Source organism: Sphingobacterium sp. 18053 (assembly GCF_902706145.1).
Taxonomy (GTDB): domain Bacteria; phylum Bacteroidota; class Bacteroidia; order Sphingobacteriales; family Sphingobacteriaceae; genus Sphingobacterium; species Sphingobacterium paramultivorum.
In genome coordinates this window covers 403,701-461,371 of sequence record NZ_CACSJW010000001.1, presented here as the reverse complement: position 1 = coordinate 461,371, position 57,671 = coordinate 403,701, and the positions used below count along the sequence as shown (strand labels likewise).

49 protein-coding genes and 1 tRNA gene (2 of these 50 cut by a window edge) are annotated in these 57,671 nt (G+C 39.8%); 28 read left to right on the top strand and 22 right to left on the bottom strand.

Features of this window, described 5'->3' with window-relative positions:
* The 6 genes from GVK91_RS02085 to GVK91_RS02060 form a co-directional block, all read right to left on the bottom strand.
* Positions 1 to 1,887, bottom strand: partial view of an efflux RND transporter permease subunit gene (locus GVK91_RS02085; RefSeq protein ID WP_153847330.1) — the 5' portion only. 1,278 nt of this gene lie to the left of the window's left edge; the window shows 1,887 of its 3,165 coding nt (coding positions 1–1,887); its start codon is at positions 1,885 to 1,887; the stop codon falls past the left edge of the window.
* Positions 1,888 to 1,908: 21 nt separating this feature from the next.
* Positions 1,909 to 2,991, bottom strand: coding sequence for an efflux RND transporter periplasmic adaptor subunit (locus GVK91_RS02080; RefSeq protein WP_145326753.1), 1,083 nt, complete (start codon positions 2,989 to 2,991; stop codon positions 1,909 to 1,911).
* 178 nt (positions 2,992 to 3,169) lie between these two features.
* Positions 3,170 to 3,571, bottom strand: coding sequence for a hypothetical protein (locus GVK91_RS02075; protein ID WP_153847331.1), 402 nt, complete (start codon positions 3,569 to 3,571; stop codon positions 3,170 to 3,172).
* A gap of 84 nt (positions 3,572 to 3,655) precedes the next feature.
* Positions 3,656 to 4,870 (bottom strand): DUF763 domain-containing protein, encoded by a 1,215-nt coding sequence (locus GVK91_RS02070; RefSeq protein ID WP_159726667.1) that lies wholly within the window; start codon positions 4,868 to 4,870, stop codon positions 3,656 to 3,658.
* A 139-nt stretch (positions 4,871 to 5,009) separates the two neighbouring features.
* Positions 5,010 to 5,660 (bottom strand): hypothetical protein, encoded by a 651-nt coding sequence (locus tag GVK91_RS02065; protein ID WP_153847333.1) that lies wholly within the window; start codon positions 5,658 to 5,660, stop codon positions 5,010 to 5,012.
* A gap of 93 nt (positions 5,661 to 5,753) precedes the next feature.
* Positions 5,754 to 8,675, bottom strand: a complete 2,922-nt coding sequence (locus GVK91_RS02060) for an FAD-binding and (Fe-S)-binding domain-containing protein (protein WP_228280242.1) — start codon at positions 8,673 to 8,675, stop codon at positions 5,754 to 5,756.
* Positions 8,676 to 8,890: 215 nt separating this feature from the next.
* Here GVK91_RS02060 and GVK91_RS02055 point away from each other — a divergent pair, with 215 nt between their 5' ends.
* The 6 genes from GVK91_RS02055 (at position 8,891) to GVK91_RS02030 (ending at position 14,319) form a co-directional block, all read left to right on the top strand.
* Positions 8,891 to 9,394: an FUSC family protein gene (locus GVK91_RS02055; protein WP_075992664.1), complete on the top strand. Its 504-nt coding sequence runs from the start codon at positions 8,891 to 8,893 to the stop codon at positions 9,392 to 9,394.
* Positions 9,395 to 9,578: 184 nt separating this feature from the next.
* The gene (locus GVK91_RS02050) at positions 9,579 to 10,052 is read left to right on the top strand and encodes an Lrp/AsnC family transcriptional regulator (RefSeq protein WP_046673335.1); all 474 of its coding nucleotides are present in this window, start codon (positions 9,579 to 9,581) and stop codon (positions 10,050 to 10,052) included.
* Between the two features lie 18 nt (positions 10,053 to 10,070).
* Positions 10,071 to 11,138 (top strand): EamA family transporter, encoded by a 1,068-nt coding sequence (locus tag GVK91_RS02045; RefSeq protein ID WP_159726665.1) that lies wholly within the window; start codon positions 10,071 to 10,073, stop codon positions 11,136 to 11,138.
* Positions 11,139 to 11,283: 145 nt separating this feature from the next.
* Positions 11,284 to 12,045, top strand: a complete 762-nt coding sequence (locus tag GVK91_RS02040) for a 5'-nucleotidase C-terminal domain-containing protein (RefSeq protein WP_232475530.1) — start codon at positions 11,284 to 11,286, stop codon at positions 12,043 to 12,045.
* Positions 12,023 to 12,982, top strand: a complete 960-nt coding sequence (locus GVK91_RS02035; protein WP_159726663.1) for a bifunctional UDP-sugar hydrolase/5'-nucleotidase — start codon at positions 12,023 to 12,025, stop codon at positions 12,980 to 12,982. The genes GVK91_RS02040 and GVK91_RS02035 overlap by 23 nt, the downstream gene beginning before the upstream one ends.
* A 122-nt stretch (positions 12,983 to 13,104) precedes the next feature.
* Positions 13,105 to 14,319 (top strand): MFS transporter, encoded by a 1,215-nt coding sequence (locus GVK91_RS02030; RefSeq protein ID WP_153847336.1) that lies wholly within the window; start codon positions 13,105 to 13,107, stop codon positions 14,317 to 14,319.
* Between the two features lie 73 nt (positions 14,320 to 14,392).
* Here the strand turns inward: GVK91_RS02030 and GVK91_RS02025 are convergent, their stop codons facing one another.
* From GVK91_RS02025 to GVK91_RS02010, 4 genes are all read right to left on the bottom strand, one after another.
* Entirely contained in the window at positions 14,393 to 16,396 is a 2,004-nt protein-coding gene (locus GVK91_RS02025) for a M13 family metallopeptidase (protein ID WP_159726661.1), read from the bottom strand.
* Between the two features lie 111 nt (positions 16,397 to 16,507).
* Entirely contained in the window at positions 16,508 to 16,711 is a 204-nt protein-coding gene (locus tag GVK91_RS02020; protein WP_153847338.1) for a hypothetical protein, read from the bottom strand.
* Positions 16,712 to 16,772: 61 nt separating this feature from the next.
* Entirely contained in the window at positions 16,773 to 17,714 is a 942-nt protein-coding gene (metA, locus tag GVK91_RS02015; RefSeq protein ID WP_153847339.1) for a homoserine O-succinyltransferase, read from the bottom strand.
* A 113-nt stretch (positions 17,715 to 17,827) separates the two neighbouring features.
* Complete coding sequence (locus tag GVK91_RS02010) at positions 17,828 to 18,358, bottom strand: TlpA disulfide reductase family protein (RefSeq protein WP_153847340.1); 531 nt, start codon at positions 18,356 to 18,358, stop codon at positions 17,828 to 17,830.
* Between the two features lie 224 nt (positions 18,359 to 18,582).
* On the opposite strand from GVK91_RS02010, the gene acnA reads away from it, so the two are divergent.
* The 3 genes from acnA to GVK91_RS01995 all read left to right on the top strand — a co-directional run bounded on the left by acnA (position 18,583) and on the right by GVK91_RS01995 (position 23,738).
* A complete protein-coding gene (gene acnA, locus GVK91_RS02005; RefSeq protein ID WP_228280238.1) occupies positions 18,583 to 21,351 on the top strand; it encodes an aconitate hydratase AcnA in 2,769 nt (922 codons plus the stop codon).
* Between the two features lie 278 nt (positions 21,352 to 21,629).
* The gene (locus GVK91_RS02000) at positions 21,630 to 22,214 is read left to right on the top strand and encodes a pentapeptide repeat-containing protein (RefSeq protein ID WP_153847342.1); all 585 of its coding nucleotides are present in this window, start codon (positions 21,630 to 21,632) and stop codon (positions 22,212 to 22,214) included.
* Positions 22,215 to 22,352: 138 nt separating this feature from the next.
* A complete protein-coding gene (locus GVK91_RS01995) occupies positions 22,353 to 23,738 on the top strand; it encodes a WG repeat-containing protein (RefSeq protein WP_159726657.1) in 1,386 nt (461 codons plus the stop codon).
* Positions 23,739 to 23,820: 82 nt separating this feature from the next.
* Here the strand turns inward: GVK91_RS01995 and GVK91_RS01990 are convergent, their stop codons facing one another.
* The gene (locus tag GVK91_RS01990) at positions 23,821 to 24,690 is read right to left on the bottom strand and encodes a DUF808 domain-containing protein (protein ID WP_153847344.1); all 870 of its coding nucleotides are present in this window, start codon (positions 24,688 to 24,690) and stop codon (positions 23,821 to 23,823) included.
* 133 nt (positions 24,691 to 24,823) lie between these two features.
* On the opposite strand from GVK91_RS01990, the gene GVK91_RS01985 reads away from it, so the two are divergent.
* The 4 genes from GVK91_RS01985 to GVK91_RS01970 all read left to right on the top strand — a co-directional run bounded on the left by GVK91_RS01985 (position 24,824) and on the right by GVK91_RS01970 (position 28,184).
* Positions 24,824 to 25,381 (top strand): DUF4256 domain-containing protein, encoded by a 558-nt coding sequence (locus tag GVK91_RS01985; protein WP_153847345.1) that lies wholly within the window; start codon positions 24,824 to 24,826, stop codon positions 25,379 to 25,381.
* Between the two features lie 35 nt (positions 25,382 to 25,416).
* Positions 25,417 to 26,274 (top strand): DUF6265 family protein, encoded by an 858-nt coding sequence (locus tag GVK91_RS01980; RefSeq protein ID WP_153847346.1) that lies wholly within the window; start codon positions 25,417 to 25,419, stop codon positions 26,272 to 26,274.
* 61 nt (positions 26,275 to 26,335) lie between these two features.
* Positions 26,336 to 26,794, top strand: coding sequence for a GyrI-like domain-containing protein (locus GVK91_RS01975; RefSeq protein WP_153847347.1), 459 nt, complete (start codon positions 26,336 to 26,338; stop codon positions 26,792 to 26,794).
* 94 nt (positions 26,795 to 26,888) lie between these two features.
* Positions 26,889 to 28,184, top strand: coding sequence for a chloride channel protein (locus tag GVK91_RS01970; protein WP_153847348.1), 1,296 nt, complete (start codon positions 26,889 to 26,891; stop codon positions 28,182 to 28,184).
* An 81-nt stretch (positions 28,185 to 28,265) separates the two neighbouring features.
* Here GVK91_RS01970 and GVK91_RS01965 read toward each other — a convergent pair whose 3' ends face one another.
* The 3 genes from GVK91_RS01965 to GVK91_RS01955 all read right to left on the bottom strand — a co-directional run bounded on the left by GVK91_RS01965 (position 28,266) and on the right by GVK91_RS01955 (position 31,350).
* On the bottom strand, positions 28,266 to 29,687 hold the full coding sequence (locus GVK91_RS01965; protein WP_159726655.1) for an RtcB family protein: 1,422 nt from the start codon (positions 29,685 to 29,687) through the stop codon (positions 28,266 to 28,268).
* Between the two features lie 103 nt (positions 29,688 to 29,790).
* Entirely contained in the window at positions 29,791 to 30,885 is a 1,095-nt protein-coding gene (locus GVK91_RS01960; protein ID WP_159726653.1) for a slipin family protein, read from the bottom strand.
* Between the two features lie 403 nt (positions 30,886 to 31,288).
* Positions 31,289 to 31,350 (bottom strand) — tRNA-OTHER (locus GVK91_RS01955).
* 547 nt (positions 31,351 to 31,897) lie between these two features.
* Between GVK91_RS01955 and GVK91_RS01950 the strand changes: the two genes are divergently transcribed.
* Positions 31,898 to 32,485, top strand: coding sequence for a hypothetical protein (locus tag GVK91_RS01950; RefSeq protein ID WP_227550276.1), 588 nt, complete (start codon positions 31,898 to 31,900; stop codon positions 32,483 to 32,485).
* Between the two features lie 82 nt (positions 32,486 to 32,567).
* Here GVK91_RS01950 and GVK91_RS01945 read toward each other — a convergent pair whose 3' ends face one another.
* Positions 32,568 to 33,821 (bottom strand): amidohydrolase, encoded by a 1,254-nt coding sequence (locus tag GVK91_RS01945; RefSeq protein WP_159726651.1) that lies wholly within the window; start codon positions 33,819 to 33,821, stop codon positions 32,568 to 32,570.
* Between the two features lie 76 nt (positions 33,822 to 33,897).
* Positions 33,898 to 34,749, bottom strand: coding sequence for an AraC family transcriptional regulator (locus GVK91_RS01940; protein ID WP_159726649.1), 852 nt, complete (start codon positions 34,747 to 34,749; stop codon positions 33,898 to 33,900).
* 390 nt (positions 34,750 to 35,139) lie between these two features.
* Between GVK91_RS01940 and GVK91_RS01935 the strand changes: the two genes are divergently transcribed.
* The 3 genes from GVK91_RS01935 to GVK91_RS01925 are packed head-to-tail and all read left to right on the top strand — an operon-like array spanning position 35,140 to position 37,303.
* Positions 35,140 to 35,754: a hypothetical protein gene (locus GVK91_RS01935; RefSeq protein WP_153847353.1), complete on the top strand. Its 615-nt coding sequence runs from the start codon at positions 35,140 to 35,142 to the stop codon at positions 35,752 to 35,754.
* Between the two features lie 14 nt (positions 35,755 to 35,768).
* Positions 35,769 to 36,122 (top strand): hypothetical protein, encoded by a 354-nt coding sequence (locus GVK91_RS01930; protein WP_153847354.1) that lies wholly within the window; start codon positions 35,769 to 35,771, stop codon positions 36,120 to 36,122.
* Positions 36,123 to 36,127: 5 nt separating this feature from the next.
* Entirely contained in the window at positions 36,128 to 37,303 is a 1,176-nt protein-coding gene (locus GVK91_RS01925; RefSeq protein WP_159726647.1) for an oxygenase MpaB family protein, read from the top strand.
* Here the strand turns inward: GVK91_RS01925 and recR are convergent.
* Positions 37,300 to 37,914, bottom strand: a complete 615-nt coding sequence (recR, locus tag GVK91_RS01920; protein WP_088161620.1) for a recombination mediator RecR — start codon at positions 37,912 to 37,914, stop codon at positions 37,300 to 37,302. The genes GVK91_RS01925 and recR overlap by 4 nt on opposite strands.
* 115 nt (positions 37,915 to 38,029) lie before the next feature.
* Here recR and GVK91_RS01915 point away from each other — a divergent pair, with 115 nt between their 5' ends.
* From GVK91_RS01915 to GVK91_RS01890, 6 genes are all read left to right on the top strand, one after another.
* Complete coding sequence (locus GVK91_RS01915; protein WP_167512255.1) at positions 38,030 to 38,734, top strand: TIGR00730 family Rossman fold protein; 705 nt, start codon at positions 38,030 to 38,032, stop codon at positions 38,732 to 38,734.
* 212 nt (positions 38,735 to 38,946) lie between these two features.
* Positions 38,947 to 39,504, top strand: a complete 558-nt coding sequence (locus tag GVK91_RS01910) for an RNA polymerase sigma-70 factor (protein WP_159726644.1) — start codon at positions 38,947 to 38,949, stop codon at positions 39,502 to 39,504.
* 67 nt (positions 39,505 to 39,571) lie between these two features.
* The gene (locus GVK91_RS01905) at positions 39,572 to 40,711 is read left to right on the top strand and encodes a FecR family protein (RefSeq protein WP_159726642.1); all 1,140 of its coding nucleotides are present in this window, start codon (positions 39,572 to 39,574) and stop codon (positions 40,709 to 40,711) included.
* Positions 40,712 to 40,746: 35 nt separating this feature from the next.
* On the top strand, positions 40,747 to 44,019 hold the full coding sequence (locus tag GVK91_RS01900; RefSeq protein WP_159726640.1) for a TonB-dependent receptor: 3,273 nt from the start codon (positions 40,747 to 40,749) through the stop codon (positions 44,017 to 44,019).
* A gap of 18 nt (positions 44,020 to 44,037) precedes the next feature.
* Positions 44,038 to 45,588 (top strand): RagB/SusD family nutrient uptake outer membrane protein, encoded by a 1,551-nt coding sequence (locus GVK91_RS01895; protein ID WP_159726638.1) that lies wholly within the window; start codon positions 44,038 to 44,040, stop codon positions 45,586 to 45,588.
* A 68-nt stretch (positions 45,589 to 45,656) separates the two neighbouring features.
* Positions 45,657 to 46,778, top strand: coding sequence for an acyltransferase family protein (locus tag GVK91_RS01890; RefSeq protein WP_153847360.1), 1,122 nt, complete (start codon positions 45,657 to 45,659; stop codon positions 46,776 to 46,778).
* A gap of 558 nt (positions 46,779 to 47,336) precedes the next feature.
* Here the strand turns inward: GVK91_RS01890 and GVK91_RS01885 are convergent.
* The gene (locus GVK91_RS01885; RefSeq protein ID WP_182332005.1) at positions 47,337 to 48,797 is read right to left on the bottom strand and encodes an exonuclease domain-containing protein; all 1,461 of its coding nucleotides are present in this window, start codon (positions 48,795 to 48,797) and stop codon (positions 47,337 to 47,339) included.
* Positions 48,798 to 48,976: 179 nt separating this feature from the next.
* Here GVK91_RS01885 and GVK91_RS01880 point away from each other — a divergent pair, with 179 nt between their 5' ends.
* Complete coding sequence (locus GVK91_RS01880; protein WP_153847362.1) at positions 48,977 to 49,258, top strand: GNAT family N-acetyltransferase; 282 nt, start codon at positions 48,977 to 48,979, stop codon at positions 49,256 to 49,258.
* A gap of 90 nt (positions 49,259 to 49,348) precedes the next feature.
* On the opposite strand, the gene hutG is transcribed toward GVK91_RS01880, so the two are convergent.
* Genes hutG through hutH form a run of 4 tightly spaced genes read right to left on the bottom strand, consistent with a single transcriptional unit; the run spans position 49,349 to position 55,190 of the window.
* Complete coding sequence (gene hutG, locus GVK91_RS01875; RefSeq protein WP_153847363.1) at positions 49,349 to 50,353, bottom strand: formimidoylglutamase; 1,005 nt, start codon at positions 50,351 to 50,353, stop codon at positions 49,349 to 49,351.
* Positions 50,350 to 52,368: a urocanate hydratase gene (locus tag GVK91_RS01870; protein WP_159726633.1), complete on the bottom strand. Its 2,019-nt coding sequence runs from the start codon at positions 52,366 to 52,368 to the stop codon at positions 50,350 to 50,352. Before GVK91_RS01870 ends, hutG begins: the two co-directional genes overlap by 4 nt.
* Positions 52,369 to 52,372: 4 nt before the next feature.
* A complete protein-coding gene (gene hutI / locus GVK91_RS01865) occupies positions 52,373 to 53,623 on the bottom strand; it encodes an imidazolonepropionase (RefSeq protein ID WP_182332001.1) in 1,251 nt (416 codons plus the stop codon).
* Positions 53,624 to 53,630: 7 nt separating this feature from the next.
* Positions 53,631 to 55,190: a histidine ammonia-lyase gene (gene hutH / locus GVK91_RS01860; RefSeq protein WP_235032737.1), complete on the bottom strand. Its 1,560-nt coding sequence runs from the start codon at positions 55,188 to 55,190 to the stop codon at positions 53,631 to 53,633.
* Between the two features lie 77 nt (positions 55,191 to 55,267).
* Between hutH and GVK91_RS01855 the strand changes: the two genes are divergently transcribed.
* The 4 genes from GVK91_RS01855 to GVK91_RS01840 form a co-directional block, all read left to right on the top strand.
* Positions 55,268 to 56,197 carry a LysR family transcriptional regulator gene (locus GVK91_RS01855; protein ID WP_153847366.1) on the top strand — a complete coding sequence of 310 codons (930 nt, stop codon included), beginning with the start codon at positions 55,268 to 55,270 and terminating at the stop codon, positions 56,195 to 56,197.
* A gap of 116 nt (positions 56,198 to 56,313) precedes the next feature.
* Positions 56,314 to 56,604: an antibiotic biosynthesis monooxygenase gene (locus tag GVK91_RS01850; protein WP_153847367.1), complete on the top strand. Its 291-nt coding sequence runs from the start codon at positions 56,314 to 56,316 to the stop codon at positions 56,602 to 56,604.
* A 109-nt stretch (positions 56,605 to 56,713) separates the two neighbouring features.
* Positions 56,714 to 57,220 (top strand): S-ribosylhomocysteine lyase, encoded by a 507-nt coding sequence (locus GVK91_RS01845; protein WP_075992695.1) that lies wholly within the window; start codon positions 56,714 to 56,716, stop codon positions 57,218 to 57,220.
* Positions 57,221 to 57,671, top strand: the 5' portion of a protein-coding gene (locus tag GVK91_RS01840; protein ID WP_153847369.1) for a hypothetical protein. 191 nt of this gene lie beyond the right edge of the window; 451 of the gene's 642 nt are visible here — the first part of the coding sequence; its start codon is at positions 57,221 to 57,223; the stop codon falls past the right edge of the window.

Here is a 57,671-nt window from a genome sequence, read left to right as displayed (position 1 = left end):
ACAAGTACCTGTATTTGCTCCAGTTCCTTCAGTCAGGATTTCATAACCAGCTAACGACGATACCGATTGTACACCATCAATGTTTTCAGCTTCTTTTTGCAATGTTTGGGCCGCTAGATTGGTTCTTTCCAATGTCGACCCTGGCGGCGTTTGAATAATAGCATAAATCATCCCCTGGTCTTCATTGGGGATAAAACCTGCAGGAACAGCATTATTCAAAAAATAGGCTCCAATACAAAAACCTATCAATACTAAAAATGTAAACACCCGTTTATCCACTATCCCTTTCAACAAGTAAACATATTTGTTGGACATCTTATCAAACAATCTATTGAAAGAATCAAGAAACTTATCGATAATGGATTTCTTTCTTGGCTTGCCATGATTATTCTTCAGCATGATCGCACATAATGCTGGAGTCAGTGTCAATGCCACAACACCCGATAAGATGATTGATGTTGCCATGGTAATGGAAAACTGCCGATAGAATATCCCTACTGGACCAGACATAAAGGCAACGGGGATAAAAACCGCCGCCATAAGGAATGTGATCGCAACAATGGCACCGCTGATTTCATGCATCGCTTTTTTGGTCGCCTTATAAGCCGAAATATGAAGCTCTTCCATTTTGGCATGGACAGCTTCAATAACCACAATCGCATCATCCACAACCACACCAATGGCAAGCACCAATGCAAATAGGGTGATCAAGTTGATGGTAATTCCAAAAAACTGCATGAACAAAAACGATCCCACCAATGAAACCGGCACTGCAATAGTTGGAATCAACGTCGAGCGCCAATCTCCTAAGAATAGAAAAACGACAATAGCAACAAGCACAAATGCTTCCAATAAAGTATGGACTACTTTTTCCATGGATGCATCCAAAAATTTTGAAACGTCATAGCTAATTTCGTAATCCAGCCCTTTAGGAAAAGATGCCTTCAATTCCTTCATTTTGCTTTTAACGTCTTGGATTACCTGAGAAGCATTACTTCCATAGGATTGTTTTAAGACAATCGCTGCGGATGGTTTTCCATTCAGTGTAGAATAGATATCATACATCGCTGAACCGAATTTGATGTCCGCAACATCTTTTAAGCGTAACATTTCACCATTTTCACCCGCACGTAATACGATATTGCCATAACCTTCAGTTGTCGTAAAACGTCCCGGGTATTTCAATACATATTCGAAAGATTGGGAGGTCATACCAGACGACTCGCCGGCTTTACCTGGTGAAGCTTCCAAACTCTGCTCTGATAAGGCTTTCATCACCTCTTCTGCAGAAATCTTGTAAGCTGTCATACGATCTGGTTTCAACCAAATACGCATCGCTAATTCGCGCGTTCCAAGAATATTAGCTACCCCAACACCGTCTACACGACGTAATTCGGATACAATATTCATGTCCGCATAGTTATACATAAAGTTTCCATCAAGCTCTTTGTCTTTGCTATAGAGATTGATGTACATGAGCATATTGGATTCTTCACGTGTAATCTTCACCCCCTCACGTACCACAATTGGAGGAAGCTTATTGACCACAGAAGCCACACGGTTCTGCACATTTAACGAAGCCTGATTCGGATCTGTTCCTAGGTTGAATACCACCTGGATACTTGCTTCCCCGTCGTTACCGGCATCAGAAGCCATGTATTTCATGCCCGGAACCCCATTTATCGCCCGCTCTAGCGGTATGATAACTGATTTAATCATCAACTCACCATTTGCTCCAGGATACTCGGCAGTGATATTCACCTTCGGTGGCGATATAGATGGAAATTGTGTTACAGGAAGCTGTACCATAGAAAGCACACCCAAAAACACAATGATCAGTGATATAACGATCGAAAGTACTGGTCTATTTATAAAACGACTAAACATAGTAATTTAAGTGTAAGGGGTCTATTCTGTTTTTAACTTCAAATTTGAAATGGCGTCTTTAGGTTGCACAAAGCTGTAGCTGATTTTATCATCCTCTTTCGCTTTCTGAATACCATCCAACAAAAATTTATCATCTTTTTGAAGTCCGCTCGTTACCACATACAGATCTGGTAGGGAGTTACCAATTGTGATATGACGAGCTTTTAATTTGCCATCCTTATCGACTACATACACATATTTACGGTCCTGCATTTCGTATGTCGCTTTCTGTGGAATAATTAAAACCTGTTTCAACGGAAAGTTCATCACCACTTTGCCACTCTCGCCATGTTTTAATAGACGGTTTGGGTTGGGAAATTTCGCTCTAAAAGCAATATTTCCTGTTTCACTGTTAAATTCACTTTCTATGGTCTCTACAAGACCATTTTGAGCAAATAGCTCATTATTGGCAAGTAAGAGGCCCACATGGGTATCCCCGCGTTTACTCACGTTAGTTTGATAACTTAAATATTCTGGTTCGGAAACATTGAAATAAACCAACATCTCACTATTATCGGACAGACTTGTCAATAATTCGCCTTCATCCACCAAACTTCCCAATTTCAATGGAATCCGATCAATCGTTCCATCAAAAGGTGCCCTGATTTCTGTAAAGGAGAGATGTAATTTTGCAATCGCTGCCTCAGCTTTGGCTTGCTCAAGCTTCGCTTTAGCCATAGCGAGTTCGTTGGGCGATACAACATTTTTATCAGCTAATGTTTTTGTATTTTGAACTTCAATTTCCGCTACATTAACTTCTGCAGAAGATTTGCGGTATTCGGCCTCATACATCTTCGGCATAATCCGAAAAAGTAGTTGCCCTTTATGGACAAATTGTCCTTCATCCACGAAAATCTGCTCAAGATAGCCCTTCTCTTGAGCCCGAAGCTCAATATTTCGGAAAGATCTAATCTGGGAGACAAAATCCTTACGGATAGTTGTATCCATTTGTACCGGAGAGGTCGCTGTAAATTTCTCTTTTTCTTCCTTTTCTTCCTTTTTGGAAGTACACCCGATTTGGCATAAGCTAATAGCCAAACTAGCGAGCATAAATACTCTTTTCATTTGTAAGCGTCTAATTAAAAAAATAAGTTTGATTGTTTGTTGTGCTGGTTGGTGAAATAACCTCTACTTTGGCTTATGGTCCTTCCGACTTGTTAATAGATTGTACAAATCGATTACAACTCAATGGAGCATCCCTTAAGATATCCACCAAAGCATATGAAATTTCGAAGGGTATGTTTTAGATTCTCCAGTTTTGTTGAAGAACATATCTTTGAGGGAAAAGATAGGCTATGAAATTGCAAAAAGGAATCTTCTTTGCAAATCGAAAAACAAAAACAAAAAGGACAATTGCAAAAAGCAGCAGCGCAACAAATTGAGACGTTACCTGCAAATCCTTAGTCAATTGAAAATTCTCGGCATCAAACTCCTCTATAACGGGATTATCACTGTGTATATTACCATAAAATAGCGGATCTATGTGATCAACCGATGCATCAATATACTTCTGCACATCAGCATGATTATGCTGAAACATAAAACTAACAGCTGGTCGATCGGATTCAATGAGCACAGCATGGCTATTACTGCTTCTGATAAATAAGAAGCATAGGAAAAGGAGTATGGTAATAACCGCTTTCATTGCGGAGCAAATATACTAGCGTACAAATAATTTTAACGATCTTTAACACATTTTAACAAAACAATTACAATCCGCTGATTTCCGCTAGAAAAGTGATAATTGCAAACCCCTTCCTTTTGTTCTCAAAGGTTCTGCATCTCCAAAGACTGTTCTGCCCCCATACTTCCAAGAATCCCTTCGTTCCTCCGCTATAATCTGTTGAATATCAAACTGAGGCTGAAAATCTTTTTCGCTATCCAGCACGATCTGGTGCAACTTGGCGATTGATTTTAATTTTTCACCATAACCCAGTTTAGATTTTTCAACACCTTTTTGTAAAATCTGAATGCTCTCATCGTAAATGGTTAATGGAACCGGAAAAGGATGTCCATCTTTTCCGCCATGAGCAAACGAAAATCGTGCGGGGTCGTTGAACCGTGAAGGAGCTCCATGGATCACCTCACTAACCAAGGCCAATGACTGTAACGTGCGGGGACCAACTCCTTTTAAAAGCAGTAGGTCTTCAAAATGGCTTGGTTGACTTTCTCGGGCGACGTACAACATCGCCCCCAACCTCTTCAAGTCAACATCTGCAGCACGTACATCGTGATGAGATGGCATAATAAGTTTAGCGAAATCTTGCATTACTTTAGTTGAATCCTCTCCCACTATAGTCATAATACCTGCTCTATTGGCTGCCGCTTCTGCAGCTGTCAAGTTAAGGATTATACCTTGCGAAGGCCCACTGATACCAGCATGAGGTTCTTCAACGAACGATTTGACCTTTTCAGAATGCCAATGGTAGCGACGAGCAGTCCCATCCTTTTCATGCATACCTTGCTGGACAACAGACCAATTACCACGATCTGTTACGATAAAATTATGTAAATACAGTTGGTAACCATCTTGAATGGCTGTGTTATCCACTTTAGCGACAAGCTTACTGCTGCGAATCAAGCCGTTGCCATCCAACCCAATTCGATCTGACAACTGAAGTAGTTCCTGTGGAGTTTGCATAGACAATTTGCCTTTCCCCCCACAGATATAAAGCCCCAGCGACTTCGCATCTGGATTAATAGCGCGTTTTAATGCCCCCATAACAGCTGTTGTGATCCCTGAAGAATGCCAATCCATCCCGAGCACGGCACCAAAACTCTGAAACCAGAATGGATCCGCCAGTCTTCTTAAAACTTCATCTTTACCATAATCCATTAGGATAACTTCAACTATTGAACGACCTAGGGAAGCCATACGTTCGTAAAGCCACGCTGGTACTTTTCCATAGTGTAATGGGAGATCTGCAGTGCCGGACCGTTTCATTGTAAACTAAATATATTAGCACAAATCTATCTTTTTTTTGCGAAAATAAAAAGGCTAGAATCCATCTAGCCTTTTTATTTTAAGATCAATCTATTCATAAGACATAAGCATATATAGCTTACCCTATGTCAAAACCCGTTTATTTGCCCGTTAACGCTGATAACAATCCAGCTCGGAATGAAGGATCTTTTTCAGAAAACTCAATAGAATGCTTATACGTGTCTACATTAAAGAAGAGCTCCGCTGGAGCAGCTTTTTTATTGTCCAAAAATAGTTTAAAGCTATATGCTGTTTTTTTGGACAAGTCAGCATTCACCTTATTGGATGAAAACACATTCGGAAGAATTACATCTTTTGTAAAAGAATCCGTTGTAGGAGTCTGAAATAAGTCACCTAACGCCTTAATTAAATTGTCGGACTGTTGACCCGATGACGAGATTCTAATTTTACCTTTGGTAAAACCGACGTCATCACTCGGCTTGCCATCTATTATACCTGCGGGTATAAAATCTACAACCTCAAACTTCGCTCCTACAGTATCTTGTTTGTAAAGAGATTTTGTGATATAGATCCGACTTGAATCGGTTAAGATCTCATCTGTGATACGTAGAAAAAAGTTCTTCTTTTCTGCACCCGGTGTACCATTCGTAAATTGTTCGATTTTTACACCTTCAATTTTGTTAACCGTTGTTGTATCACTTCCATCAGTTTTCTTTTGATTGGAATTTCCGCAACTAGCCATCAGCACCGTAGCGGTTGCAAGAAATGCTATAGATTGAATCTTGTACATATTGAATTGTTTGTTATCAGTTATTAATGAATATTGCTCTTATAATATTACCATTATTACTGATAACAAACAACTATTATCAATGTTTTTATTTTATTTCAATAAAGCATCGTATAAAATTTCCACAGGATGATAAGATTTTCTTCCTACACCATCTTTAATCTGATGCCTACAGGAAGTACCCGCCGCAGCAATTAAAGTATCGGATGATGTTTTACGTATGGTTGGTAACAAAACCAGCTCGGCCACTTTCATCGAAACATCATAATGTTCAGCCTCATAACCAAATGACCCTGCCATACCACAACAGCCCGAAGGAATAGTTTCTACGCTAAAGTTCGTTGGAAATGATAGAACCTGTTCTGTCACAGTCACGAGGTGAAAAGCCTTTTGGTAACAGTGACCATGCAGCTTTATCTTTTTTGTTGTTCCAGTAAACTGTTCCGGATGAATACGTCCTGCCTTCATTTCAGTCAACAGAAATTCGTCAATCATCAACGCATTTTTGGCTACTTTTTGTGCGTCAACTCGTAAATCATCGTCTACTAAACTTAAATACTCGTCTCTAAATGTAATTATCCCTGATGGTTCAACACCTAAAAGTGGCGTATCATCCGTAATTAATCCCTTTAAGAAATGGATATTTTGATTGGCAATCTTCTTTGCTTCTTTCACAAACCCTTTGGAAAGATAAGTGCGCCCACTTTGCACATGTTTTGGAATGACTACTTCATACCCCAATGCCGTCAATAATTTGTACGCTGTAATACCGATCTCTGCATCATTATATTCGGTAAACTCATCCGAAAAAAGGTAAACACGACGCTTGGCATCACTTACCGCCGCTTGTTTTTTTACCCATTGGGTTAAGGTCGTTCCATTGACTGTTGGCAAGGAACGCTTTGGCGCAAATCCTACTGTTTTTTTGACCATTCCTGACAAGAAATCATTTTTGACCACAAAATTATAAAGAGGTGCAACCCACGATCCGAGTTTCTGAGACTGGGTGAAATTAGCGATTAATTTTGTTCTAAATCCCGCACCATGCTCATCATAATAGTGCTGCAAAAATTCGGCTTTCATTTTGGCTACATCCACACTGGAAGGACACTCCGTTTTACAGCCTTTGCAGCTTAAACAGAGGTCCATGACTTCCTTGATCTCTTCATGATCAAAACGATTTTTCTTTGTGGAATTTGTTAAAAACTGACGCAGCATATTTGCCCGCGCCCGTGTTGTATCTTTTTCATCGCGCGTAGCCATAAACGACGGACACATTGTTCCACCGGTAATTTCAGTCTTGCGGCAATCTCCCGAACCTGAACATTTCTCCGCCAACCGAAGGATAGACTCATCTTTAGAAAAATCGAAGTAGGTCTTTATTGCTGTTCGGTTGCTATCGTTGTCATAACGCAGATGAGAATCCATTGGCGGTGTGTTGACAATCTTATTTGCATTAAAAACACCCTGTGGATCAAAGATGGATTTTACATCTTCAAGTAATTTGTAAACTTTTTCACCAAGCACTTTGCCAATAAACTCTCCGCGTAGGCGACCATCACCGTGCTCTCCACTTAGCGAACCGTTATATTTTAATACAAGATCACTCGCTTTTTCGAGGATTGAACGAAAAGTACGTTTCCCCGCTGCAGTTTTCAGATTTACAAAGGGTTCGATATGTAGCTCTCCAGCTCCTGCATGCGCATAATAAGATGCATGTACTCCCTCTTCTATCAAAAGCTTTTGAATATCACTCACGTAAGCAGGTAGGTCCTCAGGTGAAACAGCACAATCTTCAATCAAATTTACAGGCTGACTGTCCCCAGGCAAATTACGGATTAAACCAAGTCCTGCTTTGCGCACATCCCAAACTAAATTCGTCTGTTCAATACCGGTAATATAAGGATAGGCATATCCTAAGCCACGGGCAATTAGATCCGCTTTCAAGGCCATCGCTTTCGATTCTGTTTCAGCTGCTGTCTGCCCCCTAAACTCAACAATCAATAAAGCCTGGGGATCACCCTCAATAAAAAAACGATTATACTTATAGGTTGGATGCCCAACCGTGAAATCCATGATGTATTTGTCTACCAGTTCAGATGCTTCTGGCTTATGCTCCAGGGCAATCACGTTGCCATGCATACACTCCACCATATCTGCAAAGTGAACACAGAGTAAACCTAGTTCTTGAGGTGGTAAGGACATCAGTTTGAGTTTCGCTTCTGTAACGATAGCCAAAGTTCCCTCGGATCCCGCTAATAAATTACACATATTGAAAGGGGCCGAACGATCAGCAAGAATATCCAATGCATAACCGGTATTTCTTCTTGTGATGGATCGTTTGGGGTAGCCCGCTTCTATGGCACTTAAATGTTGTGGATCTGTCAATAATTCATTCATATTGCGATAGATATCGCCCTCACGACCAGCTAATAATAATTTCTTAAAATATGCTGCTTCATCAATCGCCTCAAAAGTCACTTCAGAACAGTCGTCCAAAAGTACGTTGGCCGAAATCAAATTGTGCCGTGTATCTCCCCAGACAATTGAATGCAAACCCGAAGAGTTATTACCAATCATTCCGCCAACCATGGCACGGCTTGCCGTCGAAGTTTCAGGCCCAAACATCAGTCCGAATGGTTTAAGATAACTATTTAAGTCGTCACGGATCACGCCTGGTTGCACCCGAACCCACTGCTCTTCGACATTAAGTTCAATAATACCGTTAAAATGACGAGAAATATCCATAATAATACCATGGCCTACAACCTGTCCCGCCAAAGAGGTACCAGCAGTACGTGGTATTATAGTTATCCTATGCTGCTGCGCAAAATCAATTAATTTTTTAATGTCATCAATATCAGCTGGTATTGCTACAGCCAACGGCTTTTCCTGATAAACAGACGCATCGGTCGAATAGGCAAGCAACATTGTTTGATCCTTGGTTTCATTGGTATAAAAGAGCTCCCCCTTGAGTTGAGACGCTAATAAGGCTAATTGATTTTGATCTTTCACTTAATCTGCATTTAATGTATGAAACAAATTTAGTCAAATTTATGCATCGGAAAAAGAGATGAATGCAAGAAACGCACAAATCAAAAACAAAAAAACGCATAAAAACGCAAAACAGGGTAATTTACCACAAAAGTCAATTTTATTTCGTTCCTTCAAACAATGCGTGTATTTTTGTGGCGCTACATCATTTAGTTAACGATTGATATCTTCCTTATATGCGTAATCTATTCCTTCGCTATACGCTTCATTCTGATTTTATTATATACACCATTCGGGTATTGATTGGCTTCCTTATAGGTTACCCACTCTTTGTATCCTTTCCCCAGTATTCTGTTTCTTGGACACTCATATCGATTATACTGGTCATTTCGCCACAAGAGAATGAATCAAAAAAAATAGCTATCGATCGCGCTAAATCCAATTTTATAGGTTCGGCAATTGGGCTTAGTTTATATTTTGTACCTATTTCACAACTGTACGCCATGATTATCGGCATTGTCGCGTCGTTGATTACATGTAAGCTACTCAACATCATGGCTGTGGCGCGAACATCTATGGTCGCACTAATTATCGTCTACCTTCATGAACAGCAAAGCCGCTCCTACTTCGCCGCCTTGGATCGCTTTGGCTGTGTCTGTCTAGGTTGTCTGATTGGATTGGGGGTCATCCTGTCTACAAGAAATATTATTCTGAAATTAAGAAAAAGGTATAATTGTTGAATTATATCGCTAGGCAACCTAAAAAGCAATATACTTACTTTCAGTACCATAACCCAGATGGTTAAGATTTCTTTACAATGAATTCGAATAAAATTCACATATCGTTCCGCTTTATCAGAATAATATTCAGAATTGTATAAATAATTTTGAATATTATGCTTTTTTACCTACCTTTGCAGTCGAAATGACAAAAGTAGAATATAATTTAGACCAAGTCGACTATAAAATCTTGCGCTTAATGCAGGATAATGGACGGATCAACAATGCTGATATCGCAAGAGAATTAGGCATGGCACCATCAGCAATCCTGGAGCGCGTAAAGAAGCTTGAGCAAAAAGATGTGATTTTAAAATATAGTGCCAAGATCAATCCTGCCGCGGTCGATCAGAAACTTTTATCGTTTATTTTTATCAAAGCCAATGATATTATTGGCGAACAGGGTGTAGGGTTGGCACTTGCCGAAATCCCTGAAGTTCAAGAAGTACATGATATTGCAGGTGATGATGGTTACCTTATTAAAGTAAGAACTGCAGATTCTACAGGTTTAGTGGATCTCATGCGGAATACATTAAGTAAAGTTGAAGGTATTATTTCAACGCGAACAACAATTGTACTTCAGACAGTCAAGGAAGATCAGCAGGTTGTGATACCTGAGTAATAGAAAGGAGGTTTAATTATGTTGCAAGGACAAAAAAAGGCAGCTAGTCCAGTAATGGTTGTTGTTGCTTATTTCATTATTTATGTGGTATGGGGCTCTACCTTTTTCTTTATAGAAAAAGCATTACATAGTTTCCCCCCATTTATTTTGGGTTCGTTTCGATTTGTTGCAGCCAGTGCAATCCTAATGACATATTGCGCCATAAAAGGATATAAATTATTTAACAAGCGCTCTATTCAGGAGGCCGCAATCGTAGGTTTTTTATTGCTCTTTGTCGATATGGCAGGGGTTATCTGGGCGGAGCAATATGTATCTGGTGGTGTTGCCGCTATTATTGCTGCTGCTGCTGCAATCTGGTTTATATTATTGGACAAACCAAAATGGAAAGAAAACTTTAGCAGCATTAGCACAGTTGCCGGCGTAGCATTAGGTTTCTGTGGTGTTGTGATGCTATTTGCTGAACAGATCATGGCGACCAATGACAATACAGATGGCACCCTTAAGGTGATTGCCTTATCGATTTTAGTATTGGGTTCTATCGCTTGGACTGTAGGTTCATTGATTTCCAAGTATTTTAAAAAATCTGAAAAAGAAGAAAAAGAGGATCTACATGTTATGGTGAAGACCGCGTGGCAAATGGTTACCGCAGGTGTACTCTTTAATATCACGGCGCTTTTTACCGGCGAATATGCGTCATTTACACTGCGTAGTGTGGCGCCTGTAGACTGGTTCAATTTGGGGTATTTAATTACATTTGGCTCAATTCTTGCTTTTAGCTCTTATATTTGGTTATTGCAGGTGCGTCCAGCAATGGAAGTAAGTACCTATGCGTATGTGAACCCAATTATTGCACTTATTTTAAGTCATTTTTTCACTTCGCACGTGGTAACCTCCTTGCAAATTGTCGGTTTAGCCGTTATTCTATTTTCAGTCTTGTTGATGAACTGGAAAGCGTATCGCACCAAACTGTCATCGCGCAGCAAAAGGAAAAAGATCCTCCAACAAGGTAATAAGCTGGAGAACTTGAAAACAGAGGATCGCCAAATGGATGCCAATACTATTCCTGACACGGAATTGGTTCACTAGGTTGTTATTTTTCTAATTATATGGACAAAGCTTAATGTGTAACAATGTTAAGCTTTTGTTGTTTTTAAAAATTAGCTAACATTGGATAAGATTTGTTCATATATAATTGGCTAACTTTGCAAAGTATTTGGTTAAATTAAAAAGAATGAATATATCGAAGCAAATTGCCTTTATTGGTAGCCTTGGTGTCGCTTCGCTTTTGATGGTTACAGGTTGTACAAAACAGCTCCATCCAACGCAAAAAGATTTCCAACAATATCATATCAATAGCGATATGCAAGCTGATCCTGCAGTCGTATCAATCTACGAGCCCTTCAAACACAAAATGGAAGCGGAAATGAACCGTGTGATTGGACATGCGGACAAGGCATTGACAAAAGAGAAAACAGCGGAAACATTAATGGGCAACTTTTTTTGTGAAGCCTTGTTGTGGATGAGTGAACATAATGCCCATAATCCTGCGGATTTAGCGTTCGCAACAAAGGGCGGAATTCGCAATGATCTTAAAGCGGGCGATATTACCGTAGGACATATTTTCGAGGTTATGCCCTTTGAGAATACATTGACCATCCTTGAACTTAAAGGTAGTCAAATTCGTCAGCTTGCTGACTATATTGCAACAACACATGGTCAACCTATTGCTGGAATGACTTTGACAATTACAGGCAACAAAGTTCAGGACATCAAGATCAAAGGTCAAGCTATTGAAGACGATAAGTTATATAAACTAGTGACCTATGATTATCTTGCCAATGGTGGTGACAACCTTACCCTGTTGACACAACCTGTATCGCGGGCAGATTATCCGCAACGTATGCGTGAAGGTTTGATTGAATATGTGAGTGAATTAACGAAAGAAGGCAAAAAAGTAAATGCAGAATTAGATGGAAGAATTAAAATCAATTAACCGAAGATCATTTATCAAGCAAGTTGGTGGATTTTCTGCTGCAGTTGCTTTGGGATCACTTCCTTTTCAAGTCGACGCGAAGAGCAAAAAGGTAAAGCTTACAATTTTACATACCAACGATGTTCATAGCCGTATTGAACCGTTTCCAATGGACGGCGGTAAATATCAGGGATTGGCTGGTGTTGCGCGCAGAAGTACACTTATCAATAAAATCCGCAAAGAAGAAGAACACCTTCTATTACTAGATGCAGGCGATATGTTTCAAGGTACCCCCTATTTTAATCTTTTTGGAGGAAAACTTGAACTTGATCTCATGACAAAGCTGGGTTATGATGCGGGAACATTCGGAAATCATGAATTTGACAATGGTCTTAACGGCCTTGTAAAGTACCTGGATCACGCTAAATTTCCTTTCTTAACGGCTAATTACGACTTCAAAGGGACTGTATTGGAGGGGAAAACCCAGGATTATACCATATTCCATAAAGGTGGAATAAAAATAGGTGTGTTTGGACTAGGGGTAGATATTGAAGGATTGGTTGACCCCAATAACCTCAAGGGAATGAAATATTTGGATCCTATTGAAGTATCCAACAAGGTGGTCCGCATATTGAAGGAAAAACACAAATGTGATTTGGTCATCTGTTTATCGCATTTAGGTTATCAATATGAAAACGATAAAGTATCGGATCTGATCCTTGCCGCTAAAACCTCGGACATCGACCTAATTATCGGCGGCCATACCCATACCTTCTTAAATGAACCAACACTGGTTACAAATTTAAAAGGAACAAAGACCGTTGTGAATCAAGTCGGTTTTGCCGGGATTAATCTAGGACGTATTGACTTTATTATGGAGCCGGGGTCTGAGAAGAAACAAATGGTCGCAAGTACCTATCAGGTCAATCCTACAATTCCAGAGTCCATATTGGCATAATATGATCTAATTTTAATAAATGCCAAGTTGACTAATCAATTTGGCATTTTTTTTACCAATACTACAAGAAGACGTATGAATTAAAAAACTTATACGATCTATACAAGCTGATTCATCATTTAATGAAAAGAATTTTATCGATATACCTCGACTCCTTCAAGGGACTGTCTCAAGCCGCATGGCTACTTGCCATAGTCATGCTTATTAATAGAATGGGAAGTATGGTGATTCCCTTTCTTGGACTCTACATGACCCAGGTTCTACATTTTGACATTAAACAAGTTGGTGTGGTATTGATGAGTTATGGATTCGGCTCCGTTTGTGGTTCCTATATAGGTGGCTGGCTGACTGACCGGATTGGTAGTTTCAAGGTTCAGTTCGGAAGTCTCGTATTAGCCGCTCCTTTATTCTTACTGATTCCACATTTCAAAGAGGTGCAGTCGTTATCCATCATGATTTTTACCTTAAGCTTAATCTTCGATGCCTTTAGACCTGCAAACTCGGTGTCAGTGGCGAGTTACGCTAAACCAGAAAATATCACGCGTGCTTTTTCATTGAATCGCTTAGCCATAAATTTGGGATTTTCAATCGGCCCAGCAGTTGCTGGATTTTTGGCCACCATCTCATTCAATTGGATCTTTTATGGAAATTCTTTTGCCGTCCTTTGCGCTGCAGTGATTTTCTTTGTCTTTTTTCATAAACGAGAAAAAAGAAGCGATATCAAATCAAAAAAAGAGATTATTCCTGAAAACGAATTGCCTCAAAAAAGACGAAATCCTTATACAGACCTGCCCTTTGTCTTATTCAATATCTTTTGTTGTATTTTCTCTTTTTGTTTCTTTCAGCTGATTACGACTTTACCACTTTTCTACCGTGAGGTTCATCATTTGAACGATCACCAAATCGGATTTCTACTCGGTTGGAGTGGTTTCGTTATTGTATTGCTGGAGATGTTTATCGTCCATATCGCTGAAAAAAGATTTTCGTTAATTAGCACGCTCGTCTTTGGAACATTTTTATGTGCCAGCTCTTATGCCATGCTAAATTTTACTGGCGGGCTCGGTTGGTTATATTTCACATTCTTTATTTTTGGTCTCGGCGAAATGCTGACATTACCTTTTATGGCAACGGTTTCTGTTAACCGCTCGACACCCAAAACACAAGGAGCATACATGGGCTTCAATTCCCTTGCTTTTTCAGCTGCAAATATATTTTCACCACTTTTAGGGACAAGCATAGTCGACTCCTTTGGTTTTACAACACTATGGTGGGCAACTGCATTGACCCTATCTGCAACGGCAATCGGGTTCTATTTGGTTCTGAAATGGATGAAATAGTATAAACTAAATAAACAAAAAGCGGGTGTATTTAATTTTAAATACACCCGCTTTTTGTAAAATGATTGATAACCTACCAAATTTTGATACGTTTATCGACCGGAACAAACATTTTGTCGCCGTTCTTTGTATCCCAAGCTTTATGGAAAGCATCCAGGTTAATGATCGGCGCAAAAGCGCGGTACTGTGCCGGAGAATGTGGGTCAGTTTTCACTTGATTGACCACAAACTCGTCTGTAGTCTTCGTTCTCCATATCGTTGCCCAGGAAAGGAAAAAGCGCTGGTCCTGCGTAAAACCATCTATTAATCCAGGATTTCCCTTATCTTTCAGATAAAGTTGCAATGCATCAAAAGCAACTGATGAGCCTCCCAAATCCCCAATATTCTCCCCTAATGTAAAGCGACCGTTCACAAAAACGCCCGGTACAGGCTCATAGGATTCAAATTGACGTACCAAAGCATCAGCCGCTGCTTCAAATTTCGCCTTATCACCATCGCTCCACCAGTTGTTCAGGTTTCCATTTCCATCATATTTAGCACCCTGGTCGTCAAATCCATGCGAAAGTTCATGACCAATTACCGCACCGATACCACCAAAATTAACTGCAGCATCAGCCTTATAATCATAGAATGGCGGCTGAAGAATCGCTGCCGGAAAGACGATCTCGTTAAACAATGGGCTATAATAAGCGTTCACAGTCTGCGGAGTCATCCCCCATTCAGATTTGTCAACTGGCTTATCTTGCTTCGCCAAATTTTGGTAAAATGCCCATTTACTCGAAGCCAATACATTTTCATATAACGATGTACCAACATCAAGTTTGCTATAATCTTTCCATTTATCCGGATAGCCAATTTTAACTTTAAACTTAGCCAGTTTGTCCAATGCCTTTACTTTCGTTTCATCCGACATCCAAGTTAATCCCTTGATATGCTGCCCGAAAGATTTAACAAGATAGCTTACAAGTTCTTCAGCTTCAGCTTTGGCCTTCGGAGGGAAGTTTTCTTTCACATATAATTTCCCTAATAATTCTCCTGCGATCGAATTGACAAATTCCACACCACGCTTATCTAAAGCACGCTGCTCCTTTTGTCCTTTTAACTTACGACCCCAGAAGTCAAAATACAGATCATTCAACTCCTGTGTGGTATATGACGCTGCATTATTTAAGATATGAAATGTCAATATCTCCTTGATTGCAGGTAGGTTTTCAGGACTGAAAACTCGATCCAAATTTTCATAATACTTTATTTCCGGCACAATAACAGTATCAGCCTTAAAACCGACATCCTTTAGGTACTTTGCAATATCGATGTTTTTCACCATCGTTTTTAGATCAGCTACAGCGATCGGATTATATCGACCATTAGCATCACGTGATTGCTCAACAGTTTTAAGGTTTGCCGCTATCTGTTTTTCAAAGGCAACAATTTTTGGACCTTTTAAATCCTTCGTAACCTGGCCCGATTTAGCATAAAGTGCAGAAATATAATTTGAATAGTCAGTTAACGTTTCTTCGTTCTTCTTATCTTTTACTTGATAATAAGAACGTCCCAACCCTAGACTTCCGCCGCCGAGGTATACCGTATTGACATCGGAATTTTTAAGATGCGCATATACATAGCCACTAAAAAAAGGATTTCCACCAATGGGTGCTACCTCAACAAGATATTTATATAAATCATCGAAATTCTTAATTGCAGCAATTTTAGTGAGATAAGGTTTAACAGGCGCTAAACCAAGTTTATTACGTGTTTTCATATCCACAAATGATTTATACAAATCACCTATTTTCTGATTGTCTGTACCCTTTTGGAACTGTCCAGATAATGATTCTTGCAAAACCTTCAAAGTAGCAATATCGGTATTTTCACGCAATTCGTCGAAAGAACCCCACCGTGCTTTATCGGAAGGTATTTTAACTGTTTTCATCCATTGCCCGTTCACAAAATTATAAAAGTCATCTTGAGGACGAACACTTTTATCCATGTAACTCACATTGATTGCATTGTTTTGCGCATGACCTGCTAACGAGCCGCAGGCTAACAAGGCAGCTAAAAGTAGATTTTTCTTCATATAAAAATTTAGTTTGTTTATCGCTATACACAAACTTAAGAAAAGTTCTTCTATTGTTGATGCAACAAATATGGTTCTAATGACAACCAAAATTAAGAAGCATAGCTAGGTCTATGCTTTATTGCGGGTTGATTTACGTAGTACAAGGATAAAAATCAGTAAGAATAAGGCAATACCTGCGATCCAGATCCACGGATTAGCATACCATAAAGTACCATTCGCTTCTTTGAGTTTTTGATTTTCTTCTAGCGTAACCTGTGCTTTCAATAAAAAAAATGAAAGAACAGAACAAACTAGTAAAGCAGTCTTTTTCATATTTAATCACTTAACATGAATAGAATGCTTTTTTAGCCGTTTTTGTTTGAAATGAATTAAATTATCCTTGTTTGATTTCGCCTAAGTAAACCACATCTTTTAGATCAAAAGGAGTTTCTTGATACACGAAGTAATTCAACCAATTATTGAAAAGGAGGTTTGCATGGCTTGTCCAGCGTACTAGAGGACGGTTTTCGGGATTGTCATCGACATAATAATTTGCTGGCATAGCAATCTCCTGCCCTTTTTCTAAGTCTCTTTTATACTCTTCATCCAGTGTAAAAGGAGCATATTCTGAATGTCCCGTCAAATAAAACTCTCGTCCACCTCGTGAAGAAACAATAGCAATACCTGCTTCCGGCGATTCAGAAAGAATTTCTATACCCTGTTTTGCCAGGAGATCATCTCTCTCAATAGTCGTATGGCGACTGTGCGGTATAAAGAACTCATCATCAAATCCACGGAATAGCGGATGTCTTTTGTTTAACGTAGTATGCTTAAATACACCAAAAAGCTTTTCCGCTAATGGCTTCTTCTCTACACCATAGAAATGATACAATGCAGCTTGAGACGCCCAACAGATATACAAACTTGATGTTACATGGGTTCGTGCCCAATCGAAGATGGTCTGAATTTCTGCCCAGTAGGTCACTTCTTCGAAAGCAACCATTTCAACTGGAGCTCCAGTAATAATCATCCCGTCGTAGAAATTCTCCTTAACCTCAGTCAAGCTCTTATAAAACATCTCCAAATGCTCTTCGGGAGTGTTCTTTGAAACATGCGTTTCAAGTCGCAAAAATTCCATTTCTACCTGCAAAGGATTATTTGACAGCAAACGAATAAAATCTGTCTCTGTCGTAATTTTAAGCGGCATTAAGTTCAGCACTAAAACGCGAAGCGGTCTAATGTCCTGCTCATTTGCTCTTAAATCACTCATGACAAATATATTCTCCTTTTTCAACAGCTCAATGGCAGGAAGGTTATTAGGAAGTTTGACCGGCATAGATAATTTCTCCTTATACAATTAGCATGCAAAATTAGCAAGAAAATGCCATAAATGCTAAATGAAACATAAATTATCTTCCATTATATTGTTATAATCTCCAACACCAAAATCTATTCCTTACTTAAATCCAATAGGGATTTTCTGAATTTCTGCGAGCCAAAATTCATTCCACCTACATGCTTAATGACCAGCTTACCAGCCTTGTCCAAAATAATTGTTGTGGGTATGCTTGTGGTACTCAATCCATTCGGCAACGCCGAATTTAACTGATAGACAGGTAGACTATATTTCCTTTTCGCCATAAATTTTCTCGAAGCGCTAAGATTTCCATCAATATCGACAGACAAAATAATAATAGTGTCGTTGCCCTTAAAGTCCTTATAGAGTTGATCCAATGAAGGCATCTCAGCAAGACAAGGTGGACACCATGTCGCCCATAAATTAATAACCACAACTTTCCCCTTGAGTTGATTTAGGGTCAACACATTGTTTTTACTGTCCCTAAAGCTAAGATCATACCCTTCGGTCCAGCCATTGTCCTCCCCTTCGGCAACAGAAAGTGTACTTGCTTTACCCGGAAATGGGCTGCAAAACAACAAACTAACCAAGAAAAGGACACTATAATTTACTCTTTTTCTCATACAACACTGTTTCTAAGCATAAACATTAACATAACGTTTGCATCCTAATTTGATTGTCTCTAAATCAGAAAAAGCAATCTTTTTTTTATCCAATTTTTTAATTCATTATTTACATAGGCATAAATTCCGTTTTGGAATACAAAAGCAGAAAGATATGTGTAAAAGATATTACAAACAAATTCGGGGATATGTGTATTATATAGTATGAAAATAAGTAAATGAATATGAGCAAAGAGAAATCAATACGAGAAATTGAAATTAACGGAAAAGTTTACCAGTATAGTGCTATTAAAGATCTTCCCGAAGGTAATATCACGCACCTACCATTTAGTATCCGGATACTACTGGAAAATGTATTGCGTAACCATGATGGATTTAGCATCACGGACGAGCATGTTAATACCCTGATTCATTGGACTCCACAGCCTGTTGACAAAGATATACCCTTCAAACCGGCCAGAATTTTAATGCAGGATTTTACCGGAGTACCTGCTGTAGTCGATATGGCTTCCCTACGTGCCGAATTTATCCGTCATGGCAAGGATGGACAAAAAATAAATCCCGCTATCCCTGTGGATCTAGTCATAGATCATTCCGTTCAGGTCGATTACTTTGGCACAGACTACTCGTATGACAAGAATGTCGAGTTGGAATATGAACGCAACCGCGAGCGTTATGAACTCCTTAAATGGGCACAGAAAGGATTGAAAAATTTTACCGTTGTTCCTCCGGGTATGGGTATCTGCCATCAGGTCAATTTGGAATATCTTGCCAAAGGAGTAATTGAACGCGACAATTGGCTTTTTCCGGATACCTTAGTAGGGACGGATTCACATACACCAATGGTCAATGGTATTGGTGTACTAGGTTGGGGAGTTGGTGGCATTGAGGCTGAAGCAGCCATGCTTGGACAACCTATTTTTTTCACCTGTCCTGAAGTTATCGGCCTTAAACTTATGGGCAAAATACCAGCGACATGCACCGCGACCGACATGGTCCTTTCGATAACAAAAATACTTCGCGATAAAGGTGTTGTGGGTAAATTTGTTGAAGTATTTGGCGATGGATTGGACAGCCTTTCGGTGACAGATCGTGCCACAATCTCCAATATGTCCCCCGAATTTGGCTGTACGGTTACCTATTTTCCGATTGATGACCGAACCCTTGAATACATGCATAGCACCAATCGAAGTGCAGAGCAGATTAAAATTGTTGAAGATTATTGTAAAAGCAACTTACTCTGGCGCACAGGCAAGGAAGAAATTCAATATTCGTCGGTTGTTGAATTCAATTTATCGAGCCTGGAGCCAACTGTATCTGGCCCCAAAAGGCCTCAGGATAAAATTCTAGTGAAGGATTTAAAAACCACATTTTCACAACTCTTAGACAGCGAACACCATCGACAATATGTCCCTGTTTTGCAACGATCGGAATCTGCCTGGCTTGCTGACGGCGGCTCTGGCACAGAGTTTACCTTTGGTAAGGTACCCGTCGAACATGATTCACCGCATGAAGTTATTCAAGAGTCTATTCATGCCGTTCGCATCAAACACAATCATAAGGAGTATATTGTCAGTGATGGCAGTATTGCGATTGCAGCTATAACAAGCTGTACCAATACCTCGAACCCTACTGTCATGATCGGTGCAGGATTATTGGCCCGTAACGCCATCGAGCGCGGACTTCGCACCAAATCCTGGGTAAAGACCTCTTTAGCCCCTGGCTCAAAAGTCGTTACACAATACCTTGAAAGATCAGGACTTAGTGCTGATCTTGATGCCCTGCGTTTTCACACCGTGGGTTACGGTTGTACCTCCTGTATTGGAAACTCCGGTCCTCTTCCACCACAAATAGCAGAGGCGGTAGAAAAAGGTGAACTGATTGTTGCCTCGGTATTATCCGGTAACCGAAATTTTGAGGCCCGTGTGCATCCACAGGTAAAAATGAACTTCTTAATGTCGCCGATGCTTGTTGTTGCCTATGCACTGGTCGGAAGAGTGGATATTAATCTCTTGGAGGAACCATTGGATTACGATCCTAACGGTCAGCCCGTATATCTGAAAGATATTTGGCCAAGCCGCGAGGATATTATCGACACCGTCAATGCCTGCGTCAAACAATCGGATTTCCAAGAAGTTTATGATGTCATCTTCGACGGGTCGACAGACTGGCAAGAACTTGAAGTGAATCTTGATCAAAATTACCAGTGGGACAACACGTCCACCTACATAAAAGAATCGCCATTTTTTGAGAATTTACAAGCCCTTCCTAATCCAATACAGGATATTCAGAATGCAAGGGTATTACTTTATCTCGGTGATTCGGTGACAACGGATCATATCTCACCCGCAGGGTCATTCAAAGAAGAAACTGCAGCTGGACAATACCTCAGATCACATCATGTAAGTAAAGAAGATTTCAACTCTTATGGATCTAGACGTGGGAACCACGAGGTCATGATGCGCGGAACATTTGCCAATGTGCGTATTAAAAACAAAATTACCGATCGTGAGGGTGGTTTTAGTCGGTATTTCCCCACCAATGAGGTGAAGACTGTTTTTGAAACCGCAATGGAATATCGCAAAAACAACACAGCGCTCATCGTACTGGCAGGAAAAGAGTATGGTTCGGGTTCCTCGAGAGACTGGGCAGCGAAAGGGACATTCCTCCTTGGCGTACGGGCGGTTATCGCTGAAAGTTTCGAGCGTATCCACCGAAGTAATCTTGTCGGTATGGGCGTAGCACCTCTTGTATTTATCAATGACGAAAACGCAGAGAAATTAGGACTAGATGGAACAGAAGTCTATAACATCACGGGACTTGAGACCGATTTAACACCTCATAAACTCCTCACGGTAAATGCTGTTCATGAAAATGGAAAAACAACCACATTTCAGGTGAAAGCAAGACTTGATTCAGCCATTGAAATAGAGTATTTTAAGAATGACGGTATTCTACAATATGTGCTGCGTCAGTATTTAAAGAACAACTAACATTGTGCAAATTAGCGGATCGGAATACCTAAAATAGTAAAGGGCACTGATCAGTGCCCTTTAACAAACTATATTAAAACCTACCAGAGTTCTACAATACGTCAGTCTTCCCCCCAGCACCCCAAGAATTATGTTTTATGGCTACACCAAAAATAGCTATAAAAAATCCCCCTTTTTATCCCTGAAATCAGGTATTTTGTCCGCAAGCGGAAATAGCGCCTTTGACTTTATTTTAAAGTAAAATCATTCGGGAGAATTGCTTATTTTCGCTAAAATCAATGCCAACACGATACAGAATGGAAGAACTTGTCGAACAAACAATCACTAAACAAACATTTACACCTGAACTAAAGCAAGTTCAGGAATTCTACAAATGCACCTTTGAGCAATGTGATTTCCAGAACGCAGAACTCGTAGATCTCCTATTCACAAATTGTGAATTTAAATCGTGTAATCTTTCCAATGTCAGTCTAAAGGGCACACAATTAGATCATGTTGTTTTTAATGACTGCAAAATGCTAGGCATACACTTTAATGAATGTAGTTCATTTTCCTTTCATGCCAATTTCAGCAACTCGGTTCTGGATTACTCCTCTTTTTTTGAAAGAAATATAAAGAAGTTCCAGTTTGAACAATGCTCTTTGCAACATGTGGATTTTGAACGGGCCAACCTTCAACAGGTGCTGTTTAAAAAAACGAATTTGTTAAATGCCCGATTTGTACAATGCAATCTCGAGGGCTGTGACTTTCGGTCTTCGATCAATATCCAGCTAGATCCAGAGGTCAATCGTATGAAAAAAAGTAAATTTGGTCCGGAACAACTGCCTGGTCTACTGCTTAAATATCAACTGTTTATTGATTAAATATGGGAAAGGCCGTTCAACTAACTCCCAAAATCAATGTATTCATTTGAAACATGTTGATTTATCGTTAAATAACGGATTTCAGGGATAAAACACCTCACTTTGAATCAGGATATTTGTCATTCAAAGTTTAAGAAGATGAAAAAAATATCCCTATCATTCGCAGCTATCTTAGCGGCCAGCACAATGTCGTTTGCCCAGATCAATAAAGCATTCAAGATCAACTATGCCATTACGTATGCTGTCGATCCCAGCGAAGAAGCACAAGCAGCTCCAGTTTCTGTTTACGAAGCGTATGTTAACAATGATAAAATAAAAGTTATATCGGCTTCCGGAGACGGCGAAGAGTCAATCTTTCTCATTAAAAAAAATGAAGAACAATCAATTATATTGTACCCAGGACTGGCAAAATACGTCGTTAAAGAAAATGAGCTCAGCCCACATGCGATCAAATTCGTCCCAAACCAAACGAAAATGATTGCCGGTTATCCCTGCAAACTAGCTCAGGTCGAAATTCCTATTTCAGAAGATAACGAGGAAAACAGCACTTTATCGATCTGGTATAGCGATAAATTGCCAGTCACCTATTGGGAGGGATTTGATCTGTTCAAAAAAATCCCCGGGGCTGTGCTACAGCTAACAACACCTCTTGGAATGGATATGATTGCCCAGAACATCGCCGATAGCCAACTGGACGATAAAGATTTTATCGTATCTGAGGATTATGAGCAAGTAGCATCCATTTATGACGACGAGGAAGATTCGGAAGAGAGCAACCAGATTGCTGAAAATCTGTATTTATTTGAAGATGCTGCAACTAATCTCATAGGGGTACAAGACGGCGAAGAAAAAACAATTGTACCAGCACAATACCTATACATCGCACCATTTGTTGGCGATCTTAGTATAGTTCAATATAAAAATGAAAAATATGGTGCCATTAATCTGGCCGGTAAACCAATCATCCCCTTCCAATACGATTATTTAGGTTACGATGATCACCTTGGGCAACTGGTTTTTGGACTAAACGAAAAATATGGGGTCATGGATAAATCCGGCAAAATTTTAATTTCCGCAAATTATGATATGATATCGTTTATTAACGGTGGTTATGCCGTATTTCAACAGAAAAATAAATATGGTATATTGAATCAGGCGGGCAAAATAATTGTCCCGGCGACGTATAGCTATATTTCTGAAAATAATTCAACGCATTTCATCAGCATCGAAAACGACACGTATAATCTTACTGAAATAAAAACCAATAAAATCGTTGCTCCCGACTACGATTTGATTTCAGTTACAGAAGAACCTAATCTTTTCCTTGCTAGTAAAGATGGAAAGTATGGTTATTTAGATGGCCAGGGAAAAGTGGCCATACCATTTATATACAGCGGGGCCACCTCTTTCAGTGATGGCGTGGCTTCTGTCTCTTTAGCGGATTCGGACGATGTAATTTTGATTAATACAAAAGGTGAACGTGTAGAAATGGATGCCGCGGCAGAGGCAACAGACACAATTTAAGAACCCTATAACAAAAAAAGGCAGCAGATATATCTGCTGCTTTTTGTTATAGGGTTGCCGATCATCAAAGATCAATAGGAGTTTATTTTTTCTTTTTAAACAGCCCTTTGCCGATCGTAAATAAAACCACCACGATAAGACCTCCCCCTAGGCCAAATAACAGCTCTTTTATCATTCCTGGCAGAGCTGGTAGCGCATGGTGTAAGAAATCAATATAATGCGCAAATATTCCGCCTGAAACCAGAATTAAAGCAAATGTACCTACAACAGCCAATAATTTGATAACAAAGGGTAGCGCACGGACTAAAAACCGACCTAGGCTCGCAATAGGGCCTTTTTCACGTGAGGTTTTAATCAATTTATAACCGGCATCGTCCATACGAACGATAAGTGCTACAATACCATAGACTCCAACTGTGGCCAGAAAAGCAACAACCGAAACCGTAATAATTTGTAAGGACAAGCTTTTTCCCAAAACCGTTCCCAAAGCAATAATGACGATTTCCACAGAAAGAATAAAGTCTGTCGTAATAGCCGATTTTACCTTCGCTTTTTCAGCAGCAACTGAGTTTTCAGCAACGACAGTCTCCACTTTTGTTTCCTCCGTAGGATGTTTGCGATGGAACAGGTATTCAATAATCTTCTCAACACCTTCAAAAGCAAGATAGAAACCTCCCAAAATTAGAATATATTTGATGGCAATTGGAAAAAAGACATTTAGTAATAATGCTATTGGTACAATTATCAACTTATTGAGCAGAGAGCCCTTCGTAATTGCCCATAAAACTGGGAGCTCGCGTGAAGCTAAAAAGCCAGTCGCTTTCTCGGCATTAACCGCTAAATCGTCACCTAAGATTCCAGCAGTTTTTTTTGTTGCGATTTTACTCGCTACTGCCACATCATCCATCAATGCTGCAATATCATCTAGAATTGCAAATATTCCTGAAGCCATATTTATATAAAAATTGAACGTAAAAATATAAATTTAATTCAATTTTGAAATAAGGAATTTAATCCATTTGCAATATCAAGCTACATTACATTTGAATTAAATACGTAATTTTAATACCACAAGGACAACCATTATGAAAAATTTGCTTACACAAGAGGAACAGTCAATGCTACTCGAAACGCTAAAAGAAAGGTTTCAGAAATTCCCCAAACGACACCCACAGATCAGCTGGGACGAAGTAGTGCATAAATTGCTTGAAAGCCCCCAAAAATTATGGAGCTTGTTCCAAATGGAAAAGAGCGCTGGCGAGCCCGACCTTGTTATTATTGATCCAAACAAAAAGCAGTATGCTTTTGTGGATTGTACAGAAGAAAGTCCCAAAGGAAGGAGAAGCCTCTGTTTTGACCAAAAAGCCTTAGATGACAGAAAGGAAAACAAACCTATTGGAAGTGCTGTCGAAGAAGCTAAAAAAATGGGAACCGAGCTGCTTTCTGAACAACACTATCGCCAACTCCAAATGTTAGGTGAATTTGATTTAAAAACTTCCAGCTGGATACAAACTCCGGAGGCTATTCGTAAGCTTGGTGGCGCCTTATTCGGTGACAGACGTTACAACCAAGTTTTCACCTATCATAATGGCGCGATCTCCTATTATGCGGCACGGGGCTTTCGTACCATACTTTTTCTTTAAATAAAAGCACTTAACCGTCAAAATATAAAACCTATATGAAAACAATTTTAATCGCCACCCTGCTCTTTTGCTTGGGAGCTGCTCAACCACTTTTTTCACAAGTCTCTTTTCCTTCTTTCTTAGAAGGAACGTGGAAGGTTGACAATAAAGAGGAATACGAACAATGGGATCGTATAAACGATCATGAATTAAAAGGCCTTTCCTATGCGTTGAAAAATGGCCAAAAGATAGTCAGTGAATACCTAAAATTGACCAAAATAAAGGATAAAATCATATATACAGCACTGGTCATCGGACAAAACAATGGGAAAGAAGTCAATTTTGAGCTAAATTATCAGGATAGTACCTATTCTTTTGTTAATGAAGCCCATGATTTCCCTAATTACATTCGATATACACCCGTCGCTACAAACCGACTTCATATATCAGTGGAAGGAAAATCGGGAAAAGTCAGATCTTTTTATGTGACTAAAATCGTACCCACAACGACCCTAGCGAACCCAAATTACGATCAGGAACTCGCAAAAAAATTAGGGGCCGATGATTATGGAATGAAATCCTACATCTTTGTCCTCCTGAAAACTGGCGAGAATAAAACAACAGACAAACAATTTATTAATGAATGTTTCAAAGGTCACATGGAAAATATCAATCTTCTCGTAAAAAATGGGCAACTGATTGTTGCTGGCCCATTTGGAAAAAATGACAATAACTTCCGGGGCCTTTTTATATTAAATAACATGGCTTCTATTGATGCGGCAAAGCGTATTTTAGAAAACGATCCAGCGATAAAGAATGGTCTCTTAGAAGCTTCATTTTACCCTTGGTATGGTTCAGCTGCTTTGGCAGAATACCTGTCTCAAGTAGATAAAATCTGGAAAAAACAACATTAGCTGTTTGTTCGTGACATACAGCTGTCATTTGCCGATCTAACTTTGGGGAAAACTAAAAGTCATGAAAAATAAAACAATCCCTTCATTCAGTATAATTGGCCTTGCCATCCGTACGAGCAACCAAGATGGACAGGCAGCTAAGGACATTCCGGAACTTTGGAGCCGCTTTTTTAAAGAAGATGTATTAAGCCGTATTCCCAATAAGATATCCAGCGAACTCTACTGTATCTATACCGAATATGAAAAGGATCACACCTTACCTTATACCACTTTCTTGGGCTGTAAAGTGAGCAATCTTGAAGAAGTGCCCGAAGACTTGGACGGTATTCATATTGCTGAAAATCATTACCAACACTTTACTGCAGAAGGAAGTTTAGAAGATGGCATCGTTTATGAAACTTGGCAAAAGATATGGAGTTCGGATTTACCAAGAACGTATGCCGCAGACTTCGAAATATATGGCGAAAAAGCCCAAAATCCACAAGATGCAAAGGTGGATATATATATAGGTATCCATTAGCGGTATACCGTAACAAAAAGTATGTCTTAAGGTATTTATCATTTATTTTAAACTAAATAACCCTTACCTTTGTGCCGATTTAAAGAAAAACATTATGCAAGGCAATACGACATACAGAAAAAAAGTTGTTCGATATAGCTATTTAAAATTAATTGGAAGTTCAGCTCTCGTTAGTATCATTTGTTGCTTATTGGCATACAGCCTCAAGCACAGCACAGGTTATGTACAGGAAGAATTGTTTGAAAGAGTATCTTCCTGGAATCCTAAACTGTTTATTATTCTACCCAGCATAGGTATTACAGCTATTTATTTCTTACGGAAATACGCTTTTCAAAACAGAAAAAATAAAGGGATCAAAGAAATCTATACAACATTGGAAACAAGAAAAGACCATTTGCCTTTTTTTAAGATTCCTTCACATTATATCAATGGTTTTCTAACTGTAATTTTCGGTGGTTCAACCGGTGTTGAAGTCTCCACAGTTGTTGCCACAGCTACAGTAGGCAACCAAGCGTATAAGAGATTACATCCGGCTTGGGCCTACAAAACCGAGTTGATCTGCGCAGGCGTAATTGCTGGAGTCACACTGTTGTTTGGAAGCGCATTGGGTGGTTTTCTTTTTGCTTTTGAGGTAATTGCACGGAGATATAATAAGACTTTACTCATTAGTGGACTAACTTCAATGGCTGTGGCGTCCGTATTTGTTTATTACCTTGACGCAAGTCCTTTATTTACATTTGAGGTAAAAGCATGGCGATGGCAGGCGATCCCTTTTGTCGCTATTTTAGGACTGATTGGCGGGATTTTAGCGTTATATTTTACTAAAATTGTTATTTATGCAAAGTCCTATTTTGCAGGCATAAAAAGTAATTTTATCCGTGTCAACTTGGGCGCAATTACCGTTGGGACGTTTATCTTTTTCTTGCCGGCACTTTATGGCGATAGCTATCATGGCCTTGGGGAGATTCTAAAAAGTAGCCTCCATGATTCCATAAATTTAGCTTACTTTCTTCCGCTGATCCTGCTTGTTCTCTTAAAACCTTTTGTAGCCTCTTTGACCTTAGGTGCAGGTGGTGATGGCGGTGTATTTGCACCCAGCATTGTAACAGGGGCATTATTAGGCGTTTTGTTTGCCCAACTTTGCAATCATTACCTAGGCACACAATTGGTGGTTATAAATTTTGCTCTTTTTGGTGCAGCGGCAATGCTTTCGGCAGCAATACATGCCCCTTTTACAGCAATCTTTATTATCGCAAGTCTTGTTCCGGGTGGCTATTTGCTTCTGGCACCGCTACTTATTAGCAGTTTTATTGCGAAAGCGCTAGCTAAAAAACTATATCCCTATAACGTATACACCTATAAGGAAGTAGCAACAGCCAAACCATTTTAATCTCACTTATTGATCAACAAAACATGATCAAATTATAATAAAAGGGCTCCTTAAATACATTTAAGGAGCTCTTTTCATAATTTAATCTTCCCTACTCCCATCATCAGCCATACGGACAATCTTTGGAAGGAACTTGGCCACAACATCAATGAGGTCCTTTTGCGATGCCATTACAGTATGGATATCTTTATAGGCCATTGGCGCTTCATCCATCCCTGCACCAATTAACGTAATTCCTTTATCTGTAAGAATCTCTTTAAGCTCATGAGAAGATAGGGTTTTAATCGCTTGTGTACGGCTCATCAATCGCCCTGCCCCATGAGATGCCGATTGAATAGCACTCAACTCGCCTTTTCCGCGCACCAAAAAACCTGGTGTAGCCATGGAGCCTGGAATAATCCCCATTACCCCTTTTGCAGCTGGCGTAGCCCCTTTTCGATGGACAATTACCTCCCGACCATTCCAGGTTTCCTTCCATGCAAAATTGTGGTGGTTTTCAACTTTTGCAAGTAATTCTGCCCCTAAAGCCGACTTAATTTTTTCATGAATCACTTCATGGCAGGCTGACGCGTAATCACCGGCGAGATTCATAGCCAACCAATACTCTTGCCCTTCATGGCTGTCCAGGTCCAAATAGGCCAGATTTTCCGCTTGGTAAGGCAACTTACATAAGGATTTAGCCAACTTGGTATAATGTGCCGCAATGGTAGCGCCCATTCCTCTTGAACCTGAATGTGTCAGTAAGCCTAAATATGCTCCGCTATCAATGTTCAAAACCTCATCTCTTTCTTCAAATTCGACGATACCAAACTCCACGAAGTGATTTCCACCACCTGAAGATCCCAATTGTGTCCAGGCTTTATCTTTCAATGAAGAAAGCAAACTGTTCTCCCTAAACAATTTGTTATCTAGCACCTCATGATCTACACGTTCATGTCTCAAATATCCATTACCAGCTCCAAACTTACTATTGCGCATAATAACTTCCTTCAAAGCCGTCAAATTATGTTCGAGAATTGACGCTGGTAGATCGAAGATTGACAAAGCCATACGACAGCCAATATCGACACCAACACCGTAAGGAATCACGGCATTATTGGTCGCTAGTACACCTCCGATTGGTAATCCATACCCTTGATGCGCATCCGGCATCAGCGCTCCGGCAACTGAAACAGGCAATTTCATAGCGATATTCATCTGTACCTTTGCCCCGGTTTCGATTTCAGATGCGCCATAGATCGTATATTCCGCCGGAGTCTCGTTCAATGCAATTAACGACTTATCAACAGCCTCTTGTCCAAGTATGGCATGGGCCAAAATTCCGAAAACAGCATCTTCTGAATACCCGGTCGGATCTTCCAGGACAGACTTGAACTTTTCGAGCATTTCTACCCGCGTAAAACCGTGTCTTTTACTGTTGATTTTCAATGCAACACCCAAAGTATGATTCTCTTTATATCCTAATGCAATTAAATCATTGCCATTTATTCTTTTATTTTCCATTTTTTTACTTTCTTTTTTGATGGAGCAGCCATACAACTTCTCCAAAGCAGGTAACAACATCTCTTTACGTTGCTACCTGCATCTCTTTCAACATTTTAATCTTTTATTTCACAAACAATTGCTTGAGCTGATCAACAATCTGTCCATTTCCGGAAACCGAAATCGTATTGATCTTTTCAGCAATCTTTTCGACATATTCCATTTCCTTCAATTTAAACAACATACTGTTTTCTTCCATCAGCTTCGCAGTATTCAACAAACTCCGTGTTGAAGCAGTCTCTTCACGACGCATAATGCTATTTGCCTGCGCCCTCTTCTCCGCAATCAACACCTGGTTCATGATGTCCCGCACATCTCCTGGTAAAATAACATCTTTAACGCCACAGGTCAACAGTGTTATACCCAAGCCCGCGACTTGTGGCAATGTGTTTTCTAAGACATAGCCCTGTATTTCAGTCTTTCGCTCCATCAACTCGTCTAAAGTCATCTGGCCAATATAGGACCGTAAGGTCAACTGCATCAACGAATACAATTGCTTTTCATATTCTTTATTATCCAATAGCGCTTTGACAATATCCACAATCTGATATTGCAGCGTGAAATTGATTCTGATCTGTGCCTTATCTTTGGACAAGATCTCCTGTCCTACCACTTCCAATGTCAAGACCCTCATATCAGCTTTTAAAATCGCTATGGTTTTTGCATTCTTCCACCAACAATACGTTCCCGACTTCAAAATATCCACAAACACACCGTCTACAAAAAGCAGCGCTTTCTCATTTGGTTCAATCTTATATTGACGTACATAATAGCCTAAGCTCTGCTTCTCCAGCAATTGACGATTAACAGATGCAGGGATCTCAATCTCCGTAATGTCTTCTAATTGAAATCTGCGTTCGCGCAATTCCTGCCAAAAAACATGCCTGCCAGACGCTAACGTCTTTTCAAAATTACCATTCAAAAAAACAAGACAGATCTCCGTATCACCTACTTCAACGATATCGACCAATTCGCGAAAACCTGTCAACTGCAACAGTACATCAACATTGCGACCGGAAGGAAATGGATGAGTAATCGTGTACTTCTCCAGTTTTTCACCAAATCCCAACCAGTAGTTACCGGATTTCAAAACACGGATCACCGCATTGCTCTTAACAACCAATCCGATTTCGTCTGTAGTTAGCTGTACTCTTTTCATTGTATATTCTTTTAAATTTTCTTCATTTCTATTATAAAACCTGCTATTTTTTATCCCTTGACCTCAAGCGGGATTCGAAAGTCCTGGTACCCTTTTTTAAAATCAAAAGTCGATGAACAAATACCCCATCTTATTGTCATGACGTTTTATTATAAACGCAGATACCTCACTTAGGAATCTCAGGCCATCAATCAATTGCTCAATCGCATGAAAACAGCCTATAAGCAGGATAAAAGATAGCAAGCTTCTACCAAATGACCTTTTTGAAGAAAGTCTTAACTTTGAATGTCCGAATGGACAGTTCGATGCAATACCCTTATGCTATTCCATCCGAAAATGGAAGTGGGATTCGAACCCACACGATTGTGTTGTTATTCTAACCTGACTGAACTATCCTGATTGCTCAGGAGTAGGAATCGAACCTACGACCCACAACTAACTGCTTTGCTCTACCCTTGAGCTACCTTTTTTACAGGAGAGGATTCGAACCTCTAACACGAGCACTTTCCTTTCAACTTCTCGTTTTATCAGTATATTGAAACTCATAGAGAACAATACTAACCTGCTATACTGAAACAGGTGACCAGGATGCAATCTGAAGAAGAAAGGCTCTTTTATACTTCATAATAAAGTATATATCTTAAAGCTTTTCGCTATAATTTCCATCAAAGAACGTTTGTCATTGTTGACATTACAAATATCATTGGTTTAATACGCAGGGAATTTGCGTAACAATAAAAAGAAATAAGAAAAACTCATATAAAATTATATAGCTCTGATATACAGGTAATAAAAATAAATAATTGTTGTAAAAAAAGATTAGAAGTCCTGAACTACGCAAATTCATTGCGTCTTAAATCGACATGGTAGACTTACGGCCCGCTGCATTATTTCAAAAAGAATGGAAAATTAGATTTTTTGATGAATATTCTGTTGAATATAGTGGTAATCCGTGATCATGTTATCCAATTTATATCCTAATTTTATTCCAATATTAAGACGATATCAAAAAATGAAAAGTTTATATGCAACAATAGGGCTGTTTTGCATGTTAGCAAGCTGTGCAAATTCAGCGCAAGACCATAAAAGCACTACTGCAAATCATCCTGCAAAGCAAATACCATTCAAAGACAGCACAAGGACAGCGGAGCAAGACACGGCAGTGGGTCAGAATCAGCAAGCAGAAGCTTGGTTGAAAGGAATTTTTCAATGTACAGGTTCCGCATCTGGAAAATATTGTTACTATCTGGATAAAGAGGACGCATTATGTACCAAGCGATTCCAAGACTTTTTAAAAGATGCGAATGAAATTTACGGCCCCTCCAACCTCACAGATGAAGAACTACCCAAAGCTGAGGCAGCTTATAAGGCCAAATGGGGAAAAATCTACCCCTTATATACGGAGGAAACCTGGTTATTTGGAAGAGGTAATGACGACGCATTGGATATCAAGGATGTCAAAGTCGACAAAGTAACTGAAAGCAAATTTATCGTATTTATTGATTACGGTAATGACATCCGAACCAAAAATGAAGTTCAATTGGTCAATGAGCAAGGTTCTTATAAAATAGATTACTGCAAGACGACTTTCCTACACTAAACGTTATCCCCCAGCATTGAAAATGCCAATTTTCTAGACGATAAATTGGCATTCTCAATTTATGATTATTTGCTACTTTCAATTAAGCTTGGGAACTATTGTTCCATTTGACCACATTTCCCTGATGGATAAGCCCATAGACGGTTGAGATGCGAGAAACTGCTTCTGCAGAACAACTCGCATCGACAAAAAGGAGGCTAGCATCATCTCCAACTTTCGGCCATACGGAATTCCCTTGATCATCAAGCGGAATTTTGCCATTGGTCGCATAACGAAGGCAACGGGATAACTCGAATTCAGTTTCATAACCATATAATTCCGCAGCTAGATTGGCTTTTTGAAGCATATTACCGCTACCGAAAGTACCCCAATGGTCCTGAACATTGTCGTTTCCTACAAAAACTTCCACTCCCGCTTTTTTCAGTTCCCGAAATGGCATCAACATATTGCGAAAAGGAACCGAACTGCAGATACCAACTTTCGCTTCTGCCATTCGTTCGGCCGTATGTGCTAAGTCCTTTTTCGGCATGTAGCCTAAGGCGAAAGCATGACTGATAAATGTACGTCCCTGCAATGCCGGATTTTCCAATGCTTTATCAATCAAATAATGTATGGTCTTAACACCTGATTCCCCACCCTCATGCAAGTGGATATCGATTCCTTTGTTATTATCCAATGCAAGTTGAACTGTCAAGTCCATCGGTTTCTCAATACTGCCGTCAATACTAAAGGGATCCAAACCACCAATAAAATCCACCTGCCCCCATTTTGCTACCTCCTCCATAAGTTTCGCCGATTCTGTATAATATAGGCCATGCTGGGGGAATGCAACCAGTTCTGCAGCAAATGAATATTTTAAATGTTCCAGCGCCTGTAACAAATGCTCCAATGACTTTGTTCCCGATGTTGGATCTACATTAAAATGCGTACGTGCAAAATTTGTTCCGTAGCCCTGTAAAAGCGCGATTAATTTTTCGGCCCGTTCGACAGAGGTTTTCAACAACTCGGGGATGATCACCTGTTCCTTGGCAATCATATCTTTTACAGTCCTATTTTTTGGAAATAGCGCCTTCCAGGGCAGACCATATAAGGTTTTGTCCAAATGAATGTGCATGTCACGGAATGGCGGCAATGCCAATTTACCTTTCACATCAAAAGCTTTTCCATTCGCTACCGATTGCGCTGGCTCAATACTTTTTATTTTATTTGCTTCAATTTGAATGTCAAACAATGCTGTTTTTGTAGCAACAATTTCCTCATGCTCATAAAGAAAGCCTGTTTCTAGCAATACATTCTTCAACAAATATGTCTCTTGATTCTGATTGATCTCATTCATACCTATATCATTTTTACCAAAGCTAAGTGATTTGAGACAATGATCTTTGTACGAATTATCACAGCTTGTGTAGATATTATGGCTGCGCTTTAAACTGGCTTGGCGTCATATTCGTATGACTTTTAAAAAACTTGCTAAAGCTTGCATTATCGTAAAACCCTAAATCAAAGACAATAGCTTTGATCGTTTTATCCGAAATTTTAAGCAACCGCTTTGCTTCCAGTAACACACGTTCCTGAATCAAAAATGAAGCTGATTTCTGTAAAACCCGATTACTTAACACATTCAGATAATTTGCCGAAATATTTAGCTTTTCGGCATAAAAAGCGACTGATTTTTCACTTTTATACCATTCATCGATAAGCTGCACAAATTTTGCCATAATTGGATTAGCCTGATATTGTTCATAATCATCATAATTATCCTGAACGATCTTGCTGATCAGAAGCGTAATTACTTTGACCCGTGCGTAAATCAATTCCCATAGGATCTCACCATCCTGTAAATCATCTGCAATTGCCTTGAATTCTGTCAATAACGACTGAAAATTGGTCGTTGAAAGATCTATGACCAAATGCTTAAGATAATAAGAAATAGGAAATCGCAACGCAGGTAATAAACTTTCGAACCAATGTCTGCTGATCATGAGCTGCAGTGCATAGGTAGGATCAGCCATCTGCCACTGATGTACCTGTCCCGGAAAAACCAGATGTAGCTGATTTGAGCCTAGTACAAAACGGTCAAAATCTATTGTATGTGTACCTACAGACTCCTGGAATAATAAAAGGATAAAAAAATCGTGTTTGTGCGGTTCACTAATTTCTCTAGGGCCAATGAGTTCATGAAAAAGTAAATCGCGGTCAGCGATAATCCCTTCCTGAAATTTCTGCAGGTCTAATATTGGAAAATGGTCGTTGGGTTGATACATAAACAGTATTCCAAAGATAGTATCTAAATATTAAAACAAAAAACAAAAGCTAGTGAGAGCTGGTAACAATGCTAAAAATTACGACTAACTTATGACCAACTTCGTCCTGTAAGCACAGTGAGTCCACAGTAAGTCCACGTTGAGTCCACCTTTTCTAAGTGTATTTACTATGTCTACATCGTACAGACATACTACTTACAGTCCGAAGTTGATTACTCGTAGTCCATAATTTGTTCAAACGAAACTCTTATTGTTTGGACTCCCTGTATAAAAGAAAATTGTTACGATTATAACTATTGTTTAATATAAAAAAATGTTACTTTAACGCAGTTGCTAGGGTATCAAGCGATATTGAATGCCGACGCCCCATAACTAATTTAAAATTGAGAAATGCAAATCGAAATCGGTCGTATATTTTATGAAATAGTTCCCTGGAATAAAGATTATATCCAAATTTCGGGTAGTTCATCACCCTATCGTGTACATGCTCCGGCACATTGCGATGTTGCTTTCCTTAAAGAGTACATCAAGTTAAACCCTCCAGAAAGTAAATCGGAAGGTATATCCTATTCCTATCTAGAAGCCCCCTACTACCTATTTGGAAAACCTTATTTGGTCAAGATCTATCCTTCCACAACGCTAGCAACCGTTGAACTGACAGCTACAAGTATATGTGTATATCAAAAGAAGAGCACGAATACATTGAAATTACTGCACAAATGGAGTCAGGAATTACTCTACCATGAAATAATCAAGCAGATTGCTTATTGGGAAGAACAGTTGGATATATATGATGTAGCTACAGTAACCATCCATAAATTATCCAAAAACGATTTTAGAATCGTTGAAGGTGGATTTCATTTTTCAAATCGACTCATTAATTTCGAAAAAGAACACATCAATCTAATTATTCTAAAGGCTTTCTGTAAATTTGCTCATAAGACGCGAAAAGAAACAGAAGCAATTTTCAGTTTATATATTCCAAACTGGAGAGATCTTTATTAGTACAGCATAATAAGATGACAGAAATTAACATCAGAATCCAACTAAAAAAAGACGATTTAATCATACCATTCAGCAGTCAAGATCTTATACCATTCATCGACAAACATCAGCAAGAAATCAATGATTACGTTATCGAGCAATTGGAAGATAAAGATGGGGCACCGCATTTAAGTGACTTTAGCGTAAGTGGATTGACTTTTTATACAAATATTACCGAAGGTTCATTTAGACTTCATTTTAAAATTGATCGTCAATTTTGCTGCAGTGATCTCTCATCGTGTCAAATGGATTATATAGACTTTAAGTTTAATAAATCAAATGATAGTATCACACTAACTGGAAGTTATACTGTTTGGACAATTCAATAAAAGATATGCGAGTACCCGAACGTTATCAAGTTAATACAAGTTCATTTTCTTTTTATTGGTCGAAGGGTCTTGGTGTCGAATTGCTTCGCAAATTGCCAACGAAACTTTCCATGGCTGCTGCCGATCAATTTACTCCTTTACTCTATCAATTTGACAATAGCTGCGACCAACTTGTCGAGCAGCTACACCTAAAAATTGGTTTCCATCAAGGTCAACAACTGCTTAAAGATGCACTTGCAGGCAAGCCTATTAATGCAGCATACGAACATGTATTGCTGAATTTTTTAAATACATTAGATCTCAGCCCTTCTTGGTTAGATTGGAATAAAATAGAACAAGGCATTGGGCTCAGTCAACGTTCTGGTTTATCAGGACTTATTGTGTTACGGGATTATGTCCTCATGGGGGGCTATGAATCCAGCGCGATCAATAAACCTTTGATCTTTACGGGGGCACTAAAAAAAGGCGCTGTCAAACGGCTCACCGAAACGGTAACCTTTTGGGTTGATATCACAGGCGATGATGCACTGAAAAAGGGTAATATTGGCATAGAGGCCATTCTACTCACCCGATGTATCCATTCGTATGCGCGATTAAACATCCTAAAGCACGGTCAGTGGCAAACAGAAAAATGGGGTATTCCATTAAACACATGGGATATGCTTGCAACCAATCTTGGATTTTCTCTTGTTTACCTAACAGGACTAAAACGCATGAAATTCAATGTATTGAAAAACGAGGTTGAAGGTTTATTCCATGTCTGGAAATTTATCGGAACATTGCTGGGTATTCCAATGCAACTTCTCCCCGACACAGAGGAGCAAGCTATTGAAGCTTTGTATTATTGGACCATGACACAACAATCAGGAGATCAGGATAGTTTAGCTTTAGCAAAAGCGCTTATGGAAGAGCCCATTAAAGCAGCCTACCCCACAAACAAATGGGGACGAAAGCTCATGCGCGAAATTCATCTCTACTACAATCATTATCTATTGGGAGACTACTCGTGTTCACTATTGGGTTTAAAGAAGACGGTACTCGGTAAAATTGCTTATGTGAATATCTTAAAAAATAAAAAAGCAAATCGTATGGTTACCGACAGCTTATGGCGACAACAACAAATTGACAAAGGAAGAAAAGTACACGAAGGCGTGAAACAAATCTATCTGAAATACAATTAACCAACGTTGCGCTCGTAAGGCACCCGTGTCGCAATGGAGCGTCCCAGGGTCAGCTCATCGACATATTCCAGCTCACCACCAAAGGCTATACCGCGGGCAATCGTTGTAATTTTTACATCAAACTCACGCAATTTACGGTATAAATAAAAAATGGTGGTATCCCCTTCCATTGTTGCTGAAAGGGCCAAAATAACTTCTTCTACCTCACCTCTTTGGATTCGATTAATTAACCCTTCGATTTTTAGATCAGCAGGGCCAATACCATCCATAGGCGAAATTAATCCTCCCAAAACATGATATACACCTTGATAGGAATTTGTATTTTCGATGGCCATCACATCTCGCGTGTCTTCTACAACACAGATCAAACTTTTATCGCGTTTGAATGAGGCGCATATCTCACATATACTGTGGTCAGAAATATTGAAACATTCTTGGCAATATTGAATATCTTCTTTCAAGCGATCGATAGAGGCCGTAAAACGCGCTACATCTGCGTCGGATTGCTTCAACAGATGCAAAACCAGTCTTAATGCCGTCTTTTGTCCCACGCCAGGTAATTTTCCAAATTCGGCCACTGCGTTCTCGAGAAGTTTAGAAGAAAAATTCATAATGCAAATGTAAGAATAATCAGAAAAAGTAGCTAGTATTAAAAAAATAGCTATATTGTATTCCTTTTTGAAAAATTAGGTTTTAAAAATTAAATGTATAACGTTATATATGGACATTACAAAAGAAGATAAAATTATCCGCGCATTTGAAAACAAAACATGGCAGGAAATTAAAGTAAAAGACTCATGGCAGATTTTTAAAGTGATGTCAGAGTTTGTGGATGGGTTTGAGAAATTGGCAAAAATTGGCCCCTGTGTTTCAATATTTGGATCAGCACGTACCCCGCGCGAACACAAATATTATCAAATGGCAGTAGATATTGCTAGCTTATTGACGGAACGCGGTTATGGTATTATCTCCGGTGGTGGACCGGGTATTATGGAGGCAGCCAATAAGGGCGCCTACGAATCTGGAGGTAAGTCTGTTGGTCTAAACATTGAATTACCATTCGAGCAATTTCACAACAAATATATTGACCGCGACAAATTGCTTGAATTTAAGTACTTCTTCGTCAGAAAGGTCATGTTTATGAAGTATTCTCAAGGGTATATTGTTATGCCTGGAGGTTTCGGAACCATGGACGAACTTTTTGAAGCAATCACACTGATTCAAACCGGTAAAATTGCACGTTTTCCAATCGTATTGGTCGGCTCTGAATATTGGAAAGGATTAATGGACTGGGTTCAAAATACAATGATTTCAAACAAATATATCAGTGAAGAGGATTTAAAACTGTTTCGAATTGTGGATACAGCCGAGGAAGCAGCTGATCATATTTTCCGATTCTACGATAAATACTTGTTGAAACCAAACTTCTAAGAAGCACCACTTCAAAAAAGGAGTATCTGTTGATTCAGATACTCCTTTTTTTTGTCTATTCGAAGCTGCTATCCTTTGTAAAATACGCGTTTAGCTGCTTAAAGCCAGCTTTTATATATTAAAGTTGCATTATTCATAATTTAGTCCCTACATTTATAGCGAAATTAGCATTTCACGTCGTATAACCATAGAAAAACAAATTATTGTCTTGCATGAAAGATTTTGGAGGCCATTCAGATGAAGAGTTGATCGTGTTGATTCAACAAGACGATAGCTTAGCTTTCGAAGCTTTGTATGATCGCTATTGGAAAAAGCTTTATTACCAGGCGGCCCGCAAAACAAATTCACTGGAAGATGCGCAGGAAATCGTACAAAATATCTTTACTTCTCTTTGGCTGAGACGCCATCAACTCCAAATTGAAAGCAATCTCGCCTCCTATCTCGCCGTGGCCGTTAAATACAAAGTATTTAAATATCTGGCACAACAATACAAGCAGGAAGCTTTTAAGCATGATACGGAATGGGTAGATTTTGATAACTCGACGGAAAATTGGCTTCAGTTTGAAGAGCTTCGTGTTCGGCTAGATCAGCTTGTTTCGGAACTGCCTGAAAAATGCCAGCTTGTTTTCAAATTATCCCGCGAAGAAGGACTCTCCTATAAACAGATCGCTGAAAGTATGAACATCTCTGTGAAAACTGTCGAAACCCAATTAAGCCGTGCCTTAAAAAAAATACGCGCTGGTATTCAGCGCTTTCTGATTACTTTGTAATTTTTTTTCTCTTCTTGTCAGGGTATCAGCCCAATTTAGGGACTCTATATATAAATAACCCCTAAATATGGTTGATCATAATCAATTCCGGATAAAGCAATTGGCTTATAAATGGCTTCAAGGCACATGTACCCCTGAAGAAGAAGCCGAACTGCAACAATGGTATGAAACAAGTAATGGCGAACCTCTCCCTATCCCCGAGGAGCTCGCAACAGATGAACAACAACTCAAAGAGCTGTTATTCTTAAATATAAAGCAGGAAATCCAAGCGTCAAAAATCAAGCGAATTCCACAATGGATGAAATTGGGTGGAATAGCTGCTGCTTTGGCACTGTTATTTATATTGCCCCTTTACCTTGTTAAAAGAACAACCGGAGATAGCCCGCAGGTAGCCGTGAAGACACAACAGCAAGTTCATCCGGGCATTAAAGCAGCCGTATTAACTTTAGCCGATGGAACTAAAATTGACCTTTCTGCCCACCAAAAGAGCGTTCTCCATCAGGATGAACAGGTGAAAGTTGTTACAACTGCTTCCGGAACCGTGCAATATCAATTTACAGCCAGTAAGAATACTGCTGCTAGCCGTACCAATACCATTGAAACGCCGATTGGAACAGAGTATACGATAATTTTGGCCGATGGCAGTAAGGTGTGGCTAAACGCTGGCTCCGTTTTGACATTTCCTGAATCTTTTGCGTCGAATAGCCGTGAAGTAAAATTATCGGGTGAAGCCTATTTTGAAGTCAGCCACGATAGTAAGCGACCATTCTATGTGCGATCCAATGAACAAACCATCCGCGTATTCGGAACCCATTTTAATGTAAGCTCCTATCCAAATGAAAACAATAAAACCACACTTATAGCGGGTTCTGTACAAGTCTCGCAATTCGGCAAGTCAAAAATGCTGAAACCTGGTCAAGCAGCATTTACTACAGGCGGGAATCTTATCGTAGCAGAAGCCAATATCGAAGAGGCAATGGCCTGGAAAAATGGCTTTTTCTATTTTGAATCGACACCAATAAAAGATGCACTCGCTGCCATAAAACGCTGGTATAATGTAGATATTGTCTATAAAGGAACAAATGAAAAGCGTGAACTGACAGGAAAAATAAAACGTAATTCAACGGCCCAGCAACTGGTTGAGACCCTCAACTTCCTGGATATAAAATGTCGATTGCAAAACAATAAAATTGAAGTTGAACTCTAAATTATTTAATATAAAACAAACTTACCCAACTAATTATGTATAAACTTAAAACCATCCAAGGGGCTGGTAAAAAGGCAAAACTATTTGCTGCTTTACTTGCGATCCAATGCGTTTCCCATGCAAATAATTTGGCGATGGCGAATGTAAACCAAACTAAAATAAAGTTACAAGACAAGGAATACACTTTGGCAAAGTTTGCTAAAGAGATCGAGCGTCAGAGTTCTTATGTGTTTCTGTACGATAACTCACAGATTAATGATAACCAAAAAATCCGAATAAACCATAAAGATGGTTCTATTGTTGAAATTCTGGATGACAACCTAAAAGAGCTATCGTATTCTTATAAAATTGTCAACAACACCATTGTCCTAAAAAGGAAAACAGATGACATGCCCTCAAGAAACACGATTAATGTACAAAAGCTTGTCAAAGGACGTGTTTCCGATAGCGATGGTAAAGCATTAACAGGGGTAACAATCCGCAATACAACAACAGGTAAACAAACGGAAACAGACAGCAAAGGTGAATTCTCGATTGAAGCGACCTCTACACATCAACTCAGCTTTAGTTCGATAGGTTATGAGACTATCAGTAGTACGGTAGGCTCCAATAGCTTCCTCAACGTGCAGATGAAAACTGCCAACAACCAACTGGAACAGATCGTTGTGGTCGGTTTTGGAACACAGAAGAAAAAGGACATCACGGGAGCCATTGCAACCATGAGCACAAAGGATATTGAAGATCGCCCTGTGACCCAACTGGCGAGTGCCATGGAAGGTAAAATGGCGGGGGTAGAAATTGTAAAATCCTCCGGACAACCTCAAGCTGGCTTCTCCATTCGAGTTCGCGGAACCTCAACAATCACTGCAGGTAGCAATCCATTATACATTGTAGATGGTGTTCCTACTGAAAATATATCGGAGCTCAATCCATCAGATATTCAAAGCATTTCGGTATTAAAAGACGCTGCTTCTGCCGCTGTCTATGGATCTTCAGGAGCCAATGGCGTTGTGTTGATTACGACCAAAAGAGGAACAAACGGTAAGACACAGGTAAATTTCGAAACCTATCAGGGATTTTCAGCCATCAGAAAAAAGCCTAGCGTTCTAAATGCGGTACAGTATAGAGAATTAATGACTGAGATGGGAGAAGCCTTGGATTGGTCGAAATATACCGCTGATACGAACTGGCCAGATCAGCTATTCCGCACCGGCCACAGCCAAAAATACCAGGCTTCAGTACGCGGTGGAGATGAAAAGACAGGGTTTTACATCTCTGGATCTTATCAAAAAGATAATGGTACGGTCATCACCAATACAGTAAACAAGGTCAATTTTAAGGTTAATTTGGATCACCAGATCAATAAAATCTTTAAAGTTGGAACAAGCTTATCTTACAACCGTTGGTACGATGTGGACATTAACGAGAACTCCCGAAATGGGGTCATCATGAATGCTTACCTGGGCTCTCCAGTCATCGGCATATACGGTGATAAGGGGGCTTTCACAGTAGATCCATTCTATACGGATCTTGACAACCCCGTTGCATTGGCAACAGGCAACGAGCACAGTTATATCAACAACAGATTTACAGGAAATGCCTTTGTGGAGGCTAATATCCTACCGGGACTAAAATTCAAATCGCTGTTTGGGTATGAGAAATTTAACAACCAGTACCGCACTTTTGTAGATCCGTTCCGCACGACAGAGGGTAGAAAATATAAAGGAATGGCGACGCTCCAGCAGCAGGACAATCAGTATTGGATGTCCGAAAATACATTAAACTATGACAGAACTTTTAGTGACAAGCACCACTTCACAGGTTTATTAGGTTATATTACCACTAAAACACAAACAACAATCTCAAATATTGCTACCCAGAATTTTGCTAATCCAGCGATTCACACCGTCAATGGAGGTTCGATGATTACGGCGATGCCAACAGCGATAGATGCTGCTGTATCCACTGTCTCCGGCATTGCAAAAATCGGTTATGATTATAACGACAAGTACTTATTTACAGCAAATCTGAGAGCTGACGCCTCATCTGTATTTGGGCCTAATAACCGTTGGGGTTACTTCCCTTCTTTCTCTGCCGGCTGGCGTTTATCCAATGAAGATTTCTTCAGTTCGCTGAAAAACACAGTAAACGATTTGAAAATCCGCGCTAGTTGGGGTAAGGTTGGAAATAGCCAAATCCCGGCCTTTTCCTATCTTGGTTTAGTTGACGTCACGGGATCGTACAATATCGGCGATCAGGTTGTACCGGGGTATACACCCTCTACCTTGGACAACCCCAATCTAAAATGGGAAACGACAAACCAGACCGACATTGGTGTGGATGCCAGTTTCTTTAATTCTAGATTGATATTTGGTGCAGATTATTATGCAAAAAGGACTGTAGGCCTACTTCTCAACTCAAGAGTTCCGTATAGTTCCGGTTATAGAACTGCGCTGAAAAACCTCGGCGACCTACAGAATAGAGGTTTCGAATTCGAATTGAGTAGCCGAAATTTCGTTCACGATTTCAAATGGAATACAACAGTCACCTTTGGGCTCAATCGCAATAAAGTACTGAATATTGATGGCGGAACCTACTATGACGGAAATATTGATGGCCGTGGCAATAGTACGATTGCAAAAGAAGGGGTTGCATTGGGATCATTCTGGGGTTACGTCGCGAAAGGCGTCAATCCAGAGACCGGAGATATGATCTATCAGATGGCCGACCCTGAAGCAGGTCTTCAAACGAGTGATATGGCTATCATTGGTAATGCTACACCAAAATTCTCTTATGGCATGACAAATGATTTTAGTTATAAGAACTTCAGCTTTTCTTTTTTCTTACAGGGTGTACAGGGAAATGATATCCTTAATGCGACACGTATTTATACAGAGGGTATGTGGGAACCGAGAAACCAAAGTGCTGCCGTGTTAAACAGATGGACAGTCAATAACAAAAATAGTACTATGCCACGTCCGGATCTAAACAATACAGATGACAACTACAATTCACAGATTTCTTCCCGTTTTGTAGAGAAAGGTTCCTACCTCAGGATAAAATCGATGACTTTGGCCTATACCCTACCTAAACAAGTGCTTGAAAGATGGAAGCTCAATAAGGTCCGTTTTTATGTAACAGGCGAGAATCTGTTAACATTCACAAAATACTCAGGTCTAGATACTGAGGTAAGCATGTATGGGGGAACTAACCAGGAAACCGTGAGCTCCAATATGGCGCCGGGCATCGATTTTGGTACTTCGCCGCAGGCACGCACCTTTATTGTTGGTTTAAACCTAACTTTTTAACCTTTTAGCTTACAAACAATGAAATCAAATAGATATACGTCATTAGCCATCGCCTTATTGGCTTCTCTTGCTCTAAATTCCTGCAAAAAGTTTTTAGATCTTCAGCCTACCTCCACGGTAACGAGTGAAAATGCCTATCTCACCGGAGACAATATTGAGAAAGCATTAAACGGGGCCTATAATTCTTTTATAGGCAATGGTACTCGCCCAGGAAGCAATGCCAATTATTATCAATGGGAAATGATTTTACAGACCGATATCCGTTCGGACAATGCGCATGCTGCCGGTGGTGGCGAAATAGATTTTGCACAAATTGACTATAATACCATTACCAATACCAATGAAATGGTACGCAGGGATTGGGAAGAACTGTATGGAGCAATCTCAAAATGCAATATCGTTATCGACAATGTTGATAAAGTCACAGATCCTACCTTTTCGGATGAAAGACGCAAACAAATTCTTGGAGAAGCTTCATTTTTAAGAGCCTTCCATTATTATCAATTGGTCAAACTTTACGGTGGTGTCCCCTTGGAAAAACACTCCAACAGTACTGATGCCGAAGTATTACGCATCAAGCGATCAACTGTAGAGGAGGTTTATGATTTTATAGATTCGGATCTACAGGTGGCCGCAAACAATCTTCCCGATGGATTTGGACAAGCCTCTATTGACAAGGTTAGAGCTACAAAAGGTGCTGCAAATGCCTTGCTGACCAAGATATGGGCACAACGCCCTGATCGAGATTACAATAAGGTCTTGCAATACGCCGATGCAGTGATTACTGGAAAAGGTGGCTATCAGCTCCTTCAAAACTATGCGGATCTTTTTGACGGTAAACATAACTATAACAGTGAATCTATCATAGAGATTCCCTACATCGCCGGCAGTCCCAATCTAAGCTGTTGGGGTGGCGCATTCTTTTTCCCGGATCTTGATGAAAATGGCCAAATCAACGAAAACGAATGGCGCCGGTATGGCACACCTTCGACAGATCTAGTCGAAGCTTATGACAACGCTGGCGACACTGAACGAAAGAATGCCAACATCTGGTTTTTCTCTGTCCCTTGGGCAGATGAGTTCTGGAACCCTTGTGGAGATGCCGATACAGAAATCCCATTTAATGTAAAGCAAAAACATGCCAACAGCTTCCAAAGTGGCGATCATTTTTACCTTTTGCGGCTTGCGGACATCATTCTGCTTAAAGCAGAGGCTCAAAACGCCTTGGGAAATACTTCTGGTGCGATAAACACCATTAATGTCATACGTCATCGCGCAGGGCTGTCAGATTTATCCGGTGTCAGCTCCAGTTCACTAAAGGCCATCATTCTCAACGAGCGCCGATTGGAACTTGCTTTCGAAGGTCAACGTTGGGATGATTTAAATCGTTATGGTGTCACGGTAGATGTAATGAATAAACTAAATGAAATAAAATTTACATGCGATAACGGCAAACAGAGCAACCCTACGCTGATTAAGTATAATTTTAACCAAAATAGCCTGCTCCTTCCAATACCATTATTGGAACTGCAGGCAAATCCGAGCCTGACTCAAAATCCAGGCTATTAATTAGACCAAGCATAGGCTGTTCAAAGGATTAATTCCTTGAACAGCCTTTTTTACTAATATACTTTATTATGACTCGTTTTAAATCACTGGATATTTTCCGTGGGTTTACACTCGCGGCTATGATTCTCGTCAATAATCCCGGCAACTATCATCATGTATTTCCTCAACTTGAACACTCCATCTGGCATGGATGTACGTTTACAGATCTTATATTTCCATTTTTCTTATTTGCTGTTGGAAACTCCATGGCATTTTCTTTAAAAAATAGCGATCAACAGGCTCCATCAGCCTATTGGCAAAAAGTTGCGAAAAGAACGGGCATCCTTTTTATGCTGGGCATCTTTTTAAATGTTTTTCCTTTTGTTGAATGGAATAGCCTTCACAAGCTGGAATGGATTCCATTTGCCAAGTACAGGTATTTCGGCGTATTGCAACGTATCGCTATCTGTTATTTCAGTTGCGCCATGTTAATATATTATTTTAAAGATAAAGGCACAATTATCATCGGTGTGGCATTTCTCTTGTTCTATTGGTTGATTTGCTACTATAGTAATCCATCGGATCCTTATAGTTTGGAGGGTTGGTTTGGAACGGCACTGGATATCCGAATCTTTGGTGCATCCCATCTCTATCACGGCGAGGGAACAGCGTTTGATCCAGAGGATATCTGGAGCGTATTACCGGCCATCAGTCAAACGATATTCGGGTATATTACCGGAAAGTACATTATTCAAAAACTAACAGGAAAAAGGGAGCTGATGAACTTATTTATCGTAGGTCTGTCCTTTATCCTGATAGGCTATCTATGGTCATTTGTTTTTCCTATTAATAAGAAGATCTGGACCAGCAGCTACGCCGTATTCAGCACTGGAATTGCACTCTCTTTTCTCGGTATATTAATCTATCTTATCGAATTTCAAAACATCAGAGGGAAAATTTACACTGTCCTTGACGATTTCGGCAAGAATACACTATTTATCTATTGTCTTAGCGGATTAATCCCAACTATTTTTTCTTTTATTCTTATCGGGGATACGCATCAAAATCTTTGGAACTTGAGCTACCATTTCCTGTTTGATAGCTGGCAAAACCAACGATTATCCTCCGCCCTATTTGCGCTGCTATTTGTCGCTTTGAATTGGTTGATCGCATATTGCCTACGGAAGAAAAAGATCTATATCAAAATCTAGGTCAACGTACCTTTGGATTAAAATAAGCAATCTGAATAATAGGGATAAAAAAAAGGGCCAAGGCCCTTTTTATATATAAAGATATGGATAAGATATACCGCAGCTACTTTTAGAAAACGCCCCATCTTTGTTTTACTAATTCCGCTATTACAGTATGCTGACACTAAAATAGCTCAAACTAACTATACAGAGAAAAAACTTAGGGGGACAAAGGGGGGACAAAAACTAATCAATTGAAAAACAGTAAATTGAAACACATGTTTAAATTAAAAAAAACGTTATTTTATGTTGAATAATCGAAATAAAAGTAATACTTAGTGTAAAATTCTTGTCCGGAAATATTAAAAAAAGAAAACCTGAGGTTGGGAGCCCCAGGTTTTAACTAACCAATTATTAACCTAAATTATGAAAAGTCTTTTTAATATTCTACACAAAGAATATTTCAACTATTGGACCAAAATCGCGCGAAAATTGCTATTTCACATTTCTTTAACAGATTACTGAGATTGAAATGACCAAACGGAAGACATTTCCAAAATAAGAACTGAAAATATACTGTTAAAAGAAATTAAAGAGACTATTCGGAGCCGATTTTTCATAAGAGAAATCAGGTTCTGCCGCAACATCAGGTAAAATCTTTGATTTTGTTAAGAAATGTATTTTAGCGGGATGTCTTTCTGCTGCCATTTTGACCAACTCCATCATGTAGTGATTGCTCTGATATCTTTTTACTTGTCCTTTTATATCTTCAAACCCGTTATACTGGCTGTATTGATCAATATATCCCATTCCATAAAAAACACCATTTTCAATGACAATACAGCTTTTTTCCTCGGAATTACGTCCTTTATCGATCAATACAAAGGATGGCTGCTGTTTGAGCCAATCCTCGATACAACGTTCCACCCGTGTATTGTGTAGGTCTCGATCGGGTAATTCGGTCTTCTTTAAAGCTTTCGTAGACAAACTGGCGTGCCCAAACTGACAAAATTGCGGATTAATAGCGTCATGCTGAATAAAGCTTTGCAACAACTGAATAGCGTCATATTCACGCTGAAACAGCTGAATACATTCCTGTCCCCTTGTTGTCTTCCCAATAGCCAGATGGAGATAGCCATTTTGATCCTCATAAGAGAACAAACCGAATTTAGGCTCATACCGTTTAAGTGCTCTATTATATTTTGGCCAGAACTTTTTGATTTCCGCACATTCCAACAACAATGACATCAGCTCTGTCCCGCAGCACTCATAACTTATATGATGAATTTCTTTTAAGAAATGTTGCCTTTGCGCTTGAATATTATTCCCTGTAAAATGAGACAATACTCTTTTTTTTATATTGACGGCTTTGCCAACATAAATTACTTTTCCAGCTTTGTCATGAAAATAATAGACTCCAGCCTCGTTGGGCAATTGTTCATACTCCAAGGGATTTAAATGCGGTGGAAAACGTTGATCTAGCGCTTTATGTTTAATCATATCCTGAAATACCTGTTCGGTATCTAGCACTTTCAAATAAGCAAAGAGAATGGCTGTTGCATCGGCGTCGCCACCCGCACGGTGCCTATTTTCAATCGGGATATCTAAATAATCACATAGGCGCCCCAAACTATAGGACAATAATCCCGGTTTTATTTTTCGCGCATAGCGTACTGTACACAATTTAATCGCTGACCACTCGAAGCCCGATTCCTGAAGTTGAAATCGAATGAATGAATAGTCAAAATTTACATTATGTGCAACAAAAATACGGTCTTTGAGCATTTCATAAATCTGCTCGGCTACCTGATCAAATAACGGAGCGTCCTTCACCATGTCATTGTCTATGCCCGTAAGCGCAAAAATCGAATTCGGAATTTCTTTCCCTGGATTAACCAAGGTCTCCCAACGTTCCAAAACCTGATTACCATCATGAATAACAATGGCAACCTCTGTGATCCTGCTCGATTTTGCATTGCCACCCGTAGTCTCTATGTCCACAATGGCAAATTCTTGTCTTTTGCTTTGATTTACACTCATAACGCAAAGCAAACATACTAAAAATATTAGCTATTCAAAAGAATCACCGCAATTTTACAAAACACGGAAGCCAATTATGCAATCTAACTGATAAAAATAGCTGTTTTTCTAAATGACTGTTCATATTATATATTGCTGGATTTTGTTTATTTTGGCTTTTCTTAATTAAATTCATGCTCATGGAAGTAACACAAAAAAATAACGATAAACACGGTAGCTTTGAGGTTATCGATCAGGAAAAGTCAGTGGCACAAATGACCTATACCTGGGCTGGCCCTACAAAATTCATTATAGACCATACGGAAGTAAGTTCCGAATACGCAGGAAAAGGGCTAGGCAAACAATTATTGATGGCAGCAGTGACCTATGCACGTAAAGAAAATTTAAAAATTATGCCTTTATGTCCTTTTGCAAAATCAGTTTTTGATAAGGACCCAGCATTAGCCGATGTGCTTTTTTAGGACCCCACCAATGTGAAAAAAGATGGTTATATTGCTGTAGTAGCAATGTAACCATCTTTTTTTGCCCCCTGTTTAGCTAATGGGCAATTGCTAATCAAGTTTGATTGCTAATTTGTTTATCAACTTAAAAATGAGATCAGCCGTTAGTTTGGCCGTTCTGGAATCAATATCGAAATGTGGATTGAATTCTGCAAAATCGACAGATTTTAGATTAGGCAGATCCAGTAGCATATCGTAGATCGTAAAAAACAAATGATCAGGGACTATACCGTTAAATGCCAATGCACTTACTCCCGGTGCATAGGCTGCAGCGAAAGCATCAAGATCAACCGTCAAATACACATAATCCACTAATTTGGAAAAACTAACAATTTGCTCCCGGATCAGATCAAGTTTTTCAATGACCAAACTCTCTCTTTCAATAATCTGCACATCCTTCTCTTTGGCATAGGTGAGCAATCCTTTGGTATTACTAATTTCTTGAATACCAATTGCTAAGTAATGAAATAGCAAATCTGCTTTAGACTGATCCTGCTCGATTTGATAGAATCCCGTTCCAGAATTCCCTTTGCCATCCTGCAATGGACGGATGTCTAAATGGGCATCCAAATTAATAATGCCAAGACTTTGATTACGACTCTTTAGAAATTTTTTAACACCCAAATAATGGCCATAAGTTACTTCATGGCCACCACCTAAGACGACTGGAAATCCTTCTTGCTCGAGAATACAATTTAAGGCAGCCCCTAGCCCCTGCTGAGATAATTCTAAATCACTGTCTTTTATAAGTATATCACCGCAGTCTTTAAGTTTTAGTTTATCAGAAAAATGTACAGGAAGGTTTGTTAATACATTCCGGAGTGCTGTCGGTCCATCTTTGGCGCCTACACGACCTTGATTGCGTGCAACCCCCTCATCGCTACAGAATCCGAGAAAAGCAATGGACTGCCTTAAATCGGGCTGCTCGAGAAGATCAACACAATCCATTAATTGATGCCAACGCATCCATTCACGATCCTGGCCATCGATACGCCCCTTCCAGACCGCTTGGTCTCCTTTGTTATATATTTCCGAATTATTCAACAATAAGTTCATTCGCTCAGATCAAATAATTGTTCGATAATATCGTCATCTACAAGTTGCGCGCGGGTAACTTGCAATGTGGTATTTCTCTCCATTGCACGATCTAACGCCTGATTAGCTTCCTTATTTCTAGCCCAAGCGCGCCTAGCAATCCCATTATTTACATCAAAATACAGCATCTTTTCCAATTTAAAAGCTGCTTCTGCAGAGCCATCTAGCAGTAGACCGAAGCCACCGTTGATGACTTCACCCCAACCGACTCCACCGCCATTGTGAATAGATACCCAAGTAGCCCCCCGGAAACTGTCGCCAATGACGTTATGAATAGCCATATCTGCTGTAAATTGACTGCCGTCGTAGATATTACTAGTCTCCCGATAAGGTGAATCGGTACCGCTCACATCATGATGGTCTCTTCCCAAAACAATAGGTGCTTCAAATAAGCCACTTTTTACGGCTTCATTAAAAGCCTTTGCTATGGCAATACGTCCATTTGAATCTGCATAAAGAATACGCGCCTGGGAGCCTACTACAAGTCTATTTTTACCGGCTTCTTTAATCCATTGAATATTATCTTGCATCTGCTGCTGAATCTCCACGGGAGCTTCTTTTCGGAGCTCTTCTAAAACTGTCATGGCTATTTCGTCTGATTTTTGAAGATCCAAAGCCTTTCCAGACGTACAAACCCAGCGAAAGGGTCCAAAACCATAGTCAAAACACATTGGGCCAAGAATATCCTGTACATAAGATGGGTAGCGGAACTGATCCTTTTTATCATTCCATACCGCTGCACCTGCACGGCTGCTCTCCAACAGAAACGCGTTACCGTAATCAAAGAAATAGGTTCCTTTAGCTACATGCTTATTGATGGCATCGACATGTCGTACCAAGCTTTCTTGTACACATCGCTTAAACCGGTCAGGATCGGTCGCTAACAACGCATTGGATTCTGCAAAGGTCAGCCCCATCGGATAATAGCCTCCAGACCAAGGATTATGTAATGATGTCTGATCAGATCCTACCGTGATGTGGATATTTTTGCGATCAAAGGCTTCCCACACTTCGACAATATTACCGATATAGGCGAAGGAAATTGTTTCCTTTTGATCCATCGCCAACTGTACTTGTTCAACGAGTTCATCGATGTTTTCTACCAATCGGTCTACCCAACCCTGTTCATGCCGCTTTCTTGCCGCAACGGGATTTATTTCAGCGCATACGGTGATACAGCCGGCAATATTACCTGCTTTGGGCTGCGCGCCACTCATACCGCCTAAACCAGAAGTCAAAAATACCTTGCCTTGAATTGTATCGTCTACCGTTAAATGTTTTCGGAAAGCGTTCATAACAGTAATTGTGGTGCCATGCACAATACCCTGCGGACCAATATACATATAGGAACCTGCTGTCATCTGCCCATATTGCGTAACACCTAAAGCGTTAAAACGTTCCCAGTCATCCGGTTTCGAATAGTTTGGAATCATCATGCCATTGGTTACAACAACACGAGGTGCATGTTGTGAGGAAGGGAAAAGACCCATTGGATGACCACTGTAAAGATGTAACGTTTGTTCATCTGTCATCTGCGAAAGATACTGCATGGTGAGGCGATATTGAGCCCAATTTTGGAAAACACCTCCATTACCACCATAGGTAATCAGTTCATGGGGATGTTGTGCTACGGCTGGATCAAGGTTGTTCTGAATCATCAACATAATAGCTGCCGCCTGCTTACTGGCTGCTGGATAATCATCTATCGGTCGAGCGTGCATTGCATATTGGGGTCTAAAGCGGTACATATAGATTCGGCCATAACTACGAAGCTCCGCTAAAAATTCAGGTGCTAAAACCGTATGCCATTGTTTGGGAAAATAACGTAATGCATTCCGTAGAGCCAGCTTCTCTTCCGACTTGGTGAGAATATCCTTTCGTCTGGGGGCATGACTTATTGTATGATCTCGTTCTACTTTTGGAGGTAATACGGTTGGAATACCTTCCGCAACCTCGCTCTTAAATGTATCTTCCATGTTGTTATATTGAGAATACTTCCTGACCATTTTTCCATACTGCTGTAGGCTGCAAGCTTCCTTGGTAGTAAGTAATATCTTGATAATTATCTGTTTTAAATAAACTAAAATCTGCTTTCATGCCCTTGGTCAACACGCCGCGATCCGACAGGTTTAAGGCTTTTGCAGCACGGTAGGTTAGTGCCGCAAGCAGCTCAGCATTCGTCAACTTTTCTGCTGTTGCCAAAATACTCGCACTCGTCAGTAACTGTCCCATGGGCGCGGAACCCGGATTCCAGTCACTTCCTATTGCCAAACATGCACCTGCATCCAACAACTTTCTAGCAGGTGTAAAACCACATCCAAGGCCGATAGAGGCGGCAGGCAGCGCTACAGCAACAGTAGCTGAGTGTGCGATAAGTTCTATTTCAGCCGCAGTTGATGCTTCAAGATGATCCGCAGATTGAGCACCGAGTTCTACAGCAATCTGACTTCCCGAAGTGGTAAACTGATCGGCATGAATAGTCAGATCAAAACCCATTTCTTTTGCTTTTCGTAAATAGGCCACAATGTCTTCCCCCTGAAAAGCCGTTTTTTCGATAAATGCGTCAATCCGATTCGACAGCCCTTCTGATTTCAATAGGGGAAAAAGATCTGTTGTGATCAGATGAAGATAATCTTTTGCGGATCCGTCGAAGTCCCGTGGGAGCATATGTGCCGCCAAACAAGTTGGAATAAGGTCTGATGCCGTACGACGATCCGATTCCTGAATGACCCGTAATATCTTAAGTTCTTCTTTAACATTGAGACCGTAACCACTTTTAACTTCAATTGTTGTGATTCCTTGCCTTAATAGAAAATTTGCGCGCTGGATAGTGAGATCAATCAATTCTTCTGCGTTACAATCCCGCGTATGGGAAACGGTGCTCCAGATCCCACCTCCTGCCGCTGCAATCTCCAGGTAGCTTGAGCCTGCATTTCGAAGGGCGAAATCATTCGCTCGATTACCGGCAAAAGCAATATGTGTATGGCAATCAATAAAGCCTGGCAGAACGACCTGACCTCCTTCTACAGGTACAAGTGCCGCCTCCTTTCCCCATTGCAGTTGTAGTTGCTCAAAATCCCCCACTTCCAATATATTGTTACCTGCTATTAAAATACCTCCTTCTTTAATAATAGCCAATTGTTTATCGTCGAGTGCCCCATTTACGGGCATATTTGACATCGTTAATATCTGCCTAAAAGGTCCAACTAATTTCAGCTCTTTTTCCATCATTCTTCGTTTAAAACATTTCAAACCTTTGTTTCAAATCCGCTTCAATCTCACCTGTAGCATATTGACGATGCAATGTGATCAGTTCGCCTGATTTTACGAGGCTTAGTGCCTCCGTCAGCAGCTCTTCCATCGGTTGATCGGATTCAATATGCGGAATGGACTGGCGAATTCTTGCATGGATAGCTTCCAATGCTGCAGTCGATTTTAATGGCTGATGGTAATCCTTGGCCTGTGCAGCACATAACAGTTCAATACTTAGTATTTTATCGACATTGTCAATGACCTGCAGTAATTTTCGGCCGGCAATAGATCCCATACTGACATGATCTTCCTGGCCTAAAGAGGTAGGAATACTATCTGCACTTGCAGGAAAACAAAGTCCTTTATTCTCACTTGCAATCGCGGCCGTGCTATATTGTAAGATCATAAATCCTGAATTGAGACCGGTTGACTTCATTAACAATTTTGGGACACCGTTGGTTTGACCTTCTAAAGACAAATAGACCCTTCGGTCCGAAATATTGCCAATTTCCGATGCGGCCAGTGTGGCATAATCCAAAGGCAAAGCGATTGACTGTCCGTGAAAGCTACCGCCACTAATGGTTAGTTCATCATTAATAATCACAGGATTGTCGGTCACTGCGTTTATTTCGATTTCTATGGTATCCTTCAAATGAAACCAAGCATTGCGTGATGCTCCATGGACCTGAGGGATACAGCGCAGCGAATAAGGATCTTGTACACGAGAACAGTCTTTGTGGCTTTCCAAAATAGCCGAGCCATGAAGCATGTTAAAAATGCTTGCAGCAACATAGCGGTTTCCTAGGTGCGGGCGTAATTGATGTAATTCTGTAAAAAATGGTTTTATTGAACCATTTAAGCCTTCAATCATTAAGGCAGCAATAATATCGGCGTTCTGAAGTACACGATTTAACTCGGCAACAGCCATCACACCATGTGCAGCCATAAATTGGGTTCCATTGATTAAAGCCAGCCCCTCTTTTGCGCCCAACTGAACCGGTGCCATACCGTGTTTTTCCAAAACAGCAGCTGTCTCCAAAATCTCCCCTTCTACGTTAACTTTTCCTAAGCCAATCAATGGTAAAAATAAATGTGACAATGGGGCCAAATCACCCGATGCGCCGACAGAACCTTGTTTAGGAACCACAGGAATGACATCATTTTCAATATGCCAAATAATCCGCTCAATCGTCGCATACTGAACTCCTGAAAATCCTTTAGAAAGCGCGTGAACTTTAAGAATAAGCATCAATTTGGCCAAATCATTGGCTATAGGTTCTCCCATACCGACAGCATGGCTTTTTAGAATATTTTCCTGTAATAGCTGCGTTTGACTTGCATCAATAGGTGTGGTGCACAATGGACCAAAACCTGTATTGATCCCATAGACAACCTCACCGCGCTCAACTATTTTCCTGACATAACTGGCGCTTTGCTCGATCTTATCCCTGACTTCGGTGGAAATCTCCCCGGTAACCGTTCCTTTTGTTATCGCTAAAGCTGTGGAGCATGTTAGCTGCCCACTGCCATATAAAAATTTTTCCATTATCATAACTGCTTTACTCAAATGTACTTGCTATATTTGATAATTAGAAATACCATTTTTATCATCAATTGATAACCATGAATTATCAAATAGAGCTAAGACATTTACTGTATTTTAAAGTATTGGCAGAAGAACTGCATTTTAGAAGGGCTGCCGAAAAATTGTTTATTGCGCAGCCAGGCTTGAGCAGGCAAATTAAGCAACTGGAGGAATCTTATGGCGTAACACTTTTTGAGCGTAATAAACGAAATGTTCAAATGACTGAAGCGGGGATATATCTCTTTCAGGAGGTGAAAGAACTATTTCGGCACTTGGATCAGATTGAAACTCAACTTCAAAGTTTTGCCAATGGTAAAATAAGCACCTTAAAGCTGGGGTTTATCGGGTCGGCTGTTCAAACAATCCTGCCGGAACTACTTGTCAATTTAAAACAGCAGCAGCCGGATATCGAGTTATCACTTCACGAACTAGCGAATGAAACCCAGCTGGATCTGCTGGAGAAAAAAGAACTTGACTTAGGGTTTGTTCGTCTTTCCGAAACGCCACCTGGATTATGTAGTCTGCCTATACATACAGAGCATTTTAGCCTCGTTTTACCCAACGATCATCCCCTATTGAAGTCACCGCAACCAAGTCTTGATGCGTTCAAAAATGAATCATTTATCTTATTTTCCAAAAACTATAGCCACTCTTATTATGATCTCGTCATGAGTATTTTTAGTGATCATAAGTTTATCCCCAAAGTTACTTTACGCACAGTGAATGCTTTGACCATTTTCAATATGGTTGCTCAGGGACTGGGTGTTGCCATTGTTCCTTCATCTTTAAAGAACGGCTACCATGTTGATGTCACTTTCCTTGAATTGAACAATTTACCACAACGAACAACGCTCTCCTTAGTTTGGAATGCCCACAATCGTAATCCGGGTATTCCATTGGTCACCCAGATCATCACTTCACAAGTAAAAAACGGATATAATACGTCAAAGCGGGATAATAAGGCATAAGTCCTTATTAAAAGAATGCCAAATAAATTGTTCGGATAAGCTTGTTCTTGTATTGCATATCAGAAACAAATTTTCTAAGTTTGAGGTATTTACTAAACTTAATAAAAAAACAAATTATGATTTTAGAAGTAGCTGTATTGCAAATTATTGAAGGACAACAATCCAATTTTGAAAGAGATTATAAAACAGCTTGCCAATATATTAGTGCGAGTAAAGGCTATATAACGCATTCTTTACGTAAATGTATTGAAAAAAACAACCAGTACATTCTGTTGGTTGAATGGGAAACTTTAGAAGACCATACCATTGGTTTCAGGGAGTCGGCATTATTTAAGGAATGGGAGAAACTTTTACATCATTACTACGATCCATTTCCAACAGTCGAACATTATGAAGTGTTAAAATAGTAGTTTTGTCGTCCTTTTCTACAATAATCTAGTATCTTTGTAGAAATTTTTGATATTCAACTTTTAACCCCTATAACGTCACAAGCGTTATAGCTTTGAACAGAACAAGATGTACACAAAAGAAAAAGCAAAAGTAAATAGTTTTACGGTAGATCATACCAAATTAAAACAAGGGATCTACGCTAAAGCTTCTACAACCAATAACAGCAATGTTGAAAGTTATACAACTTACGACATTCGCATGATCAGACCGAATTCTCCGGAGCGTATGCTATCACCTGAAGTCATGCATACATTAGAGCATTGTTTTGCAACAGAAATTAGAACCATCTTAGGTGATGAGGTTATTTATGTTGGACCAATGGGCTGTTGCACGGGATTTTATGTGGTATTGGCTGGAACAGCGAAAACTCCTCAGAATGTGGCGGAATTGATGAAAGAAGTATTAGAGACTGTTCTTACAGAAGGATACGAAGTACCTTTCCAAAACCCGATTAGCTGCGGAAATTACACATTCATGGATTTTCCCACCTCAAAACAGGCTTGTGTTAACTTCTTAAATCTAATTACTGCCGAAGAATTGGAATTTGAGTATCCATATATCGAAGAAAATTAAATGATCCTGAATAAAGATATTGAAACGATTATCTTGGTAGCAAATAAAAATGAGCTATCTTTTAATTCGACAAGTGAATCGACTTTTGTATACGAAATTGGTGTAGGTAAAGTAAATGCGCTCCTGTCCGTAGCTACGCTTTACGAAGACATCAAAGCATTAGGAATCAGTCCTGTTCTTCTCAATGTTGGCACGGTAGGCTGTACAAGGCATCCGATAGGCCATGTCCTTTATCCGGCATACTATGCACAAGGGGATGCTTATACGGATGGATTTTTCCTGGAAAACACCCTGTTTTTTAAAGGTCAAGGCGTATTGGAATCCATATCACTTGATGAATTTCGCTACGAAGATGCACTTTTGACATCGGATCGTTTTATCAATGTAAATACTGCTTTTTATCAGGATATCAAACATTTTAACCCTTTGGCATTTGATATGGAATCTTATG

Coding starts and splice junctions, on each gene's coding strand:
- GVK91_RS02080 (WP_145326753.1), bottom strand. CDS start 2,991: ATGAAAAGAGTATTTATGCTCGCTAGTTTGGCTATTAGCTTATGCCAA.
- GVK91_RS02075 (WP_153847331.1), bottom strand. CDS start 3,571: ATGAAAGCGGTTATTACCATACTCCTTTTCCTATGCTTCTTATTTATC.
- GVK91_RS02070 (WP_159726667.1), bottom strand. CDS start 4,870: ATGAAACGGTCCGGCACTGCAGATCTCCCATTACACTATGGAAAAGTA.
- GVK91_RS02065 (WP_153847333.1), bottom strand. CDS start 5,660: ATGTACAAGATTCAATCTATAGCATTTCTTGCAACCGCTACGGTGCTG.
- GVK91_RS02055 (WP_075992664.1), top strand. CDS start 8,891: ATGCGTAATCTATTCCTTCGCTATACGCTTCATTCTGATTTTATTATA.
- GVK91_RS02050 (WP_046673335.1), top strand. CDS start 9,579: ATGACAAAAGTAGAATATAATTTAGACCAAGTCGACTATAAAATCTTG.
- GVK91_RS02045 (WP_159726665.1), top strand. CDS start 10,071: ATGTTGCAAGGACAAAAAAAGGCAGCTAGTCCAGTAATGGTTGTTGTT.
- GVK91_RS02040 (WP_232475530.1), top strand. CDS start 11,284: ATGAATATATCGAAGCAAATTGCCTTTATTGGTAGCCTTGGTGTCGCT.
- GVK91_RS02035 (WP_159726663.1), top strand. CDS start 12,023: ATGGAAGAATTAAAATCAATTAACCGAAGATCATTTATCAAGCAAGTT.
- GVK91_RS02030 (WP_153847336.1), top strand. CDS start 13,105: ATGAAAAGAATTTTATCGATATACCTCGACTCCTTCAAGGGACTGTCT.
- GVK91_RS02025 (WP_159726661.1), bottom strand. CDS start 16,396: ATGAAGAAAAATCTACTTTTAGCTGCCTTGTTAGCCTGCGGCTCGTTA.
- GVK91_RS02020 (WP_153847338.1), bottom strand. CDS start 16,711: ATGAAAAAGACTGCTTTACTAGTTTGTTCTGTTCTTTCATTTTTTTTA.
- metA (WP_153847339.1), bottom strand. CDS start 17,714: ATGCCGGTCAAACTTCCTAATAACCTTCCTGCCATTGAGCTGTTGAAA.
- GVK91_RS02010 (WP_153847340.1), bottom strand. CDS start 18,358: ATGAGAAAAAGAGTAAATTATAGTGTCCTTTTCTTGGTTAGTTTGTTG.
- acnA (WP_228280238.1), top strand. CDS start 18,583: ATGAGCAAAGAGAAATCAATACGAGAAATTGAAATTAACGGAAAAGTT.
- GVK91_RS02000 (WP_153847342.1), top strand. CDS start 21,630: ATGCCAACACGATACAGAATGGAAGAACTTGTCGAACAAACAATCACT.
- GVK91_RS01995 (WP_159726657.1), top strand. CDS start 22,353: ATGAAAAAAATATCCCTATCATTCGCAGCTATCTTAGCGGCCAGCACA.
- GVK91_RS01990 (WP_153847344.1), bottom strand. CDS start 24,690: ATGGCTTCAGGAATATTTGCAATTCTAGATGATATTGCAGCATTGATG.
- GVK91_RS01985 (WP_153847345.1), top strand. CDS start 24,824: ATGAAAAATTTGCTTACACAAGAGGAACAGTCAATGCTACTCGAAACG.
- GVK91_RS01980 (WP_153847346.1), top strand. CDS start 25,417: ATGAAAACAATTTTAATCGCCACCCTGCTCTTTTGCTTGGGAGCTGCT.
- GVK91_RS01975 (WP_153847347.1), top strand. CDS start 26,336: ATGAAAAATAAAACAATCCCTTCATTCAGTATAATTGGCCTTGCCATC.
- GVK91_RS01970 (WP_153847348.1), top strand. CDS start 26,889: ATGCAAGGCAATACGACATACAGAAAAAAAGTTGTTCGATATAGCTAT.
- GVK91_RS01965 (WP_159726655.1), bottom strand. CDS start 29,687: ATGGAAAATAAAAGAATAAATGGCAATGATTTAATTGCATTAGGATAT.
- GVK91_RS01960 (WP_159726653.1), bottom strand. CDS start 30,885: ATGAAAAGAGTACAGCTAACTACAGACGAAATCGGATTGGTTGTTAAG.
- GVK91_RS01950 (WP_227550276.1), top strand. CDS start 31,898: ATGAAAAGTTTATATGCAACAATAGGGCTGTTTTGCATGTTAGCAAGC.
- GVK91_RS01945 (WP_159726651.1), bottom strand. CDS start 33,821: ATGAATGAGATCAATCAGAATCAAGAGACATATTTGTTGAAGAATGTA.
- GVK91_RS01940 (WP_159726649.1), bottom strand. CDS start 34,749: ATGTATCAACCCAACGACCATTTTCCAATATTAGACCTGCAGAAATTT.
- GVK91_RS01935 (WP_153847353.1), top strand. CDS start 35,140: ATGCAAATCGAAATCGGTCGTATATTTTATGAAATAGTTCCCTGGAAT.
- GVK91_RS01930 (WP_153847354.1), top strand. CDS start 35,769: ATGACAGAAATTAACATCAGAATCCAACTAAAAAAAGACGATTTAATC.
- GVK91_RS01925 (WP_159726647.1), top strand. CDS start 36,128: ATGCGAGTACCCGAACGTTATCAAGTTAATACAAGTTCATTTTCTTTT.
- recR (WP_088161620.1), bottom strand. CDS start 37,914: ATGAATTTTTCTTCTAAACTTCTCGAGAACGCAGTGGCCGAATTTGGA.
- GVK91_RS01910 (WP_159726644.1), top strand. CDS start 38,947: ATGAAAGATTTTGGAGGCCATTCAGATGAAGAGTTGATCGTGTTGATT.
- GVK91_RS01905 (WP_159726642.1), top strand. CDS start 39,572: ATGGTTGATCATAATCAATTCCGGATAAAGCAATTGGCTTATAAATGG.
- GVK91_RS01900 (WP_159726640.1), top strand. CDS start 40,747: ATGTATAAACTTAAAACCATCCAAGGGGCTGGTAAAAAGGCAAAACTA.
- GVK91_RS01895 (WP_159726638.1), top strand. CDS start 44,038: ATGAAATCAAATAGATATACGTCATTAGCCATCGCCTTATTGGCTTCT.
- GVK91_RS01890 (WP_153847360.1), top strand. CDS start 45,657: ATGACTCGTTTTAAATCACTGGATATTTTCCGTGGGTTTACACTCGCG.
- GVK91_RS01885 (WP_182332005.1), bottom strand. CDS start 48,797: ATGAGTGTAAATCAAAGCAAAAGACAAGAATTTGCCATTGTGGACATA.
- GVK91_RS01880 (WP_153847362.1), top strand. CDS start 48,977: ATGGAAGTAACACAAAAAAATAACGATAAACACGGTAGCTTTGAGGTT.
- hutG (WP_153847363.1), bottom strand. CDS start 50,353: ATGAACTTATTGTTGAATAATTCGGAAATATATAACAAAGGAGACCAA.
- GVK91_RS01870 (WP_159726633.1), bottom strand. CDS start 52,368: ATGGAAGATACATTTAAGAGCGAGGTTGCGGAAGGTATTCCAACCGTA.
- hutI (WP_182332001.1), bottom strand. CDS start 53,623: ATGATGGAAAAAGAGCTGAAATTAGTTGGACCTTTTAGGCAGATATTA.
- hutH (WP_235032737.1), bottom strand. CDS start 55,190: ATGGAAAAATTTTTATATGGCAGTGGGCAGCTAACATGCTCCACAGCT.
- GVK91_RS01855 (WP_153847366.1), top strand. CDS start 55,268: ATGAATTATCAAATAGAGCTAAGACATTTACTGTATTTTAAAGTATTG.
- GVK91_RS01850 (WP_153847367.1), top strand. CDS start 56,314: ATGATTTTAGAAGTAGCTGTATTGCAAATTATTGAAGGACAACAATCC.
- GVK91_RS01845 (WP_075992695.1), top strand. CDS start 56,714: ATGTACACAAAAGAAAAAGCAAAAGTAAATAGTTTTACGGTAGATCAT.